Origin of the sequence: Tannerella sp., from assembly GCF_052170195.1 — a bacterium.
GTDB lineage: Bacteria > Bacteroidota > Bacteroidia > Bacteroidales > Tannerellaceae > Tannerella.
In genome coordinates, this window is the sequence record NZ_JBQNAZ010000017.1 from 1 (window position 1) to 53,948 (window position 53,948).

A 53,948-nucleotide genomic window follows, 5' to 3' on the forward strand; every position below is an offset into this window, starting at 1 on the left:
TTCCGGTAATTTTCCTAACATAATTCGCAGGGTTTTATACCGTAAAGATACAAATTCCTGCAAATATATACAACTGTTTTTGATATTATTTTATTGAATCACAAAATATTAAGCGAATATTAAGGAGCGACTATTTCAGCCCCATCCCGCAAGGGTGGGGTATCGACATCCGTACCTTGTTCGGAGGGCTGAAGGCCTGAATTAAAGTCATTCTTATTTCTTCTATCGCGGAATCCGGGTTTAAGTGACAATCCGAGACTTCTGCAAAACTATTTTCCTCTTTCTTCGTATCTTTCCTCCATGAAGAAGTCCTTCTGTTCTCAACTTAGTTTTGCCGACCAAATCATTGCTCAGCGCAAAGTAAAAGAAGTGTTCTTTACCCAAATCAATCAGCTCGTTAATAGCTAAATACTTTTCAGATAAACTTCTCTCTGCGGCGGAGGTTCAGAAGTCCGGCCAGAAGAAAAACGATGCCTCCGACCGTCAGGAAAAGACGGCTTTTAAGGATCGTACTCTGCCAGACGAGGGGGTGCATCTCACGAGGCAGCGAGAAAGGATTGAGAAAAATGTTCCAGAACGAACGGCTGATCAGGTCGACGGCATTCATAAAGATAAAGAACAGCAGTCCCAGCACAATCATGATCACGGCCGTAGCGTTCCCGCTACGCGTCAAGGTGGAGAAGAGAAACGCGAGGTTACCGAAAAACAACATGGGGAATAGCAGTTGTGCGGCCATCTCGAAGACGGGTACGGGATAGAGCAGCCATCGGGCAAGCAAAGCAAAAAGCAGCAGGATGACATAGTCGGCCACGTAGACCATCAGCATACGCACGCCCCAGACCTTATAACGGTAGTCGGGGATGCCGAAGATGATCTCGAGCATGCGGCTGTCCTCATCGTTCTGAATCCCAAAGACCACGGGATAGAAGATCAGCAGCATACACGGGAAGAACAGCAAATAATAAATACTTTCTTCGTTGATCTCTACCCTGTCCCATGCCATCTGAAACATAAAGAAGGCAAAGAACACGAAGGCAGCCAACAGAAACCAAACGAACTTGCCGGCAAAGATAATCTTCAAGTTATAGCGCACCATCCGCCCGGCCAGAATGATATATTTTCTCATCTTCTACATGTTTTTTAATAAACACAAATAAGCGTCTTCGAGATTGGCCTCCGCCGGCACGGCATCGGGACGGGGCTGCACGGCCGAGAGATAACGCACCTGTATGCGATCGCCATCCTGAATATGATGCACGACGAACGACTTATCGAGCTCGTCGAACGCCTCCCTGTCGATGGAGAACTGCCACACCTTGCCTTCGGCCATGTGAACCATGCCTTCGGGTTGTCCGAAGTATTTCAACTGTCCCCTGTCGATGACGGCCACCTGATTGCACGAACTCGAAATATCCTCGATGATATGCGTCGAGAAGATGACGATACGTTCCTTACTCAGTTCGACTAGCAGATTACGAAAACGGATTCGCTCGCGCGGGTCAAGTCCCGCCGTAGGTTCATCGACCACGAGGATACGGGGCAGATGAAGGAGAATCAGGGCGATGCCGATCCGCTGCTTCATGCCGCCGGAGAAGGAACCGATCTTCTCGTCTCTCCGTTCATACATATTCACGGCTCGCAACACGTATTCGATCCGTTCGTCGCGCAAACGGTCGTCGGTCAGTCCTTTCAGGATAGCCTGATAGTCCAGAAACTCCCACGACGACATCTGCTCGTATGTGCCGAACTCCTGCGGCAGGAAGCCGATCAGCCCCTGCAACTCCTCACGGTAGACACGGGTGTCCAGCCCATTCACCCGAATACATCCGTAACTCTGCTCCAAAATACCCGTAACGATCCGCATCAGCGTCGATTTACCGGCTCCGTTAGGGCCCAGCAGACCGAACATCCCCGTCTTGATCTCGAACGATACGCCGCGCAACGCTTTGAACGGACGACGACGCTTGCCGAGCCACGGCACACTTTTGACCAGACGGAAGAACATACGTTTCAGCCCCGCAAAGCGACCGCCTACACGCTCGATGTTCACTTCCCTTTCATACAAGTATTGCGACGTGACATAAACAATCAACCCGCATCCCCACAAGAGAGCGGTAAGCACCATCAGAGACGGTTGACTGATCTTGCCCGACAAAACAACAAGCAGTACGGCAGGCACTCCCCAGAACAGGAGTCGGTTGAGGTAACGGAGCCCCCTTCTGTCGCCGAAACGGAAGAAGAGGTACATCCGTATTTTACGCCACAGGTACAGGGTCAACGCATATACGATAAATGAAAAGACAAAGATCCAGAACGAATGCTCCAAATACCCATAAGTGAAATAGACAATAAACGCGAACAATCCAAACAGCCAGCCGATATTCAGGAAGTCTTTGAACGAACGATACTCCTGCTGAATCCCCAGACGCTTACGCCGTTCCTGTCCGCTGTTCCACTGGCGGGCGAAACGTCCCGCACGGTCGTACACCTTCACAAGGTTACGGATGACGATCCGAATCTCCTGCTCAGGATGAATCACATCGGCTCTTGCCCGGCGCAAACTGGCCTTTACAAAGGCTGTGACTCCGGGAATGAGGATAACCAGCGTCACAACCGATACGGCCTGCCACAGCCAACTGTCGATATAGACATAGACGGCAAGCAGCCCGGCAAGCATCAGCCCGAGATGAAGCCATCGCACCCTGCGCGAGAGCGCACGGTACCATTGCAACGTATTCTCCAGCCCCATGTAAGCCGTGGGAAGGATGACCAGCGTCAGCAGCGACGAGAAAGTCAGTCCACCGATCACAGTAATCGCAAAAGGCGCTCCGATAGCTCCGGCATATTCCGTATCGCCCATGGCCAGCGGGAACATGGCGATAATCGTGGTGATACTTGTGATCAGAATCGGACGGATACGGGACAGCCCGGCCGTCATCAGCGCACGTTCGCGTCGGAAGCCCTGCTTGCGGAGAATGCGAGCATAGTCGATAAGGATGATGCCGTTGTTCACAACTACTCCAAGGAGGATCAAAAAGCCCGTCAGCGTATTGGCATTCAGCAGGCTGTTACCGGTCATAAGCAGAGCCAGCAGTGATCCGATAGCCGCCAGAGGAATGGAAAAGAGCAGTACGAACGGAGTCGATATCGATTCGAATACGCACGAGAGAATCATAAAGATCAGCACGAAGGCGGCAAGCAGGAGGAATTTAAAATCGGCGAACAGATCTTCTTCATGAACGACTTCAATGGCTACCCCGGCGGGCAGATTATAATTCGCGATATACCGGTCGATGTCGGCACGATACCCTTCGAGCAGTGTCTTCGACTCTTCGACACTGCGGGCGAACCGGTAACGCACTTCAAGTTGCTTGTCCTGATTCACACGTATGATACGTGAGCGTCCGTTGCTCTTGTGAAGAGTGGCCAGCTCGTGAAGGCGGTGCATTCCTCCCTGCTCGTCGGCAATGCGTACCTCTTTCAAGTCATCGACGGTTTGCTGTTTCTTTTCCCGCTCGGACGTCTTGTCCGGCAAATCTTCACGAATCACGATGTCGTAAGTCTTGTTACCCACTTTGAAGGTTGTTCCCGTAGCATATTCGGGCGTCAGCTGCGCCAGTCCTGTCGCGATATGACTTCGGGTGATGCCGTACGAAGCGAGCAGTAACGGATCGAAATGCAACCGCACTTCGGGCTGACGACGGGCCGACGGCATCCACGCATGTCCGACAAACTCCTGTGCGTCGAGGTAATACCGTATATCTTCGGCCACCACCTGCATCATGTCGTAGTCCGATCCTTTGATAACCACCCGCTCCTGATTATCCCCAATGCCCAGCAGCGTCATAAAAGCCATGGCCGCTCCTGCGCCGTCACCCCCACCGGAGCCGCTCATAGCTTCGGAGAACGAGATCTCGGCACCTCCCACAGCCGGCATCCGCGCTTGTGCGTCGGCCTTGATCTCAGCGATCTTACGCCTACCCGTCGTCTCGTAATCTTTCCGAAGAATCACGGTCAGCACGGCTTGCTCCTCCTGAACACGGCTGACGACATCCTGCTTCTCCGGGATCTCATGGAGACGTTCCTCGATCACCTTCACGATCTTATCCGTATGCTCCAGCGTGCTGCCCGTATGCATCGTGACATAGATATCGAAGCGGTCGGACTCAACTTCCCTGTTCTGACGGACGTTCATCGTCAGCGACAGAATCAGCGTCAGGAAAAGCAGTACGACGGCGCTCAACAGGGTGGCACCGGGATGACGCATGCACGTTTTGAGAAATACGAGGTAAATCTGCACAGGCCGTTGCAGCAGAGAAATCTTTTCGTAAAATACGCTCTCACCTTTTCGTCGCAAGATGCCGTAGGTTGCCATCGGAATAAACAGCAGGGCCACCCCCATCGACACCAGCAGGGTGGAAATAATTGAGACACCGATATGGTTGCCGATCAGTTTGATCATGAAATTATCGGAGAAGACGAACGGCAGGAATACGGTGATGGTTGTGAGCGTAGCGGCTATAATCGAACGCCAGACCTCTTTTGTCCCTTTCGTTACGGACTGCTCGGGCGATTCTCCCGCCGCCGACCGCCGATACACATTTTCGAGCACGACGACGCTGTTATCGAGCAGCATCCCGATAGCAAGCGCCATGCCGACGAGAGTCAGGCTGTTGATCGAGATGCCTGCCGCATAGAAGAAGTTAAAAGCCGTATATACGGACAAGGGGATAGACAAGGCGATGAAGAACACGAGACGGATATTCTTCAGGAAAAACCAGAGCACTAAGATGGCCAACAAGCCCCCTGTCAGCGCCAGACGAATGATCTGATCGATATTCTTCTCCATTGTTTCGGCCGTATCCGACTCGATCACGATCTCCACATCCTGTCCCTGCAAACGTTCATTGAGCCGGTCGATTACCGCCCGTGTACGATGCGACAGGTCGATGAGGTTCGTCTGGGCTTCGTTGACGAGCGCGACGGAGATCGCGTCCTTGCCGTTCACGCGGCTGAACGAGGTTTCTTTTTTCAGGTCGAAGCTGACGGTCGCCACGTCTTTCAGGAATACGGGGCCTTCGGCTACGACAAGATGCTCCAGCTCGGAGACCTGCGTGTACGCCGAATGCACATGAACGAAATAACGCGAATCAGCTTCCGTAACATTCCCTGCAAACATTTTCTCCTGCGTCTGACGATTCAGCAACTCACCGATCTTCGAGGCCGTCAGGTTCAACGCTTCACACACTTCCTTATGTAAACGGATCTCAATGGTTCGCTCCTGTCCGCCATACACATCGACGGCCGCCACCCCATCGATATGTTCAAGGTCGCGCCGAACCTCTTCTTCCACGACATTACGCACGCGATCCACTCCTCCCGAACCTCGTACCTGCAATGTCATAAAACGGTTCGCCATCATCGCCAGATCGACTTTCTGCACTTGCACGGTAAAGCCTTTCGGCAGCGATGAGGAGACTTCTTTCATCTTCTCTTCGAGCCTGAGATATGTCGTCTTGAAATTGATATCGGCCTTGAAATCGACCTGTATGGACGACTGGCGGCGGTTGATCTCGGAGCGTATCTTATCTACCCCTCCGACGGTGCTGATGGCTCCCTCGATCGGAATGATGACCTCGGTCTCGACATACGCCGGATCCATCTCCTGCTGAGACTGGACGGAGACGAACAGCACGGGCAATTCCGCATTGGGCAACAACTCCACAGGCAGCTGTTTGTAGGACACATACCCCAATAAGGTAAGCGCAATAAACAACATGCTGATGGTTACCCTTCTGTTTAAAAGAATGATCATCCTTCGCGTCTTACCTTACTTTTCAGTTGTTCGAATATATAGTAAATACACGGAATCACGACAAGACTCATCAAAGTAGACGTAATAAGTCCGCCGATGACAGCCACCGCCATGGCGGAGCGCAAGGCCGCTCCTTCGCCGATATGGAGCGACATGGGCAGCAAGGCCAGAATCGTCGTGAGCGTAGTCATCATGATCGGACGGATCCGCTGCCGGCCGGCCTCGACAATGGCCTCCGTAAGCTCCATCGTCGTCTTCAACTGGTTGATGCGTCCGACTAAAAGAATCGAGTTGTTCACCGCAATCCCGGCAAGCATAATCATCCCGATCACTCCCATGATATTGAGCATCATTCCGGTGATCCAGAAGATCAGTACGGCTCCCACCAGTGCCAGCGGAACAGTCAACAGGATGGTAAAAGGATGCAGCAACGATTCGAACTGCGATGCCAGCACCATGTATACAAGTACGACCGACAATAACAGCGCAAGCATCAGGCTGTTCATCGATTCCCGACGCTGCTCCTCCTCGCCCGTCACACGAATCGAATAACGTGAGGGCAACTCCACGTCCTCCACTGCCCGGCGTATGTCTCGCGCCACCTTATCGAGCGAGCGAGCTTCGTCTTTGTCGGCAAGAATCTTGTTGATACGGCTCTGATTCCGACGAAATATCTCCTTCGGGGCCTGCGTCGGGGTAATCGTCGCGATCTCGTGCAGCAGAAATTCCCGATTCCCGCTACGGATGACAAGGCGTTTCAATTCTTCTGCCGTAATATCGGGTACTTTGATGACGATATCACGCATCTCTCCCTTATATTCCATCTTGCCCACGTCCCGCCCCTGCAACTGTTGCTTTAACTGGGCAAGCACGGTCGAGGCCGTAATCTGATGAATACCGGCCATTGTACGGTCGAGGGTGATCAGCAGCTCGGGCGCTCCGTCGGCCATCGACGACTTGAGGTTATAAATCCCTTCGACCGATGCCATCCGTGCCATCACCTCGTCTGTGAGAGCCGCGATCTCTTTCGATTCTTCTCCTTTCACTTCCACGACAATCGGAGCCTCTTCATCTCCGAACAGCGAGCCCAGCGAGTAATCCTCCTGTTTGAACGTAAGTTCCAAGCCTTCGATCTCTTTCGTTGCTTCCACAAAACGCGATATGACTTTATCGGTCGACAAAGGCGATGCCTCCGAAAGCATGACCGTCAGCGTTGCCGTCGACTCTCCTTCAAATACCTCATGCTCCGATGCTCCTTCTCCGATATGGCTGTACACAGTAAGCAGGCTGTCGCCACTGATGGAGTGCAGCAGATATTCCAGATTATGCACTACGGCATCCGTGCGTTCGAGACGTGTGCCTTCCGGCAGTCTCAGTGAGACCGAGAACGCACGTCCGGCGGAGCGGGGTAAAAACTCCGTCCCGACGAATGGAGTAAGCAGGAACGTAACGACCAGCAATCCTACCGACAGACCGATCACCCACCAACGGCGTCGGAGAAACGAGGTGAGCAGCATGCCATACCGCTCGAACCGAACGGTTTTCGCTTGCCGCTGTATCTGCTTCCTCCCCGATAGCCGATCGTACAGCATGGGAATAATCAGCAAGGCAACAAATAAAGAGGACAGCAGCGAGAAAGCCACCGTCCACGCCTGCTCCTTGAACAGTTCGCCCGATGCTCCGTGCAGGTAGACGATTGGAAGAAAAACGACAATGGTCGTCAGTGTAGAAGCAATCACCGCGCCGGCTACTTCCGATGTTCCGGTGACAATAGCGTCTGCACGACTCAGCCCCCGCTCATGATTTCGAAAGATGCTTTCTATCACCACAATGGCATTATCGACGAGCATCCCTCCGCCAAGCGCGAGACCTCCCAGTGTCATGACGTTTAATGTCAGTCCGTTGAAGTACATCAGGTTAAATGTTGCCACGATCGAAATGGGGATCGACAGACTGACGATCAGCGTCGTCCCGATACGACGAAGAAAGACAAACAGCACTAACACGGCCAACAGCATCCCCAGCAAAGCCGTACTTTTCACTTCACCGATCGCCTGACTGATAAAAGTACCCTGATTGCGGATCACCTGAAAACGATAGCCGGGCAAAGCCTGTTCCATGGCTTTCAACTGTCGATCGATTCGATCGACCACCCGAACCGTATTATGCTGCATCTCCTTATAAACAGAGAGGCCGATGCAACGTTCGCCGTTGATACGCACGATGTTTTCGGGACGGGCATTTTCAAACCGGGCCGTAGCCACTTCGCGCAGATATATCGGTGCACGGTTCTCCGTTCCGCCATTTGCACGAGATGCTTCCGTCGATGCGACAGTCGGGCGATAGCTCACAATCAGATTCTCAAAATCGGCTTCGGAAGTAAAGAACGACGAGCTTTTCACCAAATACTGCAGTCCGAGTTCACTGACCCTTCCGCCCGATACGGTTTGATTATTCGCCTCAATTCCGGAGGCGATGTCTTCCATCGTCAAGCCGAACGCCTTTAACTTATAGGGATCGGTTCGTAAGGTCAGGACAGAGCGCTCTTCGCCGGAGAGTAATACTTCTCCTACCCCTTCTATACGCACCAGTTCGTTGCGCACGTAGTTCCCGGCCATCTTACGCAGCTCGGCCATATCGGTGATGGAACGATGCGACATGGCAATCAACATCACCGGATCGGTATTCGGATCATGCTGAGTGATGTTGAGAGACTCAATATCCGTGTTACGCGAAAAAGGCGCCATGGCTTTCTGCAAGTCTAAAAAGGCTTCGTCCATATCCTTATGCTGGACGTACGTGACCGTGATGCGTGCCGAGCCGGAACGAATCACCGAGGCGACCTGCGTGACGTCGCTCTGACGTATGGCCATCGACTCCATATTCTCTACGAACATCTTCTCCATCTCTTCGGGCGGACGTTCACCCGCCTTGATTTCTACGAACAGACGCGGAGCATTCATGTCGGGCAGTAAATCCACATTCAGACGATTGTACGAGATATTGCCGAGCAACACGATTGCCAGCACCACCATCGCCATGGTAATGGGATTGTTTACCGCAAACCGGATGATTTTTTTCATGTCATTGCGTAATCTTAAACTATACCTGTATTACCGTTTCACTGCATCGCGTTACTTCAGCACCTTTACCCGACTGTTTTCACGCAAGGTCTCAAACCCTTTGACGATAAGATGATCATGCTCGTTCAGCCCTTCCGTAACCTGAATAGACTCATCGTCTTCAAGACCTGTCCGTATCTGACGCGCAACAGCCGTATTCTTTTCCACTACATATACATATTTGCGGTCTCGTGCCGAGAGAACGGCGTGCTTCGGAATAATAATCGCACTGTCGGCCTGCTCCACAACGATATCGACTTTGATGAACATACCGGGACGCAGTTTCTGCCCGGCATTGTCGATCCGTATCCGTCCGGTGAAGGTGCGTGTCTCGGTACTGATAGCCGGAGAAAGTTCGCTGATCACACCTTTCAGCGTATCTTCGGGCAAGGTGTAGTGCGTCACATGGACCGGCTGATCGACCCTGATATACGGAATCGTACTTTCGGGCAAGTTCACATCCATGTACATACTCGTATACGACATGATACCGACCATCGGTTTCCCCTGCTCCACCCGACTGTCCGATGTATAATGAGGCAGAGAGACGATCACTCCGTTAAAAGGAGCCTTGATATTCATCTTTTCCAGACTGATATTGGCATTCTCCAGTTCGTACCGGGCATTGGCTGCTTTCACATCCGTATTACGCATCTCACTGAGGGTCACCCCTCCTTTCTCGTATAACGCCTTCTGCTTGCTTTGCTCCTGCCGGGCAATTTCAAGATTCAACGTTTTCGATTCCAACGCAATGCCATTCTCATATTCCTTATTTTCGAGGCGTATGATCAGTTGACCTTTCCTGACCCCATCACCCAACTTATACGGTTTGCCCGTCGCCGGATTACGCTGAAGGCCATACATTCCGCTCATCTCGGAGACAAGTTCGGCCGCACAGGCGGCCTGTGCCGTTCCCGTGGTATGAATAAGCTTGCTGATCGATCCTTTCCGAAGTTCCTGCACAGATACGGGGGTCTCCACATCGTTCTGATCGGATTGAGGTTTGGAACCGCATGCCGTAAGCGCAGCCAGTGCGGCTACGGCGAAGATTGTTTGGTATTTCATCATGAGGTATATCATTTATTTTTTACTCGAATACAGGAATGAATTTATTTATCTCTATGACGGGCATCGCCCAATGTCCGGACAGGAATTACCGGAGCGTTTTTCTCAAAATCGTACAGCGAAAGAATTTTCAGATTCAGCAACTCGATTTTATAATTGATCAACGTTTGCGAATAAGCGATCTTCTTATTGGACAGCTGGGTCTGAAACTGACTGATCTGCATACCGGTGAGGTCTCCTTCACGATATCTGGTCAAGTTCAGGTCATACGTCAGCTGCGCGTTCCTGACATTCTTTTCGGCAATGGTAATCTGTGTGCGGAGATTTTCGAGCCGGCGCCACACCTGACGGATATTCAGCTCGATGTCGAGCTTTTCATTTTCCTGCCGGAGCTTCGCGATTGTCTGTGCTGTCCGTTGCGCCTTCACACGCGCTTTCTTCTCTCCCCAATCAAAGATCGGAACGGTAAAGCTGATGGCGACACGGGGATTTTGCGTCGGATTATCGTAGACGCTTCCCAATCGCTCATTGTCACCGGTAATGCCGACCGATAAGGAGATATCTCCTTTAAATTCATTCAGGCTCTTCGTGCGGATCATTTGCAGTTCCGCCAACTCGATATCGATCTCACGCTGCCGAAGCTCCATCCGCGAATCGAGTCCGTTGCGGACAGCCTCCTCAAGACTGACGGCTACCGGACTGATTCCGATATCGGCCATGACACGAATCCGTTCGTGAAGAGGCAGGCCCAGTGCCTGCTTCAACTCGTCTTCCGCGTTGGCGAGCGCGACCAAACGTTCCTCGACCGTAGACTGTGCCGTGGCCAAATTCAACTCCGCCTGGTAAAGCTCCTCCCTGGCCGACAAATCGGCTTCGACCTTGTTTTTGATAATTTCGAAGCTCTGCCGGGCATTTTCCAACTCCTCCCTGCTGATCTCCAGGTTACTTTGCGCCATGTAAACCGTATAGAACCGATTCGTGATGTCTCGCTCGGTATTCAGGCGCTGAAGAGCATAATCGATCCCGGCATTTTCATAATCGAACTCAATCTGTTTCAGCTCCATCTTCCGACGGTTATACGTAAACACCGGCTGAGTGAACTGAAGATAAAGATTGTTGCTGAATGCTCTGTTGCGGTTTTCATGCCCTTCGACCACCGATGTGTTATTTTGCCACCCGAACCGGTTAATGAGCGAGAGCTCTCCATCCGTCCACAAGATAGGCTGCGTGACACGGAACGTCCCGCTTGAAGTCAACGACTCGTTCGTGTACCATTGCGACAGCCGGTTGTCGAAACGACGCGTCTTCGTATAATCAATCGGATCGAGGTTCAGAGAGAACCGGGATTTTAACGACGCCCGCTGCGCAACAAGCTGAAGCTGATACCGCTCCAGATTGAGCTTCGAGTTGATCAGGGTAGGATTGTGCTCTTCGGCGATGTCGAGTGCCTGCTCTATGGTCACCGACCGTTGCGCATACGCTTCTGAAGGCACGCCCCACATTCCCGCAAGCCACATCATCCCACTCACGTAAATCCTTAGCAATTGTTTGTTTATCATCATGTTTCTTTTCTATGCTGCTTCTTTGAGTTCATTCGCTTATTTTCTGACGATTTTCACGGCATCGGCTGTGACGGTTCTTAACTTCGTATCATCCGTCAATACGACACGTACCGTATCGCGGTTGAAATAATATGTGCCCAGCAGCCCCCATCCGTCTTCCGAACGTGCAAGGTCGATATACGCTTCTTCTTCCTCGTGATCATAACAGACCTTAAACCGATATTCCGTATGACCTGCCCCTCCTCCGCCACGTCCTCCTTCACGAAGTTCCTGAGGTTTATACACGTAATAGTAGAGGTCATATTGTCCGGCATGCGGGATCGGGATGCTCCATGTAGCCGTCTGATTTCCGCTTCCGCTCTTGATCACGTAGGCCGAACGGATATGCGCACCGTAATACTTATCGTTTGTCGTCAATGTCCATTGCAGCGGAGCACGCCATTGGGACACGCCCGAATAACGGAACGATTGATCGTTCTCCTTATCGAGCCACCGTGGCAGAAGACCGAACACTTCAGGTTTCGACAAGGCGAACAGCAAAGAGTCTTCATTATCTACGATCACCTCTCCGGACGTATCATCCGACAGAAGCGGCAGTACGAAGTCGCCTTCCTCTTCGATCGTCCGGTTCTGTTCACGCAGGATGTTTCCGACGGGTAAATCGATCTGCGCCGGCAGGTTTGCCGATATAAGTGTATGAACACGGAGTTTCCGCGGCGCTTCGTCCCAATGCGTCACGATGCGTTTCGTCTGATGCGGAGCGAAAGAGAGGGTGCGTTTCGTTCGCGGATCATACAAGTCGTTACGTCCTCCCGCATCGGTTTCCAGACGGATCGCACCCTCGTAATCGGAGGTATTGGTGATCTGTAAAGCCACAACATACGTCTCCTTATCGCGGTTCGTGACGTGTACGATACGGGGCGTTCCGACAATATATACAGGCAGCGGCGTAGGACGTTGCCATGCGCCGAGAGACACCCGGAGGTCTTTGCCGGTCATCGTGCCGAGTGTATCGAGCAGGTACTCGAAGCGCAGGTTTGTAAACCTGTTCCGTTGCAGGATGGCACGCAGCGAGTCACGACACGCACGGTATCCCATATCAATTTCGGCAGGAGCGAAGAGGCTGCTTGCCTTCAGCGACAGCACATCGTCGACCAGATTACGCAGTTCCGTATCGGAGAGCAGCTCCTTCAAGGGTCGCTGCTCCATCAGCAGATTTGCCTTTTCCTTATTGCTGATACCGTTCATCTCCCTGATCCAGTCGTTTTCTTCGGACTTGTCCTGCAGGTAGAGTTCGATCATGCGGTTGGCGACAGACCATTCCGACGAAAAGACATTGTATCTGAAATTATACAGTTGGGGAAAAAGCAAATAAGGATTGACCTCGGCAGAGACATTCTCCGTTCCGCGATCGAACGACCAGTTGAAATCGCTCTCTGTACGACGGAAGAGATGCATAAAGCTATTGAACGTACGGATGGCGGCTTCCTTATCGGTAATCTCACGTCCTTCCCAACGCGCCCATTTCTTTTCACGTTCGACCCTTCTCGCAACATCAGCCTCGTTGAACAGGCAACCTTTTTCGGGAAAGAAAATCATCTCGGGCTGTACTTTCTCCTGTGCCTGCGTCCATACTCTGGGATAGCTGTAAAACTGCACGGGCACTTCGACTACGGAGAAGCGGCGGAACGAATAATCGAGCGAATAATCGTGTTCGATCGACCGGCGAAACTCCCTGATCTGCGATGGAATGGTATCCGTAATCGAATCGAACGAAGCCGTAAAATCACCATGCCCCCGCAAATGCCAAATACTGTACTTCGTACTGTCCACCACGAGGCTTTTCTGCTCGTAGTCCCCCACGATGAGCGAGAGAGAAGGTGACGGAAAATCCGTTTCGTAGATAAACACCCGTTCTTTTTCCTTATCCGAAAAGAATGTAGCGGTGTCCAGCGTCGTTGGGAAAGGTTGCTGCCGTGTACCCTGTGAGAGAGCCATCAGGCTGTCTGTCGTACGCACCGTCAGCCGGAAACGACTGAAATACGTTTGCTGCCCATCGGTGCTGAGGCTGCTGTAGGAAGTGCCGGGACGCGGATACCAATACGCTTCGGGTGTAAAAAGCAGATAGTCGCGTTCCTGAAAGCTGTATTTCTTATCCATTCGGAACAGATCGTTCGCATACTCCTGCTGCAGGATGTCGGCAGGAATATCAAGGTAGCAAAAGCGGTCGTCGATGCGTCCTTCGTACTTCATGACGATCGAAAGGGAGTCTCCTTCGGCGAGTTCATGTCCGAGATCGACAAGGATGATCTGGCTCCTGCGCTCGAACGCTAACGGACGACCACCGGCTTCGACCTCGTACACGGTCAAGCCGGGATTGAGGCAGAATGTAAACACAGAACCGCGGGTGGCAGCCACTCCGTTCATGGACACCTCAGCAATAATCGTCGACGGCTGTTGGGTGAGGGAGATGTCGTAACGGTCGACAAGCATCTTCGGCGTGTGCACATACTCATTATTCAACGCGATATAATGCTGTCGCAGCTCCCCTTCTTCCCTGACGGAATCTACATGACGATAAGCTGCCGCGATACCTCCGAGAAAGAAGCAACAGCCGAGTGCCAGCCATCGATAGCGTCCGTACTTCGTGTTCGGCAACCGACGGAACAAAAACACGGCGAGGCAGACAAAGCCTAATCCAATCAGCAGATAAATCGCACGATGTATCATCAGCGCCTGCACGTTCGTAAAGCCGACGACAGACGATTTCACCAAAGGCAGGTTGTAGGTCATGTAATCGAAGAGATAGTAAAACCGATCGCCAACATAAAACAGAGTCAGTCCGATATACCCCAGCAGCAGTACGAAGGTCACTGCCTGATTTTTCAGGATAAGCATCAGGCAGATAGACAGTCCGAGGATATAGACGAGCGTAGGGATGCATATCAGGAAGAAATACGTGAGATAGGCCGTCCAGTCGATCGACACGCCCGACGCGAGGTTAAAGATCAGGACCATCGCAAGAATCATCAGGTCGAGGCGGAAGAACACGCTTAAAATCCCCCATATCTTACCCGCCACGTATTCGGCATTGCTGAGCGGATGAACATAAAACACCTCGGACGTATCGAGCTTTTTGTCCGACTTCAGAAACTCGGACGACAAAAAAACCGCGATCACCGCCTGCCCGGTATTAAGCAGCAACAGATTTACATACGGGATATTGGAGGGCAGCGATTTCATCAGCCAGTAGCCGTCGTCGCTAAGTAAAGCTGCAAAATTAAACAATGCCAGAATCAACACGGAAAGTACCAGAAAGACGCGGTAGAACCATGTACGGAGCAATAGCTTGCGTTCATACTTGGCGACAGACCGTATATTATTCCATACCGACATATTGGTTTGTCTTCTGTAATTGGATCAATCGTTCATCCACCGGTTCAACTTGTATTCCATGTAATATACATAGGCGTGCTCCAGATTGGGGGGATACGGTTCGGCGTCATATCCTTCGATCTTGTCGGCTACCACCTGTACTTCCCACCCCGTACCGGAGGGGATGGTCGATATCACAGGGTATTTCGCGTCGACAACGGGCATCTCGTCACTGCTGATATGCATCCGCCACACCTTCCCTTCGGCCTCTTGCAGCATCTCCCGGGGCGAGCCGAAAAACGCCACTTCACCTTTGTTCATCAACGCCATACAGTTGCATGTGCTCGATATGTCGCCGACGATATGGGTCGACAGGATGATCGTCACATCCTGCTTGCCCACTTCGGCCAACAGATTACGGAAACGGATGCGCTCCTCGGGATCTAGCCCCGTGGTCGGCTCATCGACGATGATCAGTCTGGGGCGATGTATCAATGCCTGAGCAATGCCCAGCCGACGTTTCATACCGCCGGACAGCTTATTGGCATAACGCTCCCTGACATCGAACAGCCCGACGCTCTCCAGCATGGCATCGACAGCTTGCCGACGCTCCCGCCGGCTGTTCATCCCCGACAGACGAGCCGCATAGTCAAGGAACTCATGCGTCTTGTATTTCGCAAAGAAACGGAAGTCCTGCGGCAGATAACCGAGTATCCGGCGCACTTCCCGACGCTGCTTACGCAAGTCGTAGCCGAACACATTCACCTCGCCCGACGTAGGCTCCATCAGCGCCACGAGGATACGCATCAGCGTCGATTTGCCGGCCCCGTTAGGCCCCAGCAGACCGAACATGCCCGTCGGTATCTCCATGTTGACGTCTTTCAGGGCATGGTTGCCGTTCGGATAGCGTTTGTTTAGCGAACGTATCGATATGTTGTTCATCTGTCTTTACCGGTTATCGTTTCCTATAACGCTGTTTTCACTTATCTTATTGTCTTGGAAAGCACCTTCGCCTTTCCCTTACCTGTAAAGGGTGCTTTCCCTTACCTGTAGAGGATGCTTTCCCTTACCTGTAAAGGATGCTTTCCCTTATGTGCGCCTCTCTTTGCTTAAGCGCCGGTCGCTCTTGCTTACGCGATATAGGTTTCCAACAATTTGGCCTGTGGGGTGGGCTTTAGGGTAACCGACTGTGTAGTTGCGGGAAAGAGCACGGTCTGTCCCTGCGAAATAGTCAGTTCGTTGCCGTTATCATCACGTAACTCAACGGAGCCGGTCATGCAGATATAAACAACAAACGAATCGAGCGTGGCATAATCGCGCATCATAGGTGTTTCCGTCTCCAGCAAGCGGGTAGTGAAGTACGGGCATTGCACTAGTTCGACGGCGGCGCCCGGTTGTGGCGTATAATGCGTCTGATAGTCGTTCTGAAACGTATAGTCGATCGCGTCTTTGGCCAGTTCGGTATGCAACTCGCGTCCCTTTCCGTCGGCACCTTTGCGGTTATAGTCGTAGATGCGGTAGGTGATATTGCTGGTCTGCTGTATCTCGGCGATGAAGCATCCCGCGCCGATGGCATGCACTCGTCCGGCAGGCAGGAAGAAGACGTCGCCCGCTGTCACGTTGTAACGCTTAAGCACCTCCATAATACTGTTGTCTTCGACTCGTCGCACGTATTCATCCGCATCGATGGGCTGCGAAAAGCCGCAATACAACGCAGCGTCGGAGGTAGCCTTGATTACGTACCACATCTCCGTTTTTCCGAATGAGTGATGACGTTTCTCGGCCAGCGCATCATCGGGGTGTACCTGAATGGAAAGATCGTCCCGGGCATCGATAAACTTGATGAGTAACGGAAAGCGTGTTCCGAACCGCTTCATCACTCCTGCTCCCAGCAGACTTTCGCCGTACTCGCGAATCAATTCGTCGATCGTTTTTCCTTTGTCGGCACCATACGTTACAACGGAAAAATCGCCGTCTACATGCGACAGTTCCCAGCTCTCTCCTATCTTTTCCTGTGTAGGAGTCATGCCCTTAAACGGACGGATATCCGTTCCTCCCCAGATGATTTCCTTTAAAATCGGTTGAAATAAATATGGATACATTATTTTATTTGTTGTTTGATTGTTTGTTCTATTTTGTTTGTTTTCTCCTCCTTCGACAGCTTCCACCACTGAAAGAGGAGAGCGAAGTTATTTTTTCAGCCAACGGAATGATTCAATATCGATTCCTCTAAAACAGTCGTCTGCGCACGTATTCGGAAAATACCCGCACAGTTTCAAAATGCCCTGGGTATCTGTTTCAAAATAGAGCGTATTCTGTTTTCTGTTTACCGTCAGGTACTTTCCGTACACTTCATAAAGTTCGTCCATCGTCAACGGCTTATCACCCTGCTCGTGTGTTCCGATATCGTTGACGGATTCGGTATAGACACACGTGGTATCGAAGAGAATACCACCTTCCTTTTTGTGACGGAAAGAACCGTCTGCATGCTGCAACGGAGTCACTTTATAGAAGCTGCGCGCCGTAACCGCTCCGTTTTCCACCTGTATATCCGTATAGCTCGCCCATCCCGTCCACGAAGAACGAGATACCCGATAAACATACGAATTCCCTTTCGTTTTCTTCAAATCAGCCCATTGGCTACGGCTGTTCTCATACGCGTTTCTTTCTGCAAACTCGTCGCTATCGCAACCGGATAGTCCGATAACGGCCAACAAGCAAACGAGGCCTAATAAATCTTTTGTTTTCATTGATCGTACATGTTTAAGTAAATGACTCATCTCTTTTTACATGACGTTATTCTTTCCTTTTTCGTGGCATCGTTTTTTTCTGTACCCGTCTTTTCGCTCTCTCTCTTTGTTCGACCGATAATGAACGAACTTCAGGTAGCCGTCTCAATACCATAGCCGTGCGCGCCGGGAGATACAGTTTCAGCCAGCCTTTATATTCTTTTTCGTAGAGCGGATCGTATTGCGTCAGATGTTCGATGGCATCGTCGGTTAATCCGTTTCCTCCGAAACGCGGGTCATCCGTATTTAATACAGTACGATAAGTGCCCGGAGGAGTCAGGAGACCATAATCGGTAAACGATTGCGCAGGACTGAAATTAAAGACGAACACGTATTCTCCACGCATGTAGGCCAGCACCTGATCACCGTCGTTATCCCACACCTTCTGTACGGACAACGCTTGAAAATCTTTTACGCTGCGGATCAATGCAAGCATCTCACGGTCAAAGTCACCCAGAAAGCGATATTTCAAGTTCGGATCATCGACCAGACTCCATTGTCGGCGAGCATACTTGTACGACCAGCCGTTACCTTCGCGCGGAAAATCAATCCATTCGGGATGTCCGAACTCGTTACCCATAAAGTTCAGGTAACCGCCATTGATGGTCGTGGCCGTCACGAGCCGGATCATTTTATGAAGCGCCAGTCCGCGCTCTACCATAAAGTGTCGGTCGTCCGCCTGCATGTGCCAATACATATCGGCATCGATGAGTCGGAAGATGATTGTTTTGTCTCCTACCAACGCCTGATCGTGGCTCTCGGCATAGCTGATGGTCTTCTCATCCGCCCGCCGATTCGTTGTCTCCCACCAGATCGCCGAAGGATGCCAGTCTTCATCTTTCTTCTCCTTCAGTATTTTGATCCAGAAATCCGGGATATTCATCGCCATGCGGTAATCGAACCCATAGCCGCCATCGGTTACTTTAACCGCCAGCCCCGGCATACCGCTGACTTCCTCCGCAATCGTCACGGCATGCGGATTAACTTCGTGTATCAGTTTGTTAGCCAGCGTCAGGTATGTTATCGCGTCATCGTCCTGATGACCGTTGTAATAGTCACCGTAGCTTAAGAAATCTTCGCCCAGCCCATGGCTGTAATAAAGCATCGAGGTGACACCGTCGAAACGAAAACCGTCGAAGCGATACTCATCCAGCCAGTATTTGCAGTTCGACAGCAGGAAATGCAACACCTCGTCCTTTCCGTAATCGAAGCAGAGCGAGTCCCATGCCTGATGTTCACGCCGGGCACCGGTATGGAAATACTGATAATACGAACCGTCGAAACGTCCGAGCCCCTCTGTTTCATTTTTCACGGCATGACTGTGCACGATGTCCATGATCACCGTCAATCCCATCCGATGAGCATCGTCGATGAGACGCTTCAACTCGTCGGGCGTGCCGAAGCGTGACGAAGGCGCGAAAAAACTGCTCACATGATACCCGAATGAACCGTAATACGGATGCTCCTGTATCGCCATGATCTGTATGGCATTATAACCGTCCTTCACGATACGCGGCAGAACGTGTGTACGGAATTCCTCATACGTACCTGTCTTCTCCTCTTCTGAAGCCATACCGATATGGCACTCGTAAATCAGCAGTGGCGACGTATCCGGCCGGAATGTCTTTACTTCAAACTGATACGGATTTTCGGGCGCCCAGACTTGCGCGGAGAAGATTTTGGTCTGCTCGTCCTGCACCACCCGACGGCACCATGCAGGGATACGCTCTCCGCAGCCCCCTTCCCATTCGATGAGTAACTTGTATAAATCTTCGTGATGGAGGGCAGTAGCCGGCAAAACGATCTCCCAGTTGCCGTTGTCGAGAGGTTGCAGACGATAACTCTCGTTCTTTTCCCAGCTGTTGAACGTCCCTATCAGATAGATAGCTGTGGCATGCGGCGCCCATTCACGGAACACCCATCCATCCTCCGTCCGGTGCAATCCGAAATACAGATAACCCGATGCGAATTCGGCAAGGGTTTGTTTCCCGCCACAAGTTAATGTTTTCTCTTTTTCTATCGTACGGTGATAACGTCCTTCGATAGCGTCCGAATAAGGTTTCAGCCAAGGATCATTCTGAATTAGAGTCAATTTTTCCATCTTCCGTTCTTATTTATGTTTATTCCAGAGACCATATCAGCAGCGAAGCATCTTGTCTTAAATCCATGCTTTACGGTTTTTTGCCGTATGTACAGCCCATCTTCGCAACCGATGCAAAGCTACAAGATAAATTTCAATTCACCCACAGGCCTATAAAAATAAAACTCAAAACGGCTATGTTTTTTTAATAGATGTGAGATGAACTTTTCAGGTTCATTCTTCTTTGTTTTTGGAGAATCGATGCTGCTGTTGGAGCGATAAAAGCAGAAAATTCTTTCAGTATCTCTATGCTCGAAGTAACCGTTTCAAATCACGCAAGAAGAACAGGAATTGGCATTCCCCATTTTTTTGTTTTGATATTTTTTCAGCAATAATTCGCACAAATATTTTGCAATTACATCTTTTTTCTTTTACTTTGCAACCGTTATCAAGATTTGAACAAGGTTTATGTATAATAATAACATCGGTATTCTTATTATTTCTATTCGACTTCTGGAAGAATCCAGGGGGTGGGATTGGAATATCGGTAACTGAAAAAGATACAAGCAGCATAAAAAGATAGCCTTTCTCACTCATTGAGTGGGAAAGGCTTTTTTGTTACAGAACACAAAGAGCTATATTTAACTTATGGAACGGATTTATATTTTCGACACGACCTTACGCGACGGGGAACAGGTTCCCGGGTGTCAGTTAAACACCATTGAGAAAATCCAAGTGGCCAAAGCCCTGGAGTTACTGGGGGTAGATGTGATTGAGGCCGGATTCCCGGTGTCCAGTCCCGGAGACTTCAACTCGGTGGTTGAGATCTCCAAAGCCGTCACCTGGCCCGTTATATGCGCGCTCACACGTGCGGTGGAAAAAGACATCGAAGTGGCTGCCGAATCGTTGAAACATGCCAAACGCAAACGGATCCATACCGGTATCGGCACATCGGACATGCACATCAAACACAAGTTCAACTCCAACCGCGAAGAGATCATCGAACGTGCAGTGAAAGCGGTGAAGTTTGCCCGCCGTTTTGTGGACGACGTGGAGTTCTACGCCGAGGACGCCGGACGCACCGACAACGAATACCTTGCACGGGTGGTACAGGCGGTGGTGAACGCTGGGGCAACCGTGATCAACATCCCCGACACCACGGGCTACTGTTTCCCGCACCAGTACGGAGCCAAAATAAAGTACCTCATCGATCACGTCGATTTGAAAGAGGCCATCCTCTCCACCCACTGCCATCAGGACCTGGGCATGGCTACGGCCAACACCCTTACAGGGGTGCTCAACGGTGCGCGGCAGGTGGAAGTAACCGTGAACGGAATCGGCGAACGTGCCGGAAACACCTCGCTCGAAGAGGTAGTGATGGCGCTCAAAAGCCACAGGGAACTGGGATTCGAGACGAACATTAACACAACCAAGATTCACTCGACGAGCCGACTTGTTTCGGCGCTGATGAACATGCCGGTACAGCCCAACAAGGCGATTGTGGGGCGGAACGCTTTCGCACACTCGTCGGGCATCCATCAGGACGGTGTGCTCAAGAATACGGATACCTACGAAATTATCGACCCTAAAGAGGTGGGCATCGACGACAACGCTATCGTCCTGACGGCAAGAAGCGGCCGTGCGGCGTTGAAAAACCGCCTGAGCCTGCTGGGTGTCGACCTCGATAACGGCAAACTCGACGACGTGTACCAGAAGTTCCTCGCGCTGGCCGACCGGAAAAAAGACATCAAAGACGACGACGTGCTGGCGTTGGCCGGCATCGAGTCGCGGCTGAACCGGATCAAGATCGATTACCTGCAAGTTACTTGCGGCGTAGGGCTACGCCATGTGGCGAGCATCGGGTTGAACATCGCCGGCGAGCACTTCGAAGCCTCCGCCACCGGAAACGGGCCGGTCGATGCGGCCATCAAAGCGGTTAAAAAGATTATCAGCCGCGAAATGGTGATTCAGGAGTTCCTCATTCAAGCCATCAACCGCGGAAGCGATGACGTAGGAAAAGTGCACATGCAGGTAGCACACAATGGCATGTTGTACTACGGCTTTTCGGCTAATACCGACATCGTTTCGGCGTCGGTCGAGGCCTTTATCGATGCGGTGAACAAGTTCGTGGAATAGCTCTCCGAAAAAGATTACGACAAAAATAATTTATTAAATAACAACGACAAAAATAGAAAATGACAAATCATACATCACAGACAAACAGTTCGAAGCCCTCGACCGGACAGAAGGGGGCGACCCTGTTCGATAAAATATGGGACGCTCACGTCGTTACCACGGTACAAGAGGGGCCTACCCAACTCTACATAGACCGTCACTTATGCCACGAGGTAACCAGTCCGCAAGCTTTTGCCGGACTTCGTGCGCGCGGACTGAAAGTATTCCGTCCCGAACAGACGACCCTGACGGCCGATCACAACATCCCTACCGTGGGACAGGACCAACCCATTCGCGATCAGATATCCCGTTTTCAAGTCGAAACGCTTGCCAAGAACGCACAGGAATTCGGGCTCACCTATTACGGACTGAATAATCCGAAGAACGGCATCGTGCACGTGGTAGGACCCGAAAACGGCTACACCCAGCCAGGCATGACGATCGTCTGCGGCGACAGCCACACCTCTACGCACGGCGCTTTCGGCGCCATTGCTTTCGGCATCGGCACGAGCGAGGTGGAGATGGTGCTGGCCTCGCAATGCATCTTGCAGACGCGCCCAAAGACAATGCGTGTGAATTTCGAGGGCAAACTGGGCAAAAATGTGGGAGCCAAAGACATGGCGCTCTATATGATTTCGCAGCTCACCACGGGTGGCGCGACCGGCTACTTCGTGGAATACGCCGGCGAGGCCGTCCGCAACCTTACCATGGAGGAGCGGATGACGCTCTGTAACCTGAGCATCGAGATGGGCGCCCGGGGCGGGCTGATCGCTCCGGACGAAACAACCTTCTCCTATTTGAAAGGGCGTGAGTTCGCTCCCAAGGGTGAGAAGTGGGAACAGGCGGTGGCCTATTGGAAAACGCTGAAAACCGATGCCGACGCGGTATTCGACAAAGAGGTCTCTTTCGACGTGTCGAACATCGGCCCGATGATCACCTACGGAACCAATCCCGGCATGGGCATGCCTGTCGACGGCGCCATCCCGCAAATGGAGGAGATCGATGAGGCGGGAAAAATATCGTTCGCAAAGTCGCTCGAATATATGGGTTTTGTTCCCGGCGAAAAGCTGGTAGGGAAAAGCATCGATTACGTGTTCCTGGGCAGTTGCACCAACGGCCGGATCGAAGATTTTCGGGTGTTCGCCCATTATGTGAAAGGGAAACGCAAGGCCGACCACGTAACGGCATGGCTCGTGCCCGGAAGCTGGCAGGTGCGCAAACAGATCGAAGCCGAAGGGCTGGACCGGATTCTGGAAGAGGCCGGATTCGAACTTCGTCAGCCCGGCTGTTCGGCCTGCTTGGCAATGAACGACGACAAAGTGCCCGCCGGCAAATATGCGGTATCTACCTCGAACCGGAACTTCGAAGGACGTCAGGGCCCGGGAGCGCGTACCATTTTGGCCGGCCCGCTGGTAGCGGCCGCCGCGGCAGTTACAGGGAAAATAACCAACCCGTAAAAAGAACGCAAATTACGCGAATAACACAAATTTCCGCAACATGGTAACACAAGAGAACGCTCCTGCTTCGGTTCCTAAAGAACTCGTAGACATTATTATCACACAATTCTATCGTGTTTACAACGACTTAGGATACGGCTTTCTTGAGAAAGTCTATAAGAATGCGATGTATTTTGCATTGACCGATTCAGGACTGAAATGCGAAGTGGAGAAAAACATAAAAGTGTACCATGACGGACGTGTAGTAGGAGATTATTTTGCCGATCTATTGGTTGAAGGCTGCATCATACTCGAACTAAAAACGTGCGGAAACATTGATCCGGCACACGAAGCTCAATTAATCAATTATCTGAAGGCAACAGAAATAGAAGTTGGCTATTTGCTGAATTTCGGCAGGAAAGCCACTTTTAAAAGGAAAGTATATTCAAATCAGAGAAAATTTTTATAATACAAAAAAGAACTTGCGCGAATTTGCGTTTTTTGTGCAATTTGCGTTCAAATAAGACTCATGGACAAATTTCAAACACTTACATCCACCTGTGTTCCGCTTCCCATCGAGAACGTGGACACAGACCAAATTATCCCGGCGCGCTTCCTGAAAGCGACCACGCGTGAAGGTTTCGGAAACAACCTTTTCGCCGACTGGCGTTACCACAAAGACGGTAGCCCGAAGTCCGACTTCGTACTCAACAATCCCACCTATTCCGGTCAGGTGCTGGTGGCGGGCAAGAACTTCGGAAGCGGCAGCAGCCGTGAACATGCCGCATGGGCTATTGCGGGTTACGGATTCAAGGTTGTCGTATCGAGCTTCTTCGCCGATATTTTCCGCAACAACGCCCTCAACAACGGCATTCTGCCTGTGGTAACGAGCGAAGGCTTCCTGAGCGAACTCTTCGCGTCGATCCACAACAACCCGAAAGCGACGGTTACGGTCCATCTGGAAGAGCAAACCATTCGGAACAACGAGACCGGCACGTCGGAATCGTACGAAATCAACTCCTATAAAAAAGAGTGTCTCCTGAAAGGACTCGACGACATCGATTTCCTGTTAAGCAACCAATCGCTGACGGAGGCGTGGGAGAGCAGGGCAAACCGGTTCTGACAACCTGCCTGCGGGTTTGTTGCAGCGCTTAATAAACGATTGAATATTGAAACATGCGTGATCTTCACGAATAAGCATAAAAACAATGACAACAATGAATCATTCACAACCGTTCGAGTCCTCGCCGAGGATAATCGAAATCATGGACACCACGCTGCGCGACGGCGAGCAGACCTCGGGCGTCTCGTTCGCGGCTGAAGAGAAGGTGAGTATCGTTCGTCTGCTCCTCGAAGAGTTGCACGTCGACCGGGTAGAGATCGCGTCGGCACGCGTATCGGAGGGGGAATTCGCGTCGGTACAAAAAATAGCCCAGTGGGCAAAGAAAAACGGACACATCGACCGGATTGAAATTCTGGGATTTGTGGACGGAAAAGCGTCGCTCGACTGGATTGCCGCCGCCGGATGCAACGTGGTGAATCTGCTTTGCAAAGGCTCTGAGAATCACTGCACGCATCAGCTCCGGAAAACGGTGAACGAACATCTGGCCGATATCCGGTCGGTCATTACCGATGCCAAAAACCGCGGAATGACCGTAAACATCTACTTTGAAGACTGGTCGAACGGGATGCGCGACTCGCAGGCGTACGTCTTTGAAATGATGGACGAGCTCCGGCACCAGCCCATCGCCCGCTATATGTTGCCCGACACCTTGGGCGTCTTAAATCCTTCGGAGACAAAAGAGTTCTGTGAAACGATGGTGAATCGCTATCCCGATCTGCACTTCGATTTTCATGCCCACAACGATTACGATCTGGCGGTAGCCAACGTCTTCGAAGCGGTGAAAGCCGGTGTGCACGGCGTGCATGTAACCGTGAACGGTTTGGGCGAACGCGCCGGAAATGCGCCGATTACCAGCGTAACGGCGTTGATCCACGACCAGTTGAAGCTCAAAACGAACATTGCCGAAGACAAACTCTACAGCGTGAGCAAAGTGGTGGAGAGCTATTCCGGCGTGCGCATTCCGAACAACAAACCGGTCATCGGCGATAACGTCTTCACGCAGGTTGCCGGTGTGCATGCCGACGGCGATAAAAAGAAAAATCTCTATTTCAACGATCTGGCACCGGAGCGTTTCGGCCGCTTGCGCGAATATGCGCTGGGAAAAAATTCGGGCAAAGCCAATATCCTCAAGAACCTCGAAGCCTTGGGCATCGAGGTGGACGACGAGGCGGCGAAAAAAATAACCGCTCACATCATCGAATTGGGCGATAAGAAAGAGCTGGTCAGCCCTGACGAACTTCCCTACATCGTTTCCGACATCCTGAAAAACGGGATTGAGAACCAGAGCATCAAGATACTCAACTATTCGCTGATGCTTACCGAAGGGATGCGTCCTACGGCTACCGTGAAACTCTCTATCGGAGGACAGGTTTACGAACAGTCGGCTGCGGGCGAAGGACAGTACCACGCGTTTTCAAAAGCGATGTACAAGATTTACAAAAGCCTTGACAAGCCGACGCCCGAATTGCTCGACTACGTGGTGGTCATTCCTCCGGGCGGAAAAACGAACGCTTACGTGCAAACGATTATCACCTGGAAGTTCGACGGAAAAGTTTTCAAAACGAGGGGACTGGACGTCGATCAGACGGCTGCCGCCATCAAAGCGACCATGAAGATGCTCAACATGATTGAGAAAGGCAATATCCCCGTCATCAACTATATGCAGTTGCCGTAGGGGAAGAAATCAGAAAAATAAAGTAAAAAAAACAGATATCAGCAATTCTATACAACAATGAAAATCAATATAGCAGTATTGGCCGGCGACGGCATAGGCCCCGAAATCATGACGCAGGCGTTGAACGTAACGCAAGCCGTTTGCGACCGGTTCGGACATGAATTATCGTACGAAGAGGCCATGGTGGGCGCGTGCGCCATCGATGCCGTAGGCGATCCCTATCCGCCGGAAACGCACGCATTGTGCATGGAGTCCGACGCGGTGCTTTTCGGCGCGATCGGCCATCCCAAATTCGACAACGATCCCAATGCCAAAGTGCGCCCCGAGCAGGGTTTGCTTCGCATGCGCAAGCAATTGGGGCTGTACGGAAACATCCGTCCCGTGATGACTTTTCCTTCGCTGGTGCACAAATCGCCGCTCCGTGCCGACCTCGTCTCCGGAGCCGATTTCGTATGCATCCGCGAGCTGACCGGCGGCATGTACTTCGGTCGTCCGCAGGGACGGAGCGAAGACGGCAATACGGCCTACGACACCTGCGTTTACACTCGCGAAGAGGTAGAACGCATCTTGCATCTGGCCTACAAGTTTGCCGCGCAGCGACGCAAAAAAGTAACCGTGGTTGATAAGGCGAACGTGATCGCTACTTCGCGCCTGTGGCGACAAATCGCGCAGGAGATCGCCCCGCAGTACCCCGACATCGAAACCGATTACCTCTTCGTGGACAATGCCGCCATGCGCATCATCCAGTGGCCGAAGAGTTTCGACGTGCTCGTTACCGAAAACCTTTTCGGCGACATCCTCACCGATGAAGCTTCGGTCATCACCGGATCGCTCGGGCTGTTGCCCTCGGCTTCGATCGGACTGCACACGTCGCTCTTCGAACCGATTCACGGATCGTATCCGCAGGCGGCAGGCAAAAACATCGCCAATCCGCTGGCCATGATCCTCTCGGCCGCGCTCATGTTCGAATACGGTTTCGACCGGATGGAGGAGGGCGCGCTGATCCGTCGCGCGGTAAACGCGTCCATCGATGCGGGCATCGTAACCGAAGACATTGCCGACGGCGGAAAAGCCTACACCACAAGCGAGGTAGGCGAATGGATAACCCGATACATCGCATAAGAGGCATGAATAAAAAACTGAACAGCGCCACCTCTACGCAGGGACGCCGCATGGCCGGCGCGCGCGCCTTGTGGCACGCCAACGGCATGACGTGCGAACAGATGGGCAAGCCCATCATCGCGGTAGTCAACTCGTTTACGCAGTTCGTGCCCGGACACGTGCATCTGCACGAAGTCGGGCAGTGGGTAAAAGCCGAGATCGAGAAACTGGGCTGTTTTGCGGCCGAGTTCAATACGATTGCCATCGACGACGGCATCGCCATGGGGCACGACGGGATGCTCTATTCCCTTCCTTCGCGCGACCTGATTGCCGATTCCGTAGAGTATATGGTGAATGCCCACAAAGCCGACGCGATGGTTTGCATCAGCAACTGCGACAAAATCACTCCCGGCATGCTTATGGCTGCGATGCGGCTGAATATCCCGACCATCTTCGTATCGGGCGGACCGATGGAGGCCGGAAAAATCGGCGACGAACAGGTGGATCTGGTGGACGCGATGATCGAATCGGCCGACGTGTCGGTGTCCGACGAACGGGTGGCAGAGCTCGAACGGCTGGCTTGCCCTACGTGCGGCTCCTGCTCGGGCATGTTCACCGCCAACTCCATGAACTGCCTGAACGAAGCCATCGGGCTGGCGTTGCCCGGCAACGGAACGGTCGTCGCCACCCACGCCACCCGCAAAGCACTGTTTGTGAAGGCTGCCCGGCAGATCGTAGAAAATGCCAACCGCTACTATTTCGACGGCGACGAGAGCGTGCTGCCCCGCAGCATCGCCACGCGGCAGGCGTTCCTCAACGCCATGACGATCGATATCGCCATGGGCGGCTCGACGAATACGATCCTGCACCTGCTGGCCATCGCGCAGGAAGCACAAGTCGATTTCTCGATGGACGACATCGACGCGCTGTCGCGCCGCGTGCCCTGCCTCTGCAAAGTGGCTCCCAACACGAAGAAATACCATATTCAGGATGTAAACCGCGCGGGCGGCATCCTCGGCATCATGAACGAATTGGCAAAAGGCGGACTGGTCGATACGTCCGTGCATCGCGCCGACGGAACGACCTTGGCCGAAGCCATCCGGCAATACGACATTCGGACGGAGCATCCGTCGGAAGAGGCACACGAAGTCTATTCCTCCGCCCCCGGAAACCGCCGGAACCTGATTATGGGGTCTCAACACGCACGGTTCGCCTCGCTCGATACCGACCGCAGCAACGGCTGTATCCGCGACATGGCCCACGCCTACACCAAAGACGGCGGACTGGCGATCCTCAAAGGCAATATTGCCCGCAACGGCTGCGTGGTGAAAACCGCCGGCGTGGACGAGAGCATCTGGAGCTTCAGCGGAACGGCGCGGGTCTTTCATTCGCAGGAAGAGGCCTGCGAGGGCATCCTGAACGGTAAGGTGCAGGCGGGCGATGTGGTCGTGATCGTGTACGAAGGCCCGAAGGGCGGACCGGGCATGCAGGAGATGCTTTATCCGACCTCCTACATCAAAGCCCGGCACCTCGGCAAAGCGTGCGCCCTGATTACCGACGGACGTTTCTCGGGCGGCACCTCGGGCTTGTCCATCGGACATATATCGCCCGAAGCGGCGGCCGGAGGCGCGATCGGACTCGTACGCAACGGCGACATCATCGACATAGACATCCCCCGTCGCAGCATCGACGTGCGCCTGTCGGAAGCCGAGCTGGAAAGACGGCGGGCACAGGAAGATTTTCGGCCGAAGCGCGACAGAACCGTCTCCAAAGCGTTGCAGATGTATGCGCATTTCGTAAGCTCGGCCGATTTGGGCGCAGTGAGAATCATCAAACATGACAAAGCATAGTGTAATCATCTGAAAACAGAAGAATATGAGCAAAGCAAATCATTCGAAATCAATCATTCCATCCCCCTCGGCAGAGACGGAGATTCTTTCGGGCAGCGAAGCATTGATTCGCTCCCTGATTGCCGAAGGCGTCGAGGTGATGTTCGGATACCCGGGCGGAGCCATCATGCCCGTTTTCGACGCCTTGTACGACCATAAAAAAGAAATCAAACATATCCTGGTACGCCACGAGCAGGGCGCCGTACATGCGGCACAAGGCTATGCGCGCGTATCGCAGAAAACGGGCGTGGCGCTCGTTACATCGGGGCCGGGCGCTACGAACGCCATCACGGGCATTACCGATGCCATGATGGACAGCACCCCGCTGGTCGTCATTTCCGGACAGGTGGCGTCGGGGCTGCTGGGTACCGATGCTTTTCAGGAGGCCGACGTGATTGGCGTTACCCTCCCGATCACGAAATGGAACTACCAGATACGGAGGGCAGAAGATATTCCGTGGGCGGTATCGCGGGCGTTTTACATTGCGTCGAGCGGCCGGCCGGGGCCTGTGGTGCTCGATATCGCCAAGGACGCACAGATCGACCGGTGCCCTTTTTCGTACCGAAAGACCGACTTCCTCCGCAGCTACCAGCCCGTACCTCGTCCGGAGGAAGAGAAGATACGGAAAGCAGCCGCACTGATTAATGCGGCAAAAAAACCTTTCGCGCTGGTGGGGCAGGGTGTGCTCCTCGGTCATGCCGAAGAGGAGTTGTGTGCGTTTCTCGAAAAGGGGGGGATTCCGTTTGCGTCGACCATCCTCGGACTGTCGGCCATGCCTTCCGGCCATCCGCTCAACTGCGGCATGCTGGGGATGCACGGAAACATCGCTCCCAATATGAAAACGAACGAGTGCGATGTGCTTATCGCTATCGGTATGCGCTTCGACGACCGCGTTACGGGTGATCTGAAAACGTACGCCAAGCAGGCGCAGGTGGTTCATTTCGACATCGACCCGGCCGAGATGGACAAGAACGTCAAAACGACTGTCAAGGTATTGGGCGACGCCCGACAGACCCTTCCTATAGTAACGCAGCTGCTCGAAAAACAAACGCACGAGGCGTGGTTGTCGAGTTTCAAGCCGTATGCCGAAAAGGAATACGCCTGCGTGATTCGGGAAGAACTGTTCCCCCAAAACGGAGGCGCCATTAAAATGGGTGAAGTGGTGAATAAGATAACGGAAGCCACCCACAACAGCGCCATTTGTGTAACCGACGTAGGGCAACACCAGATGATGGCGACCCGCTATTTCAAATATACGCGCTCGCGGAGCATGGTTACCTCGGGCGGACTGGGCACGATGGGCTTCGGACTGCCGGCGGGCATAGGCGCCAAGTACGGCGCACCGGACCGGACGGTGTGTATCTTCGTGGGTGATGGCGGATTCCAGATGACCATCGAAGAGTTGGGCGCCATTATGGAATACAACATCGACGTAAAGATCATTCTGCTCAACAACCAGTTTCTGGGCATGGTACGCCAATGGCAGGAGCTCTTTTTCGACGAACGTTACTCCGAGACGCATCTCAAGAACCCCGATTTCATCAAGATAGCCGATGCCTACGGCATCAGAGGGCGGAAGGTTACGGAGCGTAAAGAGTTGGACGGCGCCATCGCCGAAATGCTCACCCACAAAGGGGCCTATCTGCTCGAAGTTGTTGTGGAAACGAAAGGAATGGTCTATCCCATGGTACCGGCCGGCGGATGCGTAACGGATATTCTGATCGGAAACGGACATAAAATATAAACGCAATCGGTTTACATCACAGACTGCAAACACAGAACAGTATGGAAGAAAAAATATTATACACCATCACCATCTTCTCCGAAAATACGGTGGGAGTGCTCAACCAGATTACCTCCATCTTTACACGGCGACAGATCAATATCGAAACGCTGTCGGTCTCGCCCTCAGCCATCGACGGGATTCATAAGTTTACCATCACGGCCTACGCCTCGTGCGACGAAGCGATGAAAAAGCTGGTGCGCCAGATCGACAAACGGGTGGATATCCTGAAGTCGTACTACAACACCGACAGCGAACTGGTGTATCAGGAGCTGGCACTGTACAAACTGGCTACGGAGAAAGTTATGGAGCACGGTTCGGTCGAATATCTCATCCGCAAATACAACATCCGCGTGCTGGAGATATCGAAAGACTGCGTGGTATTTCTCAAAGCGGGACATTATGCCGAAACGCAGGCGCTCTTCGACGAGCTGGCCAGAACGGTCGGCGTGTTGCAATTTATTCGTTCCGGACGGATCGCGATCACCAAATCGCCCGTCGAACGGCTGAGCGATATGCTGCTCAAACGTGAAAAAGAGCGGGAAAGAGATCAAGAAGAAAGAAACTATACACATAAAAAATAACTTAAATAAACGTACAACAATGGCAAAAATGAATTTTGGCGGGGTAGAAGAAAACGTAGTCACCCGCAACGAATTTCCGCTGAGCAAGGCTCAGGATGTATTAAAGAACGAAACCATCGCCGTGATCGGTTACGGCGTGCAAGGGCCGGGACAGTCGCTCAACCTGCGCGACAACGGCTTCAACGTGATTGTAGGACAACGCAAAGGCGGAAAAACGTGGGATAAAGCGGTAGCCGACGGATGGGTGCCCGGCGAAACGCTTTTCGAGATCGAAGAGGCTTGTGCCCGCGCTACCATCGTTCAGTACCTGCTCTCCGACGCAGCCCAGATCGAAGTATGGCCCCGCATCAAGCCCCATCTGACGGCCGGCAAGGCGCTCTACTTCTCACACGGCTTCGGCATCACCTACAAGGAACGGACGGGCATTATCCCGCCGGCCGATATCGACGTCATCCTCGTGGCTCCCAAAGGATCGGGCACATCGCTCCGGCGCATGTTCCTCGAAGGACGCGGCCTCAACTCCTCCTACGCGATCTTCCAAGATGCTACCGGCAAGGCGTATGAGCGGGTCATCGCCCTCGGCATCGGCGTAGGATCGGGCTATCTCTTCGAGACCGACTTCAAGCGCGAAGTCTACTCCGACCTCACCGGCGAACGCGGCACGCTGATGGGCGCCATTCAGGGACTGTTGCTGGCACAATACGAGGTGCTGCGCGAAAACGGTCACACCCCTTCGGAAGCCTTTAACGAGACGGTCGAAGAACTGACCCAGTCGCTCATGCCCCTTTTTGCCGAAAAAGGAATGGACTGGATGTACGCCAACTGCTCCACCACAGCCCAGCGCGGCGCGCTCGACTGGATGACGCCTTTCCACGACGCCACCAAGCCTGTCTTTGAAAAACTTTATAAGGAAGTAGCAAGCGGAAATGAAGCGCAACGCTCCATCGACAGCAACTCACAACCCGATTATCGCGAGAAACTCGAAGCCGAGCTGAAAGCCCTCCGCGAAAGCGAGATGTGGCAAACCGGTGCCGTAGTACGCACCCTGCGTCCGGAGAATAATTGACTGTTATGAAACCTCTGCAAAATCCTCTGATAAAATTGTCCAATCCAGTTTTTTGCTGAATTGGACAATTTAGCTTGGGAAAATCTCGGAATTTGAAGTCTTACATTGCCGTCCGATAAAAGTTACTCTCGAAAGAAATAGGGTCTTTTTGATCGGACAGCATTGAAAGGCTACATCCCCAAAGACCTGTTCGAACAACTTTTTATGGACGGCGTACATCTGGCAACCAAGATAAAAAAGAACATGAAGAACGCTCTGATGCTTATGCACGATAAAATCATGCTTCGAAAACGCACTCTTATTGAATCTGTTAATAACGAACTGAAAAATATCTGTCAAATAGAACACACACGTCATCAAAGTTTTGACAACTTCATTACAAATAGGTTATCGGCTTTGATAGCTTACTCTTTCTTTTGAGAAGAAACCCTCCATAAACTTCTATCAAGAGCTTATGGATAACTCAAGATGGATGCCAGCTCAGGTCGAACTCACGTGATAATAGGAAGAATTACGGATAATCATTAAGCAAATACACCGATTCGCTCCTACATCAACAAAAAATCCAATATCCAAACAACCATTACGTCAGGCTTTCAGCCCTTGGTTGGGAAATTGTTAAAGGTTCATCGAGCCAGATGCAAATCATAACAAAAAAGCAACCTCCCTCTTGCGGGCAGTTGCTTTTTTATGAGTTGTGTTCGGATGTCCGGATTACTTACGGATGCCGAGTTCTTTGATGATGGCACGATAACGTTCGATATCGACCTTCATCAGGTAGTCAAGCAGACGACGACGCTTACCTACGAGCATCTTCAATGCGCGCGAAGTGTTGAAGTCTTTCTTGTTCTTCTTCATGTGCTCCGTCAGATGACTGATGCGGTACGTGAACAACGCGATCTGACTTTCTGCCGATCCGGTGTCGGCTTTCGATTTTCCGTATTTTCCGAAAATCTCTTCTTTTTTTGCTGAATCTAAATACATGTTCTACTTTGAATAAATTAATACCATTTTATTTAAGCGGCTGCAAAGATAGGGCTTTTATTCGGACAGACAAACGTTTCCGACCTCTTTTTTTTCGCGTCGTTGGATTTTTATGCTTACTTTTGCCCCCTGAAAGTAACAGGTTATCTATGCAAAAAATTAGAAATATTGCCATCATCGCCCATGTGGATCATGGCAAGACGACGCTGGTGGACAAAATGCTGCTGGCCGGAAAGCTTTTCCGCGAAGGACAGGCTGAGCCGGATCAGTTCTTAGACAGTAACGATCTGGAACGCGAACGGGGGATTACGATTCTCGCCAAAAACGTTTCCATTAACTATAAGGACTATAAGATCAATATCATCGATACGCCCGGTCATGCCGACTTCGGCGGCGAGGTGGAGCGCGTGCTCAATATGGCCGACGGCTGCCTCCTGCTTGTCGATGCGTTCGAAGGGCCGATGCCCCAGACACGTTTCGTGCTGCAGAAGGCTATCCAGATCGGGCTGAAACCAATCGTCGTCATCAACAAGGTCGATAAACCCAACTGTCGTCCGTCGGAGGTGCAGGAGATGGTCTTCGATCTGATGTTCAGCCTCGACGCCACAGAGGAACAGCTCGACTTCCCGACCCTCTTCGGTTCGGCCAAGCAGGGGTGGATGTCGGACGACTGGCAGCAGCCGACAGAAAATATTTATCCGCTGCTCGACGCCATCATTCAACATATCCCCGAGCCGGAAACACTCGAAGGGACCTCGCAGATGCTGATCACTTCGCTCGATTACTCCAAATACGTGGGACGAATCGCCGTAGGGCGTGTCCATCGCGGCGAACTTCGGGAAGGACAGGATATCGTGCTCTGCAAGCGCGACGGCTCGTTCGTGCGCTCAAAGATCAAGGAGATCGATGTGTTTGAAGGATTAGGGCGCAAAAAGGTAGAAGCCGTGCCATCGGGTGATATCTGCGCCGTAATCGGGGTGGAAGGCTTCGAGATCGGCGAGACGATTGCCGACGCCAACGAGCCGGAAGCACTGCCAACGATCGCTATCGACGAGCCCACGATGTCGATGCTCTTCACGATCAACAACTCGCCGTTCTTCGGCAAAGACGGGAAGTTTGTTACGTCGCGCCACATTTTCGAACGCCTCACGAAGGAATTGGACAAAAACCTCGCGCTGCGCGTAGAACCGACGGATGCGGCCGACTCATGGAACGTCTTCGGGCGCGGGGTACTGCATCTGTCGGTGCTTATTGAGACGATGCGCCGCGAAGGCTATGAGCTGCAGGTGGGACAGCCGCAAGTGATCATCAAGGAGATCGATGGTATTAAATATGAACCGGTAGAGCAACTGACAGTGAACCTGCCCGAAGAATGCGCCAGCAAAATCATCGACGTGGTGACAAAGCGCAAAGGAGAAATGATGTCGATGGAGAGTAAGAACGATCGTGTTTTTCTCGTCTTTACCATTCCTTCGCGCGGCATCATCGGGCTGAACAACCTCGTGCTTACGCTCTCGGCAGGCGAGGCCATCATGGCACATCGTTTCCTCGAATTTCAACCGTGGAAAGGGCCTATCGAGCGTCGCCAAAACGGTTCCATCATTGCGATGGAAACCGGCAATGCGTTTGCATACGCACTCAACAACCTGCAATCGCGCGGACGATTTTTCATCGCACCGGGCGAAGAGGTGTACGCCGGACAAGTAGTCGGCGAACATACGAAAGAAGGTGATTTGGTTGTGAATGTTACCAAATCGAAGAAACTGACGAATATGCGCGCCTCCGGCTCGGACGAGAAGGTGGCGTTGGCGCCTCCGACCGTCTTCAGCCTCGAAGATGCGCTCGAATACATCAAGGCCGACGAATACGTCGAGGTGACCCCTCACTTTATGCGCATGCGCAAAATCCTCCTCGACGAAAACGAACGCAAGCGGCAGCAAAAAGCGACGACAGAATAAACCAAACATGCCCGGGCGGAAAACGAATCTCGTGCGAGGCTTGCGGAGATGTTCGGTCGGCTGCGAAAAGTTTCGTGAAGTTCACGAATACTCCCGGTTCTCGACGAACGCCTCCGCAGGATACACGAGGATTTTAAAAAAAACAATAAAAAAGACCACCATTGTCACATAGGTGACATTTGAAGAACAGACATATCCGGATATTTGCACCACGAAATTTATTGATGTTACATGTAAAAAAATTGAAGGATATGGATGCTAAGATGTTTTGTTTCCAATGTCAGGAAACAGCTAAGGGAACCGGTTGCACGGTTCAGGGTGTTTGTGGTAAGAAGAGCGATCTCTCTGCCATGATGGATATGTTGCTGTTTGCCGTTCGCGGCATCGCAGTGTTGACTACCGGCCTGCGCAAGGCAGGGAAGGAAACAGGGCGTGAAGTTGATCATCTGATAGCCGACGCGCTGTTTTCGACGATTACGAATGCGAATTTCGACAAGGCGAGCATCCGTGTTCGGGTAGACCGCGCTTTCGCACTGCGCGACAAACTGAAACAACAGGCTGCCGAGGCCGGACTGCCTCCGTACAATGCCGAAGAAGTGGTATGGACGCCCGTAGCCGACGAATATGAAGAGAAAGGATTTTCCGAAGGAATCTTGCGCGAGACGAATGCCGACGTGCGTTCGCTCAAAGAACTCGTGATTTACGGCCTCAAAGGGATGGCCGCCTATGCTGAGCATGCTATGCGTCTAGGCTATGAAGACGACGAGATTTATGCATTTATGGAACGCGCGCTGAGCGATATAACCATCGGTGAGCTCAACGCCGAACAACTTACGGCACTCGTGCTTGAGACAGGGTCGGTGGGTGTCAAGACGATGGCCTTGCTCGATCAGGCCAATACCTCAACGTATGGCAATCCGGAAATGACGGAAGTGAACATCGGTGTGGGTACCCGTCCCGGCATCCTGATCAGCGGACACGACCTGCACGATATGGAAGCGTTGCTCAAACAGACCGAAGGTACAGGCGTCGACGTCTACACGCACAGCGAAATGTTACCCGCGCACTATTATCCGGCATTCAAGAAGTACAAACACTTCGTAGGCAATTACGGCAACGCATGGTGGAAACAACGCGAGGAGTTCGAGACCTTCAAGGGGCCGATTCTTTTCACCACCAACTGCATTGTGCCGCCTCTGCCTAAAAATACGTACATAAGCCGTATGTTTACAACAAACTCATCGGGTTACCCGGGCTGTAAACACATCCCTACAGGACCCGACGGAGAAAAAGATTTCAGTGAAATCATCGAGATCGCGAAGCAATGTGAGCCGCCTGTTCAGATCGAGAGCGGAACGATTATCGGCGGCTTCGCGCACCGTCAGGTGTTGCAACTGGCCGACCGGATTGTCGAAGCCATCAAGTCGGGCGCATTACGCAAATTTGTGGTTATGAGCGGATGTGATGGCCGTTTCCCCAACCGTACATATTATACGGATTATGCAAAAGGCCTGCCCAAAGATACGGTTATCCTCACCTCCGGATGTGCGAAATATCGGTATAACAAATTGAATCTGGGTGATATCAACGGCATCCCCCGCGTACTCGACGCCGGACAGTGTAACGATAGTTATACATGGGCGGTCGTGGCACTGAAACTGAAAGAAGTGTTCGAGCTAAACGACATCAATGAGCTTCCGATCGTATTCAATATTGCATGGTACGAGCAGAAAGCCGTCATCGTATTGCTCGCCTTACTCAGTCTCGGGGTGAAAAATATCCATATCGGCCCCACACTGCCGGCTTTCCTCTCGCCCGGTGTGACGCAAGTGCTCGTCAATACGTTTGGCCTTGCCGGTATCACCACCATCGAGGAAGATCTGAAACTCTGCATCTAAGAAGAAAGCAGAGAATACAATAGCAAGAAAGCCGTCCCTTCCTTCCGGTCGAGACGGCTTCTTTTATTCTTTTTCCGGACACAAATCCGGGTAAACCGCACGTGTTATCCGTAAACGATTTTCCCGCTCTCGTCGGTATACTCTTCGAGCCCTTTGCTATACTGGTTCATGGCACGGAGGCTCATGCCCATGCTCGAGAATCCACCATCGTGATAGAGATTCTGCATTGTCACTTTGCGCGTCAGATCGGAGAACAGCGTGATACAGTAGTTTGCACAGTCGTCAGCCGTCGCATTACCGAGCGGACTCATCTTATTGGCAAAGTCCATCAAGTGATCCATGCCTTTGATACCGCTTCCGGCCGTCGTCAACGTAGGCGATTGCGAAATCGTATTGATCCGCACGTTCTTTTCCCGTCCGTAGATGTAACCGAAGCTCCGCGCAATTGATTCGAGTAAGCTTTTTGCATCGGCCATATCATTATATCCGAAAAATGTACGCTGTGCCGCTACATAAGTGAGTGCTACAATTGATCCGTACTCAGCAATGGCCTCCTGCTTTTTGGCTACCTGCAACATTTTATGAAATGAGATTGCCGAAACGTCGAGCGTCTTCGACAGCAAATCATAGTCGAGATCGTCATACGTACGTTTCTTGCGTACGTTCGGACTCATACCGATGGAATGCAGTACGAAATCGATCGGACCGCCAAGAATTTTCACCGACTGTGAAAAGACCTCTTCCAAATCTTCCACACTCGTGGCGTCAGCTGGAATCGCTTCTGCCTGCAACTTGTCCGACAAAGCTTTGACTTCACCCATACGAATCGCCACCGGCGTATTAGTCAAAGTAATCCTTGCCCCTTCTTCGACGGCGCGCTCGGCTACCTTCCAGGCAATGGACATATCGTTTAATGCTCCGAAGATAATTCCTCTTTTTCCTTTTAATAAATTATGACTCATTTTCTTTCCTATTAAAATCCGGGGCAAAGATAGTGAAAGAACGCCAATGCAACAAACAGCCTTCCACTCCTTTCCTCCTCATTCCGCTACAGATACTTCGATCCGGTACTGCTTCTCGCCGAAATCATGTACCTTGGTATTAAAAAGAGGGTGTTTTCAGACATCGTTTTTTTGCTAAAAATACAGAGAAAAAGAAGAGACTGCCTCAAAATGGAGACAGCCTCTTCTCAATATAAAACCTATGATTAAAAAAGTTATTCGGCTTTCGGATCTTCCGAAGAAACTGACGGCTTCTCACCCAATTTTTCTTTCAGGGCTGCCAGCTCTTCGATATCACCCAGCGTGGTCTTCTCCATCACCGGATTATTCACTGTATCAACATTTTTCGACGCTTTTCTTTCACCGCCTCTCGAACCTTTCTGTTCGTCTTCGAAAGTACGGCTGTGCGAAAGAATGATGCGTTTCGCTTCCTTATTGAACTCGATCACCTTGAACGGCAGCTTCTCGTCCAATACGGCTGACGATCCGTCTTCTTTCGTCAAGTGCTTCGGCGTAGCAAATCCTTCTACTCCGTAAGGCAGCGATACGACTGCGCCTTTTTCGAGCATCTCGATGATCGTACCTTCATGTACGGAGCCAACATTGAAGAGTGTTTCGAAGACATCCCACGGATTTTCTTCCAACTGTTTGTGACCAAGACTCAAGCGACGATTTTCTTTATCGATCTCAAGTACCTGCACGTCGATATCCGCCCCGATCTGGGTAAATTCACTCGGATGCTTGATTTTCTTTGTCCACGACAAGTCGGAGATATGAATCAGTCCGTCTACGCCTTCTTCAATCTCAACGAATACACCGAAGTTTGTAAAGTTACGCACTTTGGCCGTATGTTTCGATCCGGTCGGATAACGTTGTTCGATATTTTCCCACGGATCTTCGCGCAGTTGCTTAATACCAAGCGACATTTTGCGTTCTTCGCGGTCGAGCGTAAGGATCACGGCCTCTACTTCGTCGCCCACCTTCATAAAGTCCTGTGCGCTGCGCAGATGTTGTGTCCAGCTCATTTCCGAAACATGGATCAATCCTTCTACACCCGTAGCCACTTCTACGAAAGCACCGTAATCGGCCATCACAACAACTTTACCGCTCACCTTATCACCTACCTTGAGGTTCGGATCAAGGGCATCCCACGGATGCGGGGTCAGCTGCTTCAGACCAAGCGCAATACGTCTCTTCTCGTCGTCAAAGTCGAGAATTACGACATTGATTTTCTCGTCGAGTTGAACAATCTCTTCCGGATGCGAAACACGTCCCCACGAAAGGTCGGTGATATGAATCAGCCCGTCTACGCCACCCAAGTCGACGAATACACCATAAGAAGTGATATTTTTGACTGTACCTTCGAGTACTTGGCCTTTTTCGAGCTTCGAAATGATTTCTTTCTTCTGCTGTTCGAGTTCGGCCTCGATCAGCGCCTTATGCGATACGACTACGTTCTTGAAATCCTGATTGATCTTCACGATCTTGAACTCCATCGTCTTGCCGACAAATACGTCGTAGTCGCGGATCGGCTTCACATCGATCTGCGAGCCGGGCAAGAACGCCTCGATACCGAAGATATCGACGATCATACCGCCCTTTGTACGGCATTTAACGTAGCCTTTGATGATTTCGTCTTTTTCAAGCGCTTCATTGACACGATCCCACGAACGAGCGGCACGCGCTTTCTTATGCGACAGAATCAACTGTCCCTTTTTGTCTTCCTGATTTTCGATATAGACTTCTACTTCGTCTCCTATCTGCAAATCCGGGTTATATCTGAACTCGGACATCGGTACGACACCGTCCGACTTGAAGCCGATGTTAACGACTACTTCACGCTTGTTGAGCGAAGTAACCGTTCCGATTACGACTTCCTTGTCTCTCATGGTATTCAAGGTCTCATCGTAGGTTTTGACCAGTTCGTCTTTTTTTACCTCCGTGTTTAAGTCCCCCTTTTCGTACGATTCCCAATTGAAGTTCTCGTCAGGGACAATGTTTTTTAAATTCTCCATTTTAAAGTTAATACTCCGTTTTTTTAATTAAAAGTTCGACAATCTATTTATTACTCACTAAAATAATCCGAAAAAGTGGGGCAAAGATAATGCTTTTTTTCAAGGAAGAAGCTGTTTCAAGCAGAAAAACTTTGAATTTCAATTTTTTCATGTGCTTTCGCGCGGATGTTTTTTGTCGTAATATCTCCGGAACGCAGCATCGGCCATCCAAAGCACGAAAGCTAATGCTCCGATGTATGCGTAAAACAAGAACGTAGACATCTCGGGGAGTGATATCCGCCACTGCGGCCATTGCCACGAAATGCCCAAAAAGAAAAACAGGCCAGCAAGCGCGCCAAGGAGAGAAATGATCAAGGCACCAATCCCCAGCAGGTTCAGACGTTCTTTGCGGTGTTCGGCACGGAGCAGCGCTTCCTGCCGGATACGTTCCATGAGGAGGGACTGAAAGCCCGCCGAGAGGCTTTTATCCGGCAGCCGGGCAAATAAATCTTTTAAACGGTCTTTTTCCATTTGTTCCATCATTCAATCCTTTCTACTTTTTATGTCATCCATTAACTTCTTGCGGATACGGTGCATCTTCACTTTCACGTTCGACAGCGTCAACCCCGTTATCTCCGCTATCTCCTCCATCGTCTTTTCCTGCTTGTAAAAAAGCAGGATCAGCGCCCGATCATCCGGCCGAAGTTGATCCAGTGCCTGCTCAAGTCGTTGTAGACGTTCCTCATTGAAAGCTTCGTCTCCCTCATCGTCCGATGTCTCTTCCGCCACACGCTCCATTCCCGAATCGTCGAACGACATCCATTCGCGCTTCGTCCGACGTGTCGCCGAAATAGCCGTGTTGTAGGCAATGCGGTAGAGCCACGTCGTGAAGCTGCTGTTACGTCGGAAGGAAGAAAGCGAGCGAAATGCTTTCAGGAACACGTCTTGTGTCAACTCTTCCGCATCTTCGCGATTGCCTACAATCCGCACCAATAAGGAAAAAACCGGCTGACTGTAACGTTCCAGCAGCGGAGCGAAACATTCCGCATCGCCTGCCTGAACCCTTTCAACATATTCCATGTCGCTCAACCGTTCCATATCACTATTGACGCACATCGGAGAGGCAGGTTACAGTTACCGACTGCAAAAATAAAAAAAATCGGGAAGAGTGTAACCTTTTTCCGAGATGCACGTCAAAAAGGGCAAACGAATTATTTATCATTTAAAATTTTAATATTATGTCAGAATTAGTGCCTATTTTTGTTGTATGGACTGTGTTTTATTATACGTATAAGTTGATCGGATTATACGCACGGCGGAAAGAACGATTGTTGATGATCGAGAAGATGAATGTAGTGGGAGATCTGGAACTTCCGGATAAAGAAACACTCACACATTCGTTTACTGCGTTACGTGTCGGTTGCCTGTTGATCGGAGTCGGAGTCGGTTTGTTGATCGGAGTCATGGTCCAAACGATGCTTGTCAGTGCCGGGTACGATATGAACCAGTGGACTGATCGAAAACTGTTTGATATGTCGTTCACAGCATGCATGCTGCTCTTCGGAGGAATCGGGTTGCTGGTTTCCTACCCTCTCGAACGTAAGTTTTTCCATCCCCAAAAGAACTAAAAAAAGTGTTTCAGGTACGGTACTCAAGGGTTAGTTATTATAACAAAAGACCTCTGCAAAATCCTTTTTTACAACAAACATGTATTATTTACAATCAATGAATTACACGCATAATTTTAATGTTTGAATGGAGTTTTGCAGAGGTCTCATCTATTTTATCCGATTCGTTGTCTGTCCGATAAAAGAGACACTCTTTCTTGCGAGAATAATTTTTATCGGACAGCATTGATTTTTTAATAGATGCAGATTGGAGCTTTCTCCTTTTTCTATATTTCATATTTCACCTTGTGTCCGGTATGCAAGTAGAGTTTTCTGCCTTCTGCTTCGTCGGCTCGGATGATTTTGTAAATGGTTTCGTGTGAAACGTAAGGCTGACTTTGGAGCTTACCCCTCTTCCATCTGCTTACTATTCGTCCATATCCTAAATATCCTGCTTCGAATATTTTTTACGAGAGAACTGTTATAAACTCCTGTTTTCTAACCGACTGCAAAAATAAGTCTAAAAAAACTAAAAAATCCACTTTTGACATATAAAAATGTGGTAAATTTGAGTCCGACGAGCAGAAGGGCTTTCTTGCGATTTCAACTTTTTCATGTACATTTGCAGGGCGTGAATGAAGAGGCTAAGCACATGGCACAAGAAAATCAGACGGAACAAGAACGAGACAAAGAAATGCTTCCTGACGAAGAAGTCCGGGCAGATGAAAACGCGTATTCTGACGATGAAATATCTGAAACATCAGAGGCGGAAGAGATCGCAGAAGACGACAGCATATTGCCTTCACGCTCCGGCTACACTGTGCCGGGAGGAGGCGACGCGGTCCATCATCTGCCGGGGATGTATCAGAGTTGGTTTCTCGATTATGCCTCGTATGTGATTCTTGAACGTGCCGTACCGCATATCAACGACGGATTGAAACCTGTTCAGCGGCGTATCCTGCATGCGATGAAGCGGATCGATGACGGCCGATATAACAAAGTGGCTAATGTTGTGGGGCAAACGATGCAATTTCACCCGCATGGCGATGCGTCTATCGGCGATGCATTGGTACAGTTGGGGCAAAAAGACTTGCTGATTGACTGCCAAGGGAACTGGGGAAATATCCTGACGGGCGACAGCGCCGCCGCACCGCGATACATCGAAGCGCGCCTCTCGAAATTCGCTCTCGAGACAGTGTTCAACCCTAAAACAACTCTTTGGAAGCTCTCATACGACGGTCGAAATAAAGAGCCGGTTAGCTTACCGATCAAATTCCCGCTGTTGCTTGCCCAGGGAGCCGAAGGTATTGCCGTCGGGCTGTCGTCTAAAATTCTACCGCATAACTTTAATGAACTGATCGATGCCTCGATTGCGCATCTGAGGGGGGAGGAGTTTAAACTCTATCCCGATTTTCAGACAGGCGGGTTGATCGATGTCTCGAAATACAACGACGGTGGTCGCGGAGGCATGGTCAAAGTGCGTGCGAAGATCGGTAAGCTCGACAACAAAACGCTTGTGATCACGGAAATTCCATTCGGTCACACGACCGGGTCACTGATTGATTCGATCATCAAGGCGAACGATAAAGGCAAAATTAAAATTCGCAAGGTTGATGACAATACCGCCAAAGATGTCGAGATTCTGATTCATTTGGCACCGGGTGTATCGTCTGACAAGACGATTGATGCGCTTTATGCTTTTACCGACTGCGAAAAAAGCATTTATCTCAACTGTTGTGTCGTCGAAGACAACAAGCCGTGCTTCATGTCGGTCAGCGATGTGTTACGTCACTCAGCCGATCAGACGATGAGTCTGTTGCGTCGTGAACTGGAGATTCAGAAAAGTGAACTGCTCGAATCGCTCTTTTACGCTTCGCTGGAGCAGATTTTTATCGAAGAGCGGATCTATAAGGATTCGGAATTTGAAAACGCAAAGGATATGGATAAGGCCGTGGCACATATCGACCGAAGGCTGGAGCCTTTCAAACCCGTTCTGATCCGTGACATCACCCGCGACGATATCCTTCGACTGATGGAGATCAAAATGGGACGCATCCTGAAGTTTAATGCCGACAAAAACGAAAAACTGATTGCCCAGTTGAAGAAAGACATCGCACAGGTTGAAAAACATCTGGCCAATATGGTCGGCTATACGGTGGCGTGGTTTTCGTTACTGAAGGAGAAATACGGTGCTGCTTATCCGCGACACACGGAAATCCGCAGTTTCGATACGATCGAGGCCACGAAAGTGGTCGAAGCCAACGAGAAACTGTATATCGACCGTAACGAAGGGTTTATCGGTACGAGCTTGAAAAAGGACGAGTTTATCTGCAATTGTTCCGACATCGACGATATCATTCTGTTCTACCGCGATGGCACGTATAAGGTTATACGTGTGAGCGATAAAATCTTTGTTGGCAAGGGGATTATCTACGTTAATGTCTTCAAACGGAACGACAGTCGTACAATTTACAATGTTATCTACCGTGACGGAAAGATTGGGCGAAACTTCATCAAGCGATTTGCCGTTACGGGAGTAACGCGCGATAAAGAATATACGGTAACGAGAGGTGCCGAAGGGTCGCGTATCCTATATTTCAGTGCTAATCCGAATGGAGAGGCCGAGACGGTAAAAGTGATTCTTAAACCCAAGCTGCGTCAGAAGACGCTCGTTTTTGAGAAAGATTTCAGTGAGATTTTGATCAAGGGCCGTGCCTCGATGGGGAATCTTTTGACGAAAGCCGAGATACATAAAATTACCTTGAAACAGAAAGGTAGTTCTACACTTGGCGGACGTCAGGTATGGTTCGATCGTGATGTGTTACGCCTCAATTACGATGGGCGTGGCGAAGAGTTGGGAGAATTCCAGAGCGATGACCAAATTCTGGTCGTGCTCCGCAGTGGCGAGTTTTATACCACCGACTTCGACCTGAGCAATCATTATGAAGAGAATATCCTCCTGATCGAACGGTACGACGGTCGTAAGATATGGACGGCCGTGCTCTATGATGCCGACCAGAAGTACGTTTATCTCAAGCGCTTCCAGCTCGATGCCGGTGGAAAGCGACAAAACTTGATGGGGGAGAATCCGGAGCATCGCCTCTACCTGCTCACCGACGAAGCCTATCCTCGTATCGAAGTGCTGTTCGGCGGGCACGACAGCTTCCGTGAACCGTTGATAGTCGATGCGGAACAGTTTATCGGCGTCAAGAGTGTTAAGGCGAGAGGGAAGCGTATCAGCACTTATCAGATAGAGACTGTTAATGAACTGGAACCGGTGCGCTTTGCTCCTGAAGAAGAGAACAGGCCGGCAACCGTACACGATGAAGAACCGGAAGAACGTGAGGAACAGATGAACCTCTTTGATGTATAGAAAAATAGAAAAATAAATAAATGAAAAAAACCGTTTGCTTCCTTTGTTTTTCGATGTTCGTCCTTTCGCTGTATGCACAGGCCGATGAGCCGCCATGCTCGGTGAATGAGGCGACACTGATCGGTTGCGGACGATATAAGATTAAGAATACCTACCTTTCGGCCATTAAATACGATGGTTGGGGGATCGATGTACTGAACGAAAGGACAAAGCTGATACGTCCGCGTATTTCCCGGCAGCAGACGCTTCACCTCGATTTGTCGACGGTGAATCATCCTGCGGGAACAAGCCGCGCTTATGCGGGCTTCATCGACTATGCTTACGGATTGCATTATCATTTCCGTCCGACTCCCGAGCTGAAAATTCTGGCGGGAGGTTCGGCCGGCGCCATGTTCGGTTTTGTTTATAATATGCAAAACGGCAACAATCCGGCAGCATTACACGTTGATTTGGATATGCGCCTCTCCGCAGCGGTCATTTATACTTTCCGTCTGCACCACAGCCCGTTGACGGTTCGTTACCAGACGGATATTCCGGTAGTAGGGATGCTTTTTTCGCCGCATTACGGACAGTCGTATTACGAAATATTCGGTGTCGGCAATTCGGACGGCGTTATTCAATGCTTTTCTTTGCACAATAAATGGGCCCTCCGTAACTACCTGACCGTCGATTTACCTGTCGGTAACTGGACGGTTCGCCTTGGTTATCTGAATGATCTTTATCAGACAAAAGTAAATGGCATTCAGACTGATTATGTGTCTCACAGTTTTATGGTGGGGATGGTGAAGGAATTGATTTCGTTGAGTGGTAAGCATCTTCGAAAAACGCATTTGTATCAAAGCGCATATTATTGAGAGATGAAATATTATTTGAAAAATCTCTTTTTCTTCCTGGGAATCCTGTTTTCATCCTGTGAGAAGGCTGATGACTATACAATGGATGCGCGTGCCAATTTCGAAGCGCTCTGGACTATCATGGACAAGCATTATTGTTTCTTCGGATATAAAGATGTAAATTGGGATGAGGTCTATCAGAAGTATAGCCCTCAGGTAACGGATACGATGGATCGATACCAGCTGTTTGATTTGTTGGGAAACATGCTGGCCGAATTGAAGGACGGACATACGAATCTCGTATCGCCGTTTAATGTCGCCCGTTACTGGTCGTGGTACGAAGATTATCCGGCCAACTTTAATCGGGAAATACAAAAGAACTACCTCGGCACCCGTTATTCGATTGCCGGAGGAATGAAGTACGTGCAATTACCGGAAACGAAAATCGGTTATATTTACTATGGAAGTTTCTCGAACAGTGTCGGGGAGAAAAATCTGGACGAAGTTCTTTTTGCTTTCCGGAAATGCAAAGGATTAATTATTGATGTGCGTGATAACGGTGGCGGCTCGCTGACTAATTCAGACCGTATAGCCTCCCGCTTTCTGAAAAAGAAAATGGTTGCCGGATATATCCTTCATAAGAAGGGGCCTGCACATGACGCCTTCTCCGAACCGTACCCAATCGAATTGGAGCCCTCGAACCGCCTTCGCTGGATGCGCCCGGTCGTAGTGCTTACCAACCGCCACAGTTACAGTGCAACGAACGACTTTGTAAATAAAATGAAGCTTCTTGATCAGGTGACTATTATGGGCGACCGGACAGGCGGAGGAAGCGGACTTCCCTTTAACTCCGAACTTCCTAACGGATGGACCGTGCGCTTTTCAGCTTCTCCCATGCTCGACGCCGACAAACAACATACCGAAAGCGGCATCGACCCGGATATTAAATTGGATATGAGAATGGAAGATATGGAGAAAGGGAAAGATACCATCATCGAAGAAGCAATTCGCTACATTGTTTCAAAGACGGAGAAGAATTGAGTCATTTATAAATCCTCCTTTGTGTGTGGCTGTTGTATGGTTTCATGTCGGGATGCTTGCTGAAAAGATGTTCCATGTAGGGCTGACCGAAAGAAGTACAGTATGGTTTCCTGGCTCATAATAAGCCACTTTAGATCAACTTAAAGAGTTTTTAGCGAAAGTCGTCCGATAAGACAGAACGACGGCGAAGTGAAAATAAAAAAAAATCCATACCTTTGCGAGTTACAATAGCAGGGATAAAATACGGTAACAAATACGCGCGATTGTAATAAAAAGAAAAGAACACTATGGGAAAAATTATCGCATTAGCAAATCAGAAAGGCGGTGTTGGAAAGACGACCACGACCATCAATCTGTCTGCATCGTTAGCGGCTTTAGAGAAGAAGGTACTGGTAATCGATGCCGACCCTCAGGCTAACGCATCTTCGGGATTAGGTATTGATATCAAAAATCTGGACTGTTCTCTTTACGAATGTCTTATCAATGGTGAGGAGCCACATAAAGCAATCGTAAAGACCGAACTGGAAGGATTGGACGTGTTTCCGTCGCATATCGATCTGGTCGGGGCAGAAATCGAAATGCTGAATATGGAGCAGCGAGAGCAAATTTTAAAGCGGATCATCGAGCCATTAAAAAGTGCGTATGACTATATTTTGATTGACTGTTCTCCATCATTGGGGCTGATTACGGTGAATGCGCTTACGGCGGCCGATTCGGTTATTATCCCCGTTCAGTGTGAATATTTTGCGCTGGAAGGGATCAGTAAATTGCTGAACACGATTAAGATTATCAAGTCGAAATTAAATCCGGCGTTGGAAATTGAAGGTTTTCTGATTACCATGTATGACTCGCGTCTGAGGGTGGCTAACCAGATCTATGAAGAGGTGAAACGCCCGTTCCAAGATTTAGTGTTCAAAACGGTCATTCAGAGGAATGTAAAATTGGTGGAAGCGTCGAGTTTCGGAAGCCCCATTTTACTTTATGATGCGGACTCGAAAGGAACGGCTAATCACATGCAACTGGCACAGGAATTGATTGAGAAAAATAAATAACAGATGGCAAAACCGAATAAAAACAGACTGGGACGTGGGTTGGAGGCTCTCCTTACCCCACCGGATGAAGTGACGACAAGTGGCTCTTCTTCGATTAACGAAATTGAACTGGCTCAGATTGAACCGAATCCTGATCAACCTCGTTCAATCTTCGAGGAAGATACGCTGAACGAACTCGCTCAGTCCATCCGTACCTATGGTGTCATTCAGCCCATTATCCTGAAAGATACCGGTTCGGGGAAATACCTGATTATTGCCGGTGAACGCCGTTATCGCGCAGCCGTTAAAGCCGGACTCGAAAAAATACCGGCTTATATTAAAACATCTGCCGATGAGAATATTGCGGAGCTTGCCCTGATCGAGAACATACAACGTGAAGACTTAAATGCGATCGAAACGGCACTGGCTTATCAGAAACTGATCGATTCGAACGGCTTCACGCAGGCGGAGCTGAGCGAACGCGTCGGAAAAAAACGGACAACGATTGCGAATTATCTGCGTCTCTTGAAACTTCCGGCAGAGATACAAGTCGGGTTGAAAGATAAACGGATTGATATGGGGCATGCACGTGCCATGATTTCGATCGATGATCCCGAAGTCCAACTAGCACTCTATGAGCAGATCATCACACAAGGATTATCTGTCAGAAATGTAGAAGAGCTGGCTCGAAATGCTTTGGCTGGAGAAGAAGTGAAACCTCAGGAGGTGGCGACTTCGCCACAACCTTCCCGTAAAATTCTGCCGGAAGAATTTAAAATCCTCAAGGAGCATCTGTCATCATTCTTTCAAACGAAGGTAAAACTGACATACAACGAGGAAAGTGGGAAAGGAAAGATCACGATACCGTTCCAGTCGGAAGGAGAACTGGAAAGTATCATGGGACTTTTAGACCGCATGAAAGAAGGATAAATCAAGAGAAAAATGCCTCATGAAGGATCGGTGTAAGAAAATGGTCGGTGTTTGGTTGTGTGTCGTGGGCTGGATAGGCTTTTCTATGGAAGGAAAAGCGCAGGAAGTTATCACAGCGGCAGAAGATACGATCCGTATACCGGCAAATGTAGCCATGGAGTCATGGCAGGAGACAGACACCGTAAGCATGAGCCATACACCTACTTCGTTTAAACCCAATCCGAAAAAAGCGGTTGTTTATTCGGCTATCTTCCCCGGATTGGGGCAGATTTATAACCGGAAATATTGGAAATTACCTCTTGTGTATGGAGGGTTCATGGGATTCGTTTATGCCGTGACGTGGAATAACAAAAACTATCGGGACTATTCGGAAGCCTACCTGCATATCGTCACGGATAATCCGGCGAAACCCGATACGTGGCATTCGAGCTGGAAGAATTTTGTGCCGGCAGGCCGGGATCCGAAAGATTATATTTCGAATGCGAACTTCAGAAGTAATCTGAAAAGCGGAAAAGACTATTACCGTCGTTATCGCGATTTGAGTATTATTCTTACCGTTGCGTGGTATTTTCTTTGTATTGCAGATTCTTATGTTGATGCTCAATTGTTCGACTTCGATATATCGAGCGATCTGTCTTTACATCTCGAACCTGTAGTGGTACCTCGCACAAGTTACAGTCCGCAATTATACGGGCTCAATTGTAGTATAAAATTTTAATGATATGAAGAAGATTCTTTTTGCCCTATGGATATGCAGTTTAGCGGTGCCGGCTATTTCAGCTCAAGACGATCGCAACAGTTCCCGTCTGGATATGACAAGCTATTCCGTCTTATCAGCCGACTCGTCGTATGAAGCTATCGGACTGATACCTGAAGTAATGGACGAAAATGTGAAAGCCTTGCTTCAGAGTTGGCATGCCCAATATCATTCACAGACCGAGAAGCACTGTCTGGATGACAATGAAAATGTTTATTTTGCCGATGAAATTTACCGTGACCGGTTAGCCCGTATTCCCAGTATCATTCCGCTCGATTATAATCCGATTGTACGTAACTGTATCAGCCTGTATGCCGACCGTCGTCGCGACTTGGTACGGTACATGATGGGAATGGCGGATTTGTATTTCCCTATTTTCGAACAAATTTTAGACCAGTATGATTTACCGCTCGAGTTGAAATATCTGGCTGTTGTCGAGAGCGCACTCAATCCGCGGGCTTTGTCGAGGGTCGGAGCCGCCGGCCTCTGGCAGTTTATGCTTCCCACCGGGAAACTCTACGGTCTGGAGATCAATAGTCTGATTGACGAGCGATTAGACCCCTATGCTTCCACTCATGCGGCTTGTCGTTACTTTAAAGATATGTATGCGACTTTCGGAGACTGGCATTTGGTGCTGGCCTCATATAATTGTGGACCCGGTAATGTAAACAAAGCGATCCGGCGTGCCGGGGGGCGAACGAACTTTTGGGATATCTTTCCCTATTTACCGAAAGAAACACGCTCATATGTGCCTCTTTTTATTGCTGCAACATACATTATGACGTATCATTGCGAGCATAACCTCTGTCCGATGCAGACGAGCCTGTCTGTCGCTTCGGACACGGTCATGATTCGGAAAATGCTACACTTGCAGCAGGTGTCCGATCTTCTGAAAGTAGATATGGAACTTCTAAGGGCTTTTAACCCGCAATACAAACGCGAGATCATTCCGGGCAACATCAGGCCTTCCGTACTTAAACTGCCGGTACAGGCCACGTATGCTTATATTGATCATCAGGATACAATCAATCTTCACCGGGCGGAAGAACTTTTAGGAAACAGCATGCCGGAAAGCGAGCTGTCTGTAGCTGCAAAGGGAGTGACTAGCTCAATGAAGGAGACGATCAAGCATACCGTGGAGTCCGGCGAGAATCTTTATATTATTGCGAATCGATACGGGGTCACGGCCCAAAATATTCGTAAATGGAACCGGTTGAAATCTAATCGGGTGCCGCGTGGAAAACAGTTGATCATTCACGTTGATAACGGAGGCATCCATTATGGAGCAGAAACACAGCACGAAAACAGTAGTTTGGCGGCGATAGCGTCGACGGTTTCTCAGACGACCGCTTCCTCATCATCAACCGTCAGGCCTCAAACTCAGAAAAAGTCAACGAAGAGTCAGAAAGGGTATGTGTCGTATAAGGTAAGATCCGGGGATTCCCTTATGAAGATTGCCCGCAAATATCCCGGAGTTACGGTTGCAAAAATCCAATCGGCGAACCGATTGAAAAATTCGACAATTCATGCCGGCCAGATATTGAAAATACCAGTAGGGTGATAAAAGAAAAGACATGAATACACAAGAAGAGCTGCTCGCCGCGGAAGAGCAAATGGTACAAGAAGAATTCAACCGCCTGCTCGACGATTATTTTCATACGAATCACCGACGAAAGATTGAACGTATAACCAAAGCTTTCAATTTTGCCCATCAGGCGCACAAAGGCGTAAGGCGCCGTTCGGGCGAACCTTATATCATGCACCCTCTGGCAGTTGCCCGTATTGTATGCAATGAAATGGGACTTGGCTCCACCTCTATTTGTTGCGCCTTGTTGCATGATGTGGTTGAAGATACGGAATACACGGTCGAAGATATTCGCAACATGTTCGACGATAAAATTGCTCAGATCGTGGATGGTCTGACCAAGATCAGCGGGGTCATTTTCGACGAGCAGGCGTCGGCACAGGCCGAGAACTTCCGTAAGCTGCTGCTTACGATGAGCAGCGACATCCGCGTGATCCTGATCAAAATGGCCGACCGTCTGCACAACATGCGGACGCTTAGTTCCATGCTCCCGGCCAAGCAGTATAAGATTGCCGGTGAAACCTTGTTTTTGTACGCTCCGCTGGCGCATCGGCTGGGACTATTCGCGATCAAAACCGAATTCGAGGATCTTAGCTTCAAATATGAACATCCTCAGGAATACGAAACCATCAATCAGAAGCTCAAAGCTACCGAAGCGGCTCGTCAGCGTCTGTTCGAGAAATTTGCCAAACCGGTAGATCAGAAGTTGCAGGCTATGGGGCTGACGTACGAGATGCGTGCCCGTGTCAAGTCGGCCTATTCGATCTGGAACAAGATGGTCTCGAAGAATATCCCTTTCGAAGATATTTACGATCTCTTTGCCGTTCGTATTATTTTCGAGCCTAAAGAGGGAGTGGATGAGAAGAATCTTTGCTGGGATATTTATTCGGCCATTACGGATGTTTACCGGATTCGTCCCGATCGGCTTCGCGATTGGGTAAGCAGACCTAAATCAAATGGTTATCAAGCCCTTCATGTGACAGTGATGGGGCCTGACGGACAATGGATCGAAATACAGATTCGCAGCCGCCGGATGGATGACATTGCGGAGAAAGGTTTTGCAGCTCACTGGAAGTACAAGGAAAAGCACATCGAAGAAGATACGGAGCTGGATAAATGGCTGGCTACGATTACCGAGATTCTGGAAAGCCCGAATCCCAATTCGCTCGACTTTCTGGATACAGTCAAGATGAATCTTTTCTCGTCCGAGATTTTTGTTTTTACTCCGAAAGGAGATATCAAAACTCTTCCCCAAGGAGCGACGGCTCTTGATTTTGCATATACCCTGCATACCAATATCGGAAATAGTTGTATCGGAGCGAAGGTGAATCACCGGCTCGTACCGCTGAGTCATCCGCTGTCGAGCGGAGATCAGGTGGAAATTCTGACATCCCGTTCGCAGAAGCCGGCTCCCGAATGGCTGAACTATGTCGTGACGGCCAAAGCGCGAACAAAAATCGAGGCTTTTCTCAAGCGCATACGCCGGGAGGCCGTCAGAGAAGGTGAACAGAAGTTGCTGGAAGCGTTTAAGAAAGCCGGTATCGAACCCACCACTTCGCGGATGGACAAGGTGGCGATCTATTACGGATTTTCGTCGCGCGAAGATTTTTGCTACGCGATTGAGAAAGGCGATATGACCCTCCCGGATAATCTCAGGAAACTGATTCAGGAAAAGACCGACAATGTGCTCTTCAAATATCTGAAACAGGCGCTTCGGGTGGGGAAAAAGAAAGAAATACAGATCACGATTCAACCCGAAAGTAACAAGAAGAAGATTGAGCAGTTCGACCGAAAGAAGACGTATGTGCTCAGCGAAAACAAGTTCGACCGGAATTATGTCGTGGCCAGTTGTTGCAAACCGATTCCCGGAGACGAGGCACTGGGATTTATCAATGACGACGGCAACGTGGTCGTACACAAAATATCATGCCCGATTGCGACACGACTGAAAAGCAGTTTCGGCGAACGGATTCTCTCCACGGTATGGAGCAACCATATCAATACGTCGTTCGAAGCAACCCTCGAAATCAAAGGAATCGACTCGCTGGGTGTTTTAAATACGATCACGAAAACGATCTCGGAAGATTTCAATGTCTATATTCAGAAATTATCCATCGAAGCTAAAGACGGAGTATTTGAAGGGAAAATTAAGATGATGGTACACAATGTAGAAGATATCCAGAAAATGTGTGTCATCCTTTCAAAAATCAAAAACATCAAATCGATCGCTCGGATTGCGGATTAATAGAAATATCTCAAAATATTGCTGTCCGGTAAAACTTTTAGGACTGTAAAAAATTAGGGCCGACACTTCTG

The 53,948-nt window shown here is 50.3% G+C and carries 36 protein-coding genes and 1 pseudogene; 22 read left to right on the forward strand and 15 right to left on the reverse strand.

The features are described from left to right. Positions 1-415: 415 nt before the first annotated feature. The 10 genes from ACTTKA_RS06395 to ACTTKA_RS06440 all read right to left on the reverse strand — a co-directional run bounded on the left by ACTTKA_RS06395 (position 416) and on the right by ACTTKA_RS06440 (position 19,829). Entirely contained in the window at positions 416-1,126 is a 711-nt protein-coding gene (locus tag ACTTKA_RS06395) for a hypothetical protein (protein ID WP_385993326.1), read from the reverse strand. A gap of 3 nt (positions 1,127-1,129) precedes the next feature. Further along, positions 1,130-5,815, reverse strand: coding sequence for an efflux RND transporter permease subunit (locus ACTTKA_RS06400; protein ID WP_442724383.1), 4,686 nt, complete (start codon positions 5,813-5,815; stop codon positions 1,130-1,132). Beyond that, positions 5,812-8,898, reverse strand: a complete 3,087-nt coding sequence (locus ACTTKA_RS06405) for an efflux RND transporter permease subunit (RefSeq protein WP_442724384.1) — start codon at positions 8,896-8,898, stop codon at positions 5,812-5,814. Before ACTTKA_RS06405 ends, ACTTKA_RS06400 begins: the two co-directional genes overlap by 4 nt. Positions 8,899-8,949: 51 nt before the next feature. After that, the gene (locus ACTTKA_RS06410) at positions 8,950-10,005 is read right to left on the reverse strand and encodes an efflux RND transporter periplasmic adaptor subunit (protein WP_442724385.1); all 1,056 of its coding nucleotides are present in this window, start codon (positions 10,003-10,005) and stop codon (positions 8,950-8,952) included. A gap of 41 nt (positions 10,006-10,046) precedes the next feature. Further along, on the reverse strand, positions 10,047-11,522 hold the full coding sequence (locus tag ACTTKA_RS06415) for a TolC family protein (protein WP_442724407.1): 1,476 nt from the start codon (positions 11,520-11,522) through the stop codon (positions 10,047-10,049). A gap of 78 nt (positions 11,523-11,600) precedes the next feature. Then, positions 11,601-14,960, reverse strand: a complete 3,360-nt coding sequence (locus ACTTKA_RS06420; RefSeq protein ID WP_442724386.1) for a golvesin C-terminal-like domain-containing protein — start codon at positions 14,958-14,960, stop codon at positions 11,601-11,603. Positions 14,961-14,984: 24 nt separating this feature from the next. Then, the gene (locus ACTTKA_RS06425; protein ID WP_442724387.1) at positions 14,985-15,881 is read right to left on the reverse strand and encodes an ABC transporter ATP-binding protein; all 897 of its coding nucleotides are present in this window, start codon (positions 15,879-15,881) and stop codon (positions 14,985-14,987) included. A gap of 188 nt (positions 15,882-16,069) precedes the next feature. Beyond that, complete coding sequence (locus ACTTKA_RS06430) at positions 16,070-17,044, reverse strand: type I phosphomannose isomerase catalytic subunit (RefSeq protein ID WP_442724408.1); 975 nt, start codon at positions 17,042-17,044, stop codon at positions 16,070-16,072. An 84-nt stretch (positions 17,045-17,128) separates the two neighbouring features. Then, positions 17,129-17,689, reverse strand: coding sequence for a hypothetical protein (locus ACTTKA_RS06435; protein WP_442724388.1), 561 nt, complete (start codon positions 17,687-17,689; stop codon positions 17,129-17,131). Positions 17,690-17,735: 46 nt separating this feature from the next. After that, the gene (locus ACTTKA_RS06440; RefSeq protein WP_442724389.1) at positions 17,736-19,829 is read right to left on the reverse strand and encodes an alpha amylase C-terminal domain-containing protein; all 2,094 of its coding nucleotides are present in this window, start codon (positions 19,827-19,829) and stop codon (positions 17,736-17,738) included. Positions 19,830-20,456: 627 nt separating this feature from the next. Between ACTTKA_RS06440 and ACTTKA_RS06445 the strand changes: the two genes are divergently transcribed. The 11 genes and pseudogenes from ACTTKA_RS06445 to ACTTKA_RS06495 all read left to right on the forward strand — a co-directional run. Continuing rightward, positions 20,457-21,944 (forward strand): 2-isopropylmalate synthase, encoded by a 1,488-nt coding sequence (locus ACTTKA_RS06445; RefSeq protein ID WP_315287054.1) that lies wholly within the window; start codon positions 20,457-20,459, stop codon positions 21,942-21,944. A gap of 59 nt (positions 21,945-22,003) precedes the next feature. Beyond that, positions 22,004-23,440: a 3-isopropylmalate dehydratase large subunit gene (gene leuC / locus ACTTKA_RS06450; RefSeq protein ID WP_442724390.1), complete on the forward strand. Its 1,437-nt coding sequence runs from the start codon at positions 22,004-22,006 to the stop codon at positions 23,438-23,440. A gap of 40 nt (positions 23,441-23,480) precedes the next feature. After that, positions 23,481-23,888, forward strand: a complete 408-nt coding sequence (locus ACTTKA_RS06455) for a GxxExxY protein (RefSeq protein WP_442724391.1) — start codon at positions 23,481-23,483, stop codon at positions 23,886-23,888. Between the two features lie 60 nt (positions 23,889-23,948). Beyond that, positions 23,949-24,542 carry a 3-isopropylmalate dehydratase small subunit gene (gene leuD, locus ACTTKA_RS06460; protein ID WP_442724392.1) on the forward strand — a complete coding sequence of 198 codons (594 nt, stop codon included), beginning with the start codon at positions 23,949-23,951 and terminating at the stop codon, positions 24,540-24,542. A 94-nt stretch (positions 24,543-24,636) separates the two neighbouring features. Further along, positions 24,637-26,217 (forward strand): alpha-isopropylmalate synthase regulatory domain-containing protein, encoded by a 1,581-nt coding sequence (locus ACTTKA_RS06465; RefSeq protein ID WP_442724409.1) that lies wholly within the window; start codon positions 24,637-24,639, stop codon positions 26,215-26,217. 57 nt (positions 26,218-26,274) lie between these two features. After that, on the forward strand, positions 26,275-27,339 hold the full coding sequence (leuB, locus tag ACTTKA_RS06470; protein ID WP_442724393.1) for a 3-isopropylmalate dehydrogenase: 1,065 nt from the start codon (positions 26,275-26,277) through the stop codon (positions 27,337-27,339). A 5-nt stretch (positions 27,340-27,344) separates the two neighbouring features. After that, entirely contained in the window at positions 27,345-29,168 is a 1,824-nt protein-coding gene (gene ilvD / locus ACTTKA_RS06475; protein WP_442724394.1) for a dihydroxy-acid dehydratase, read from the forward strand. Positions 29,169-29,193: 25 nt separating this feature from the next. Then, positions 29,194-30,951 (forward strand): biosynthetic-type acetolactate synthase large subunit, encoded by a 1,758-nt coding sequence (gene ilvB / locus ACTTKA_RS06480; protein WP_442724395.1) that lies wholly within the window; start codon positions 29,194-29,196, stop codon positions 30,949-30,951. A gap of 41 nt (positions 30,952-30,992) precedes the next feature. After that, the gene (gene ilvN / locus ACTTKA_RS06485) at positions 30,993-31,574 is read left to right on the forward strand and encodes an acetolactate synthase small subunit (protein WP_442724396.1); all 582 of its coding nucleotides are present in this window, start codon (positions 30,993-30,995) and stop codon (positions 31,572-31,574) included. A gap of 19 nt (positions 31,575-31,593) precedes the next feature. Beyond that, positions 31,594-32,640: a ketol-acid reductoisomerase gene (gene ilvC, locus ACTTKA_RS06490; protein WP_442713128.1), complete on the forward strand. Its 1,047-nt coding sequence runs from the start codon at positions 31,594-31,596 to the stop codon at positions 32,638-32,640. 165 nt (positions 32,641-32,805) lie between these two features. Beyond that, positions 32,806-33,139: pseudogene (locus ACTTKA_RS06495) on the forward strand (transposase); the annotation flags it as partial. A gap of 215 nt (positions 33,140-33,354) precedes the next feature. Here ACTTKA_RS06495 and rpsO read toward each other — a convergent pair. After that, positions 33,355-33,624, reverse strand: coding sequence for a 30S ribosomal protein S15 (gene rpsO / locus ACTTKA_RS06500; protein ID WP_124750896.1), 270 nt, complete (start codon positions 33,622-33,624; stop codon positions 33,355-33,357). Positions 33,625-33,773: 149 nt separating this feature from the next. Here rpsO and typA point away from each other — a divergent pair, with 149 nt between their 5' ends. Then, entirely contained in the window at positions 33,774-35,582 is a 1,809-nt protein-coding gene (gene typA / locus ACTTKA_RS06505; RefSeq protein ID WP_442724397.1) for a translational GTPase TypA, read from the forward strand. Between the two features lie 251 nt (positions 35,583-35,833). Then, positions 35,834-37,480 carry a hydroxylamine reductase gene (gene hcp / locus ACTTKA_RS06510; RefSeq protein ID WP_442724398.1) on the forward strand — a complete coding sequence of 549 codons (1,647 nt, stop codon included), beginning with the start codon at positions 35,834-35,836 and terminating at the stop codon, positions 37,478-37,480. A gap of 104 nt (positions 37,481-37,584) precedes the next feature. Here hcp and ACTTKA_RS06515 read toward each other — a convergent pair whose 3' ends face one another. The 4 genes from ACTTKA_RS06515 to ACTTKA_RS06530 form a co-directional block, all read right to left on the reverse strand. Continuing rightward, on the reverse strand, positions 37,585-38,442 hold the full coding sequence (locus tag ACTTKA_RS06515; RefSeq protein WP_097560322.1) for an enoyl-ACP reductase FabI: 858 nt from the start codon (positions 38,440-38,442) through the stop codon (positions 37,585-37,587). A gap of 254 nt (positions 38,443-38,696) precedes the next feature. Then, positions 38,697-40,496, reverse strand: coding sequence for a 30S ribosomal protein S1 (rpsA, locus tag ACTTKA_RS06520; protein WP_442713124.1), 1,800 nt, complete (start codon positions 40,494-40,496; stop codon positions 38,697-38,699). A gap of 147 nt (positions 40,497-40,643) precedes the next feature. After that, positions 40,644-41,018, reverse strand: a complete 375-nt coding sequence (locus ACTTKA_RS06525; RefSeq protein ID WP_442724399.1) for a hypothetical protein — start codon at positions 41,016-41,018, stop codon at positions 40,644-40,646. Continuing rightward, positions 41,019-41,573, reverse strand: coding sequence for an RNA polymerase sigma factor (locus ACTTKA_RS06530; protein WP_442713154.1), 555 nt, complete (start codon positions 41,571-41,573; stop codon positions 41,019-41,021). Between the two features lie 140 nt (positions 41,574-41,713). On the opposite strand from ACTTKA_RS06530, the gene ACTTKA_RS06535 reads away from it, so the two are divergent. From ACTTKA_RS06535 to ACTTKA_RS06575, 9 genes are all read left to right on the forward strand, one after another. After that, entirely contained in the window at positions 41,714-42,103 is a 390-nt protein-coding gene (locus ACTTKA_RS06535; protein ID WP_442724400.1) for a DUF6249 domain-containing protein, read from the forward strand. A gap of 631 nt (positions 42,104-42,734) precedes the next feature. Next, complete coding sequence (locus tag ACTTKA_RS06540) at positions 42,735-45,455, forward strand: DNA gyrase/topoisomerase IV subunit A (protein WP_442724401.1); 2,721 nt, start codon at positions 42,735-42,737, stop codon at positions 45,453-45,455. Positions 45,456-45,475: 20 nt separating this feature from the next. Next, positions 45,476-46,309: a DUF3316 domain-containing protein gene (locus tag ACTTKA_RS06545; protein WP_442724402.1), complete on the forward strand. Its 834-nt coding sequence runs from the start codon at positions 45,476-45,478 to the stop codon at positions 46,307-46,309. A 3-nt stretch (positions 46,310-46,312) separates the two neighbouring features. Next, positions 46,313-47,329, forward strand: a complete 1,017-nt coding sequence (locus ACTTKA_RS06550) for a S41 family peptidase (protein ID WP_442724403.1) — start codon at positions 46,313-46,315, stop codon at positions 47,327-47,329. Between the two features lie 287 nt (positions 47,330-47,616). Beyond that, positions 47,617-48,381: a ParA family protein gene (locus ACTTKA_RS06555; protein WP_442713119.1), complete on the forward strand. Its 765-nt coding sequence runs from the start codon at positions 47,617-47,619 to the stop codon at positions 48,379-48,381. Positions 48,382-48,384: 3 nt separating this feature from the next. After that, complete coding sequence (locus ACTTKA_RS06560; protein ID WP_442713118.1) at positions 48,385-49,290, forward strand: ParB/RepB/Spo0J family partition protein; 906 nt, start codon at positions 48,385-48,387, stop codon at positions 49,288-49,290. A 19-nt stretch (positions 49,291-49,309) separates the two neighbouring features. Further along, on the forward strand, positions 49,310-50,008 hold the full coding sequence (locus ACTTKA_RS06565; protein ID WP_442724404.1) for a DUF5683 domain-containing protein: 699 nt from the start codon (positions 49,310-49,312) through the stop codon (positions 50,006-50,008). Positions 50,009-50,012: 4 nt separating this feature from the next. Next, complete coding sequence (locus tag ACTTKA_RS06570; RefSeq protein ID WP_442724405.1) at positions 50,013-51,608, forward strand: LysM peptidoglycan-binding domain-containing protein; 1,596 nt, start codon at positions 50,013-50,015, stop codon at positions 51,606-51,608. Positions 51,609-51,621: 13 nt separating this feature from the next. Further along, positions 51,622-53,877 carry a RelA/SpoT family protein gene (locus ACTTKA_RS06575; protein ID WP_442724406.1) on the forward strand — a complete coding sequence of 752 codons (2,256 nt, stop codon included), beginning with the start codon at positions 51,622-51,624 and terminating at the stop codon, positions 53,875-53,877. Positions 53,878-53,948 lie beyond the last annotated feature (71 nt).

Bases quoted from the DNA above. Each gene is read 5' to 3' on its own strand.
- ACTTKA_RS06395 (WP_385993326.1), bottom strand. From the start codon at position 1,126: ATGAGAAAATATATCATTCTGGCCGGGCGGATGGTGCGCTATAACTTG.
- ACTTKA_RS06400 (WP_442724383.1), bottom strand. From the start codon at position 5,815: ATGATCATTCTTTTAAACAGAAGGGTAACCATCAGCATGTTGTTTATT.
- ACTTKA_RS06405 (WP_442724384.1), bottom strand. From the start codon at position 8,898: ATGAAAAAAATCATCCGGTTTGCGGTAAACAATCCCATTACCATGGCG.
- ACTTKA_RS06410 (WP_442724385.1), bottom strand. From the start codon at position 10,005: ATGATGAAATACCAAACAATCTTCGCCGTAGCCGCACTGGCTGCGCTT.
- ACTTKA_RS06415 (WP_442724407.1), bottom strand. From the start codon at position 11,522: ATGATGTGGCTTGCGGGAATGTGGGGCGTGCCTTCAGAAGCGTATGCG.
- ACTTKA_RS06420 (WP_442724386.1), bottom strand. From the start codon at position 14,960: ATGTCGGTATGGAATAATATACGGTCTGTCGCCAAGTATGAACGCAAG.
- ACTTKA_RS06425 (WP_442724387.1), bottom strand. From the start codon at position 15,881: ATGAACAACATATCGATACGTTCGCTAAACAAACGCTATCCGAACGGC.
- ACTTKA_RS06435 (WP_442724388.1), bottom strand. From the start codon at position 17,689: ATGAAAACAAAAGATTTATTAGGCCTCGTTTGCTTGTTGGCCGTTATC.
- ACTTKA_RS06440 (WP_442724389.1), bottom strand. From the start codon at position 19,829: ATGGAAAAATTGACTCTAATTCAGAATGATCCTTGGCTGAAACCTTAT.
- ACTTKA_RS06445 (WP_315287054.1), top strand. From the start codon at position 20,457: ATGGAACGGATTTATATTTTCGACACGACCTTACGCGACGGGGAACAG.
- leuC (WP_442724390.1), top strand. From the start codon at position 22,004: ATGACAAATCATACATCACAGACAAACAGTTCGAAGCCCTCGACCGGA.
- ACTTKA_RS06455 (WP_442724391.1), top strand. From the start codon at position 23,481: ATGGTAACACAAGAGAACGCTCCTGCTTCGGTTCCTAAAGAACTCGTA.
- leuD (WP_442724392.1), top strand. From the start codon at position 23,949: ATGGACAAATTTCAAACACTTACATCCACCTGTGTTCCGCTTCCCATC.
- ACTTKA_RS06465 (WP_442724409.1), top strand. From the start codon at position 24,637: ATGAATCATTCACAACCGTTCGAGTCCTCGCCGAGGATAATCGAAATC.
- leuB (WP_442724393.1), top strand. From the start codon at position 26,275: ATGAAAATCAATATAGCAGTATTGGCCGGCGACGGCATAGGCCCCGAA.
- ilvD (WP_442724394.1), top strand. From the start codon at position 27,345: ATGAATAAAAAACTGAACAGCGCCACCTCTACGCAGGGACGCCGCATG.
- ilvB (WP_442724395.1), top strand. From the start codon at position 29,194: ATGAGCAAAGCAAATCATTCGAAATCAATCATTCCATCCCCCTCGGCA.
- ilvN (WP_442724396.1), top strand. From the start codon at position 30,993: ATGGAAGAAAAAATATTATACACCATCACCATCTTCTCCGAAAATACG.
- ilvC (WP_442713128.1), top strand. From the start codon at position 31,594: ATGGCAAAAATGAATTTTGGCGGGGTAGAAGAAAACGTAGTCACCCGC.
- rpsO (WP_124750896.1), bottom strand. From the start codon at position 33,624: ATGTATTTAGATTCAGCAAAAAAAGAAGAGATTTTCGGAAAATACGGA.
- typA (WP_442724397.1), top strand. From the start codon at position 33,774: ATGCAAAAAATTAGAAATATTGCCATCATCGCCCATGTGGATCATGGC.
- hcp (WP_442724398.1), top strand. From the start codon at position 35,834: ATGGATGCTAAGATGTTTTGTTTCCAATGTCAGGAAACAGCTAAGGGA.
- ACTTKA_RS06515 (WP_097560322.1), bottom strand. From the start codon at position 38,442: ATGAGTCATAATTTATTAAAAGGAAAAAGAGGAATTATCTTCGGAGCA.
- rpsA (WP_442713124.1), bottom strand. From the start codon at position 40,496: ATGGAGAATTTAAAAAACATTGTCCCTGACGAGAACTTCAATTGGGAA.
- ACTTKA_RS06525 (WP_442724399.1), bottom strand. From the start codon at position 41,018: ATGATGGAACAAATGGAAAAAGACCGTTTAAAAGATTTATTTGCCCGG.
- ACTTKA_RS06530 (WP_442713154.1), bottom strand. From the start codon at position 41,573: ATGGAACGGTTGAGCGACATGGAATATGTTGAAAGGGTTCAGGCAGGC.
- ACTTKA_RS06535 (WP_442724400.1), top strand. From the start codon at position 41,714: ATGTCAGAATTAGTGCCTATTTTTGTTGTATGGACTGTGTTTTATTAT.
- ACTTKA_RS06540 (WP_442724401.1), top strand. From the start codon at position 42,735: ATGGCACAAGAAAATCAGACGGAACAAGAACGAGACAAAGAAATGCTT.
- ACTTKA_RS06545 (WP_442724402.1), top strand. From the start codon at position 45,476: ATGAAAAAAACCGTTTGCTTCCTTTGTTTTTCGATGTTCGTCCTTTCG.
- ACTTKA_RS06550 (WP_442724403.1), top strand. From the start codon at position 46,313: ATGAAATATTATTTGAAAAATCTCTTTTTCTTCCTGGGAATCCTGTTT.
- ACTTKA_RS06555 (WP_442713119.1), top strand. From the start codon at position 47,617: ATGGGAAAAATTATCGCATTAGCAAATCAGAAAGGCGGTGTTGGAAAG.
- ACTTKA_RS06560 (WP_442713118.1), top strand. From the start codon at position 48,385: ATGGCAAAACCGAATAAAAACAGACTGGGACGTGGGTTGGAGGCTCTC.
- ACTTKA_RS06565 (WP_442724404.1), top strand. From the start codon at position 49,310: ATGAAGGATCGGTGTAAGAAAATGGTCGGTGTTTGGTTGTGTGTCGTG.
- ACTTKA_RS06570 (WP_442724405.1), top strand. From the start codon at position 50,013: ATGAAGAAGATTCTTTTTGCCCTATGGATATGCAGTTTAGCGGTGCCG.
- ACTTKA_RS06575 (WP_442724406.1), top strand. From the start codon at position 51,622: ATGAATACACAAGAAGAGCTGCTCGCCGCGGAAGAGCAAATGGTACAA.